The sequence below is a fragment of the Actinomadura sp. genome (genome assembly GCF_044508335.1).
In the GTDB taxonomy this organism is placed as follows: domain Bacteria; phylum Actinomycetota; class Actinomycetes; order Streptosporangiales; family Streptosporangiaceae; genus Spirillospora.
Genome location: NZ_JBIQHY010000032.1, coordinates 1 through 45,510 on the forward strand (window position 1 = coordinate 1; position 45,510 = coordinate 45,510).

Sequence of the window (45,510 nt, forward strand, 5' to 3'; positions counted from 1 at the left end):
CCCCACGCCCCCGCGCACCTGGAAGAAAGGCCCCGGAAGAACCTTCCCCGCCGCGCACCCGCGTAGTCGATCAGCAACACACAGTTAACGACCTGGAAAGGGTCGCCCCCGGCGGCGGGGCCGCCGGGGGCTCGGGTGAGGGACGGCCGGTGACGTCGGGTCGGCCGGTTCTCGGGGGTCGGTTGCGGGGCTACGCCGCGGTGAAGTCGTAGGTGGCGGTCACCGTGGCGGAGCCGGGGCAGAGCCAGCCGCTGGTCTTGGCGACCGTCTGCTCGGTGAAGGTGGCGCTGACCGGAAGGTCGGTCCCGGTGAAGCTGCCGGTGATGTCGCCGCCGTAGGTGCAGCCGATGGCGCTCATCGAGAACCCGTCGATGGAGGCGGTGCCGTTGTCGAGCTTTCCGCTCCACGGCAGGTTCTTGGGCGTGACCGTGACGCCGCAGCCGCCGACGGAGGCGGAGGTGATGGTGAGGTTGCCGGCGGCGTCGACGGTGCCGGACAGGGTGGAGCTCGTGCAGGAGGCGGGGATCCCCGCGTCGATGACCATGGTGCCGTTGAGGTCGGCGGTGAAGGGACCGGCGGTCCAGGCCAGGGCGGGGGTGGCCGTCAGGGCGACGGCGAGGGCGGCCGCGGCGGAGGCGGAGGCGATCGCGGCCGGCTTGCTGATGCGGGACAAGGGAGTCCTCATTTCGGACGGCGGGCGTCGCGCCTGCACCCGGGGAACGGGGTGGGTGGTGGTCCCGAGCCGCGCGCGCCGCGCCCTTGGCCGGAGGGCGGCGGGACGCCGGGAATCGGGGACCGGGAGCCGGAGCCGTCTCGCATCATCGCCCAGGGACTCGGCGGCTCCAAGTAGAACGCGTTCTATGAAAGACGGTAGGGAAAACTTCTTGTACGGTCAATGATCCAGAGGACATCTTCTGTGGATATGTTTCCCGGTCGGGCCGCAAATCCCGGTTTCGACCGTCCTTTAGCTGGTGTATCACATGTGTGCAGGCTGCATCATTTGCCGGGCGACGATCACCGCTCATGCGTCGCCAACAGCGGAGATGGCGGTCGCCCCAGAGATGAGAACGCGTTATATATTGTGCCCGCCGAGCCAATCCCCGCGCGGGGGAATGGCCGCGATTCGGACGACGGGTCGCCCTGTCTTTCGGATGAGCGAAACGGGTTCCCGGTCAGCCGAAGCGCTCGCGGAGGGCGGGCAGGAGGTCCGCCTCCGCCCAGGTGCGGAAGTCCTTCTGGCGGTCCGCGCCCGACTGGCAGAACGAGATGTGCGTGAAGCCCGCGTCCGCCCACCGCTGGACCGCCCGGACGTAGTCGCCGACGTCGTCGCCGCACGGGACGGACTCGACGACGTCCTCGGGACGGACGGTCTTCGTCGCCGCCTCGAAGTTCACCGGCCCCGGGAGCTCCGCCATGACCTTCCAGGAGGGCGCCGAGAACCTCCAGACGCGGTGGGCGCGCCGCTCGCACTCCTCGTAGTCGTCGCCGAACGCGACGGGGATCATCCCGTAGGCGGGCCTGCCCTCGCCTCCCTCGCGGCGGAACAGCTCGGCGACCTCGGCGACGGGCTGGTCGGAGACCAGGACGTCGGCGTGCCGGGCGGCCAGCCGCCCGGCCCGGGGGCCGAACGCGGCCATCCCGATCGGGACCGGGCGGTCGGGCACGTCGTAGAGCTTCGCCGAGTCCACCCGGTAGTGCCTGCCCCGGTAGTTGACGTAGTCGCCGCCGAACAGCGCCCGGATGATCTCCACCGCCTCCGCGAACATCTCGTGCCGGACGTCGGCCGGGGGCCAGTCCCGTCCGACGACGTGCTCGTTGAGGTTCTCGCCCGCGCCGAGCCCGAGGATGAACCGGCCGCCCGACAGGACGCCCATCGTCGCGGCCTTCTGCGCCACCACGGCGGGGTGGTAGCGCATGGTCGGGCAGGTCACCAGCGTCATCAGCGGGACGCGCTGCGTGGCGTGGGCGAGCCCGCCCAGCACCGACCACGCGTAGGCAGAGTGACCCTGGTCCTCCAGCCACGGGAAGTAGTGGTCGGAGACGGTGACGTAGTCGAAGCCGGCCTCCTCGGCCTCCACGCCGTCGGTGATGAGCTGCTTGGGCGGTGTCTGCTCGCAGAGCAGCGAGTATCCGAATTCCATGCGGCTCGCATACCCGCCGGGCGGGCCTGAACCGTCACTGCCCGAGGAGGTCCATGAGGTCGTCGGCGTGCTCCTCCTCCTCGGCGAGGATCTCCTCCATGATGCGACGCGTGGTGACGTCGCCGTCGCCGAGCCACCGGATGATCTCCTGGTAGGACTCGATGACGATCCGCTCGGCGACGAGGTTCTCCTGGAGCATGCCCTTCAGGTCGTTGTCGTCGAAGGTCGCGTAGGCGGTGTGGGAGCGCTCGGCGAGCGTCTCCGGGTCGAAGTCGGGGTCGCCGCCGAGCTGGCTGATGCGCTCGGCGGCGCGCATCGCGTGGTCGCGCTCCTCGTCCGCGTGCTCGCCGAACTCCGCGGCGACCTGCGCCCGGTCGATGCCGGTGGCGCTGATCGCGTGCTGCGCGTAGCGCATCCAGCAGACGATCTCGGTGGCGAGGACGTCGTTGAGGACGCCGATGACCTCCTCGGGACTCCTGCCGTAGTTCTCGGTCACCGGGCCGTCGGCCATCTTCGCGCGGGCGCGCTCCCGGATCGCCGCGACGTCGATGCTGAAGCTGCTGCCGTCCATGCCGCCTCCTCCTGATCATGCGCCTGGACGTAAGGCGTCCTACCTCGGATCGGCGGGCGCATGCGCCGGCCCGCGAAACGGCGTGAGACGACGTCTGCCGACCCCATACTTGGCCACGGTCCGTAACACGTGCTATACGTAGAGCTACCTCGCTACGACCTGTGGCGAGGAAGGGACATCCGGTATCCACCTTGAGATCCGGGCGTGACAAGGAAGAAAAGGAACCACATGAAGTCCTTCAGCTACACCGAGCTGGACCTGCTGGCCGGCGAGGTCCTGCCGGAGCGCGCCGTGCTGTCCACCCTCCTCGTTGGGGGCGGCGACGACACCGACAACCACAACTTCAACCTCAACGCCGGCCACGGCGGTGGCGACGACGACAGCACCGTCCTCTCCCAGCAGTCCTGCTCGGTCGTGAACAACCAGCAGAACGCCGGGCTCCTGTCGGCCCTGGGCGTCGCGTCCCAGAACCCGACCAGCACCCACAGCTGCCTGCCGGGCACGGCGATCGCCAACAACGGCTGAGTCGCCTCGACGTAACGGCGGGCTCCGGCCCGCAAGGGAAGGGCTGGCGATCTCCTGCCAGCCCTTCCCCCTTCTTCCCGTCCACGCGAAAGCTGTCACATGAGCCACGAAAACCCTCAGAAACTCAGCTACGCCGACCTCGACCGGCTCGACGCGGAGGTCCTGCCGCCGCGGCTCGCCATGTCGGCGCCGCGCGGCGACGGCCACGGCTCCACGGTCGTCATGTACGCGTGCCAGGCCACCTACTCGCCGGGCACCACCGGCCTGCTCGGGACGGGCCTGCTGGCGCAGCCGCCGCACTCCACGCTGACCTGCGTTCCGGCGACCGTGGTCGACCACCACTGATGAGCACTCCAGCGATGCCGGACCTGGACGGCGGGGGGCCCCGGGCCCTCGTCCTGCCCGCGCTCACCGAGGGCGCCGAACTCGTCGGCGAGTTCAAGAACTCCGGCTACCGGGAACCGCCCCAGCTCGTCTGCCTGCCGAACCGGCAGCTCGTCCGGCTGCCGCCGCTGCTGTTCGGCGTCGCCAAGGCGCTGCACGAGCACCGCGACCTCGCGGGCGGCGACGTCCAGGAGGCGCTCGAGCGGGTGGCGGACGCGGTGAGCGAGGAGGCCGGCGCCCGGCTGACCGCCGAGCAGGTCGTCTACCTCGTCGACCGCAAGCTCGCCCCCCTCGGCGTCACCACCTACAGCGACGGCACGCCGGCGCCGCTGGTGAAGTCCGACCCGTGGCTGGCGCTGAAGTTCAAGGTCGCGGTCATCCCCGAGTCGTTCACCTGGTTCATCGGCGGGCTGTTCGCCTGGCTGTTCCAGCCCCTGGTGATGGCGGTCCTCATCGCCGCCTTCCTGGTGAGCGAGGGGTGGCTGCTCACCTCCCGGTCGATGTCGGACGCGCTGTCGCTGGCGATCCTGAACCCGGTCAGCATCCTGCTGGTCATGGGGCTCGGGGTCGCCTCGTGCGCGTTCCACGAGGTCGGGCACGCTTCCGCCTGCCGGTACGGCGGCGTCCGGCCGGGCAGCATGGGCTGCGGGATCTACCTGGTGTGGCCGGCGTTCTACACCGACATCACCGAGTCGTACCGGCTCGGCCGCGGCGGCCGGCTGCGCGCCGACCTCGCCGGCGTGTACTTCAACGCGATCTTCGTGGTGGCGCTGACGCTGGTGTACCTGCAGACGGGCTTCGAGCCGCTGCTCGTGGCCGTCCTGTACGTCAACATCGAGATGATCCAGCAGCTGCTGCCGACGCTGCGGTTCGACGGGTACTACATCATGTCCGACCTGGTCGGCGTCCCCGACCTGTTCAAGTACATCGGGCCGATCCTCAAGCGGGCGCTGCTGCGGCGCCCGGCCGACGCGCGGCTGAACGACCTCAAGCGCTGGCCGCAGGTCTTCGTCACCCTGTGGGTGCTGACCGTCATCCCGATGCTGGTGTTCCAGATCGGCCTCATCACCACCCAGATCCCCGCCCTGGTCGCCAAGGACTGGTGGATGATGCGGCGGCTCGCGGCGGAGGCGTCGGCGGGCGCGAGCCCGCTGGAGCTGATCACGTCCGGGCTGCAGATCATGCTGCTCGTGCTGCCGCTGGCCGGGCTGGCGCTCATCTTCTACGGGATCGGCCGCCGCCTCGTGCGGTGGGCCGTCCGCTACGTCCAGGGGCCCGCGCCGCAGCCGGTGGCGGACGCCTGAGCACGCCCGGACGGACGCCGGATGCCCGCCGGGGCATCCGGCGTCCGCACGTCCGGCCCATCCCGCGGCGGCACCGCGGAAATGCATTTTATACGCTTTTTGCTTTGCGCTTTCCCGGCACATCCGGCGGGAACCTACTCGGAGTAGGGAGAGAAATAGGCCGTATCACGGCGCTCCCCTTTCTCCACGGCCGGCACCACCCCTGCCGGTGTTTCCGGAAGGCCCCGCATTGCTCCGTCGCATCACCCCCGCCGCCTGGCTGGGGGCCTTCGCCATGCTCGTCCCGACCCCGCTCGCGGCCCATTCCGCCGCGCTCGCCGGCACGGGCGCGCGGGTCGTCGCCGAGGCGCCCGTAGCGTCCCGGACGGTCGACCTGACGATCGACTCGCCGGCCGTGGACGGCCGGCGGAAGGTCCGCCTCCTGCTCCCCCGCGGCTGGTCGAAGGACGCGCACCGCACCTGGCCCACCCTGTGGCTGCTGCACGGCGGCGTCGACGACTACACCGCCTGGACGCGCGACACCGACGTCGCGCGGCTCACCGCCCGCAGCGACGTGATCGTCGTCATGCCGGACGCCGGCCGCTGCGGCAACTACTCCGACTGGTGGAACTACGGGAAGGGCGGCTCCCCGCGATGGGAGACGTTCCACATGACCGAACTCCGCCGCATTCTCGAAGACGGCTACCGCGCCGGATCCGAACGCGTGATCGCGGGCAATTCCATGGGCGGTCTCGGCGCCATGCTCTACGCGGCCCGCTTCCCCGGCATGTTCAGGGCCGCCGCGTCGTTCAGCGGCTACGTCGACACCCTCCACGGCCACGAGCCGGGCGACGACTCGATCGGCTGGGGACCGTCCTTCGCCTGCCCCGGCACCGACTGGCGGCGGGTGTGGGGCGACCCCGACGACCAGTCCGACGTGTGGCGCGCGCACAACCCGACCGACCTCGCCGGGCGGCTGCGCGGCGTCCGGCTGTGGGTGGCGAGCGGCAACGGCGAGCGCGGGCCGCTCGGCCGGCTGCCGTTCACCGACCCGGTGGAGGCCGCCGCCGCCGGCAACGCGCACGCGTTCGTGGACCGGCTGCGCGACCTCGGCGTGCCGGTGACGGCCCGGTTCTTCGACGGGCAGCACGACTGGCCGTACTGGCAGCGCGACCTGCACGAGGTGTACCCGATGCTGATGGACGCCCTCGGGACGCGGTAAGAGGTCGCGGGTAGGGGGCGCGGGGGGTCGCGCGGTGGTGGTCAGCTCCGGCCCGCCGCCGGCAGGTCCCCCTGCCCCGGCCAGCCGTGCCATTCGACGAGGAGGACGGTGGCGTCGTCGTCGAGGCGTCCGCCGTGGTGGTCCAGGATCCTGTGGATGAGGCGCCGCAGGGTCTCGGGGGCGGGCAGCCCGTCGGCCTCGTGGCGGATGACGAAGTCCACGAAGCGGTGGAGGCCGAACTCCCGCTTGTCCGGGTCGCGCGCCTCCACGATGCCGTCCGTGTAGAACAGGACGCGGTCGCCGGGTTCGAGCTGCTCGGTGCACAGCTCGGGCGGGACGCCGAGGCCGGTGCCAAGCGGCGTCCCCGGCGGGCAGTCGAGCACGGTCACCCAGCGCCCCTTGCGGATGACGACCGGCGCCGGATGGCCGTGCGAGATCCACGACATGATGCCCGAGCGCAGGTCGAGCTCCGCCATGACCGCCGTCACGAAGCGCCCGCTGCCGTCCTGCTCGGCCAGCACCTCCTCGATCCCCTGCCCCGCCTCGACGAGCCCGGCCCGCTGCAGCCGGCAGTTGCGGAAGGCCGCGATGGCGAGGCTGGAGGTGAGCCCGGACCTGGTGTCGTGCCCCATCGCGTCGAAGACCCCGAAGTGGACGGTGTCCCCGGCCAGCGCGTAGTCGAAGGTGTCGCCGCCCAGCTTGTAGGCCGGTTCCAGCGCGGCGCTGATGACCACCTGGTCGTTGGCGAAGGACAGCGGCGGCAGCAGCCGCCACTGCATCTCCGCCGACACCGTCATGTCCCGCGTGCGCACCAGCCGGGAGAGCGAGTCGCTGTAGGGGCCCTTGCTGATGATGATGAGCGCGGCCATCCCGGCGAGGTACTCGGCGTCGTCCCTGGCCCGGGGGTCGTCCTTGCGGATGGTGGCCCTGATCACCCCGATCCGCTCGGAGCCGTCGAGGATCGGCAGCCAGTACTGGCAGGTGCCGTCGTCGAACGAGTGCCCGACCACCGGCGTCATGGTCTGGAACGCCCGGCCCGCGATCGTCCCCTCGATCTTGAGTTCCGGGCTCTCGTCCCCGGGGTCTCCCCCGGCGTCCACGCCCTTGCCGGTCAGCAGCCGCAGCACCGTCTGCTGAAGGTCGGAGATGTAGATCACGACATCGTGCAGGCCCACGTCCGCGGCGTACCGGGCCGCCGCGCCCGGCAGCTGCTCCATGGACATCAGGTGGCTCGCCGCCACCAGCTCTCTCAGCATCGGTCCGGTGCCTCACGCTTCCGGCTGCGCACCCCCCTACTCCCCGTCCCTACCCTCCTGCTCCCGCCTCATGTGACGTGCGGTCCGAGGACGGCCAGACGTACGGGAGATCGTCCGGGACGCCGGGGAACAGAGGGCCGTAGAAGGCGGGGTCCTTCCGGACGAGCGCCGACCGGTGGCTGAGGTGGAAGTCCGGGTCGCCGAGCCAGGGCGGCAGCTCGCCGGCCGCGGCCAGCCGGTCCTGCGGCCGCGGCCGCCCGAGGCCCGTCGCCCCGGCCAGGTCGGCGACCAGCGTCCCGGCGCAGGTGTCGGCGTGGCCGAGGGCGCACCAGCGATCGCACATCTCCAGGCCGTACCGGACGAGCGCCTCCGCGTAGCCGGTCCACATCAGCGCCGCCGGGTGGCGGCGCCAGCCGTACCCGGGCACGGTGAGCGCCCGGAGCACCTGGATCGTCTCGACGCGCTGCTTGCCGAGCCTTCGCCGGTCCAGCACGCGGGCCGTTTCCGTGAAGTCCGCATACGGCAGGAATGTCTGCACAACCGCCCCCTCGTTCCCCCGTGTCCCCCCCGGTACCTACCCACCGCCGTGCGGGGCGGGCCGGCGGGTGAGATGGGACACACCGGCGGCGGCGCCCGCGCGGCTCCGGGACCGTTCGAAAGCACAGGTCACGGGCGGGGCTTATCGTTTTCTGACAAACCGCACCGGAAAGGCGGGCCATGAATTCCCGGAAGGACTGTGCTAAAACCCGTCTGGGGTTCGGCGAAGCGGAGGGAACGCTATGGGCGCGGCGGAGGCTCTCGCACAGGTGGCCGACACGGACCGTTATCCGCTGACCGACCCGGACGGCGCCCGCCGGCGCGAGATCGTTTCCCGGACACGGGACGAACTGGCGAAATCGGGGTGCTGCGTGCTGCCCGACTTCATTCGTCCCGCATTGCAGGAGGCGCTGCGCGCGGAATGCGCGGCGATCGCCCCGTCCGCCCATTATGACGTCGAAACGGTGAACGCCTACAACATCGATGTCGGCACCCCATTGCCGGACGGCCATCCCGGGCGTATCACCGTCCAGCGGGGCAACGCGTTCGTCGCGCGCGACCGCATCCCGGCCGGGTCCATCGTGCACCGGCTCTATTCGAACGAGCTGTTCCAGCGGTTCGTGGCGAGCTGCTTCGGGCTGCCGCGCGTGCACGAGCTGGGCGACCCGCTGTCGGGGCTGGTCCTGAACGTGGTCAGGCCGGGGATGGAGCATCCCTGGCATTTCGACACCAACGAGTTCACCGTCAGCCTGCTCACGCAGGAGCCGGAGGAGGGGGGCGTCTTCGAGTACTGCCCGAACATCAGGACGGCGGAGCGGGAGAACTTCGCCGACGTCCGGGACGTGCTCACCGGGCGCGGCGACCGGTTCGTCCAGCGGCTCACGCTGCGGCCCGGCGACCTGCAGCTGTTCAAGGGGCGGTACTCGCTGCACCGGGTGAGCACGGTCCGGGGGGACACGGCGCGGCACACGGCGATCTTCGCCTACAGCGAGCGCCCGGGGGTCATCGGCAGCGTCGCGCGGACGAGGCAGCTCTTCGGCCGCGTGCTGCCCGAGCACCTGGCGGCGGAGGGGCGCGCCGTCCGGGTCGACCGGTTGCTGGACTAGGAGAGGCCGTTTCTTGCGCGTCGACACGACTGGGAAGATCTCGCTCGACCACATCTACACGCGGCCCGACCCCCGCGCCTATTTCAGCACGCTCCGCGATCTCGACTACAACATCCCGGAACTGGCGAAACCGCATTTCCTGCGGCTCATCGCCGAATACCGGGAGGCGCGCCGGGTCGCCGTCCCGACCGTGCTCGACATCGGCTGCTCGTACGGCATCAACGCGGCCCTGGTGAAGCACGGCGCGACGATGGCCGAGCTGTACGATCGCTACAGCGGCCGCGACGCCCACCGGCGGACGCGCGCCGAACTGCTGGCCCGCGACCGGGAGCTGGTCCGTTCCGGTGAACCCGCGAACCGCGTCCGCTTCCTCGGCCTGGACGCCTCGGACGGCGCCCTTTCCTACGCGCTCGAGGCCGGTTTCCTCGACGGCGCCGTGCACGCCGACCTGGAAAGCGGCGAGCCGACCGGCGAACAGCGCGCGCAACTCGCCGCGACGGACGTGGTCATCTCCACGGGCTGCCTCGGCTATGTCACCGAACGCACCATTTCCCGGATCGTCGGCGCCTGTGCGGCCCGGCCGCCGTGGATGGCGCATTTCATCCTGCGCATGTTCCCCTTCGACCCGATCGCGGACGCCCTGGCCGCCGCCGGATACGAGACCGTCCGCCGCGACGGGCTGTTCCGGCAGCGGAGGTTCGCGACGCCGGAGGAGCAGGCGTCCGTCCTGGAGCGCCTCGCGGAGCTCGGGGTCGACCCGTCCGGCCTGGAGACCGGCGGCTGGTACTACGCGCAGCTCTACATTTCCCGCCCGCGCGGCTGAGGCACCGACACAACGAGGAACGAAGTGAACGCCAGCGAAGAACTCTCGTCCCGCACCTTCGGCAACGAGGCGAGCCTGCCGCGCGTGCCGCTGCCCACGCTCGACGCGACCTGCGAGCGGTTCATGGAATGGTGCGGGCCGCTGCTGACCGACGACGAGCGCGCCGAGACGGAGGCGGCGCTCGCCGAGTTCGCCCGCCCGGACGGCCCCGGCCGCGTGCTGCACGCGGAGCTCGAACGCTACGACGCGAGCGAGGGCGTGCACAGCTGGCTCGACACGTTCTGGCCGTACCGGTACCTCGGCCGCCGCGACCGGATCGCGTTGAACGCGAACTTCTTCTTCCTGTTCAAGGAGTCGCCGGAGGGCCAGGTGGAGCGCGCCGCCGGGCTCATCGCCGGGGCGCTGGACTACAAGCTGCGGCTGGACGAGGAGCGGATCCCGCCGGCCGTGCAGCGCGGCCGCCCGCTGTCGATGGCGCAGAACCGGTTCCTGTTCTCCACGACGCGCATCCCCGGCGCCGAGCAGGACACCGTCCGGGCGCCCTACACCGACGTGTGGCCCGGCCCGTCCCGCGCCCGGCACATCGTGGTCTTCTTCCGCGGCAACATGATCCGGATGGACGTGCTCGGCCCGGACGGCCGCCCCCACACGCTGGACGAGCTGCGGGCCGGCCTCGGCACGATCCTGAAGGCGGAGCCGGCCGCGGAGCCGTCCACCGGGCACCTCACGACCAAGGCCCGCGCCGAGTGGGCGGCGAGCCGCGACGCGCTGCTGGCCCTCGGCAACGAGAAGGCGCTCGACGAGGTTGAGACGGCGCTGTTCTGCGTCTGCCTGGAGGACTTCGCCCCGGTGAGCGCCCTCGACGCCTGCGACCACCTCCTCCACGGCGACAGCGGCAACCGCTGGTTCGACAAGGCCGTGTCGTTCATCGTGTTCGGCGACGGGACGGCGGGCGTCAACGTCGAGCACTGCGGCCTGGACGGCACCACGATCCTCGGCTTCGTCGACACCCTGCTCGGCACGTCCCCCGAGGAGGCGTCCCGGCGTTCGGGCGCCGCGCCGCAGGGGCTCCCCGCCATCGAGCCGATCGAGTTCGCCCTGGACGGCGCCATGCGGCGGGACATCGAGGACGCCGCGGCCTCGTTCGCCGCCTACGCCGCCGCGACCGCGACGACGACCGTGTCGTTCGACGACTTCGGCGCCGACGAGGCCAAGCGCCTGAAGACGTCGCCGGACGCGTTCGTCCAGATGGCCTACCAGCTCGCCCACAAGCGGGCGAAGGGCCTCACCGGCGCCACCTACGAGTCGATCGCCACCCGCCAGTACCGGCACGGGCGCACCGAGGCGATGCGCGTCGTCACCCCCGAGGTGCTCGACTTCGTCGCGGCCATGGACGACCCGGCGGCCGGTCCCGAGGCCCGCCGGGACGCCTTCCGCGCCGCCGCCGAGGCCCATGTCCGCCGCGCGAAGGAGTGCCAGGCCGGGCAGGCGCCCGAGCAGCATCTCTGGGAGCTGCAGCTGATCGCGAAGCGGCGCGGGGCCGAGCTCGGCGTCACCGAGCCGCTGCCCCTCTTCGACACGCCCGGCTGGCTGAAGATGCGGGACGACTACCTCAGCACCAGCTCGGCGCCGTCCGCCAACATCCGGTACTTCGGGTTCGGCTCGACGAGCGAGCAGTGCATCGGCGTCGCCTACGTCCTCCTCCCGGACCGCTTCAACCTGTACCTGAGCACCCCGCGGCCGGTCGCCGGCGCGATGCACGTGTTCGCCGACAGGCTCCGCGAGGCCGTCCGGGAACTCCGCGACCTCCTCTCCTGAGCGTGCCCTCCTGAACGTTCTCTCCTGAGCGCGGCCGGTCAGCGGCCCGGCCGGGCGGGCCGGTGGGTCCGCCCGGCCGGGTACAGCCAGCGGCGGAGCAGGCGGCTGAGCGCGGGCATGATGACCACGGTGAGCAGCGGGATCACGATCACCGGGAAGGTCAGCGCCTGCAGCGGCACCGGCCACGCCTTCGTCAGCGGCGTCGCGAACGCGTTCAGCAGCAGGCTCAGCGGATAGACCGCGCAGAACGTCACAATGATCATCTTCGCCTTGGACGGCGCCGGGACGGACTCCCCGGGCAGGTTGAACCACGTCTCCAGCCCGGTGGTGTCCTGGTGGTGCTCCTCGGCGATGCCGCGGAGCCGGCCGATCCACTCCTCGCGATCGGGCGACTCCAGCCACCGGTCCAGGCTGTCCTGGCCGGAGAAGTGCACGACCGTGTAGTAGCGGTGCCGGGACCCCTCGGCCCGCAGCCACGTGGCGCCCCGGTGCCCCGGGTGGCTCGTCGCGACCCGGTGGAGCCCTTCGGCCCACTCCTCGAAGTCGCGCTCTCGGCCGGGTTTCACGTCCCACGTGACCACGAGCGTGACGGCCTCGGCGTCCGTTTCCGTCATGTCCGAGGTGTCACCCGTCCCGGGCCGTCCATGCGCCGGCCGCCCGGGTCAGGTGGCGGCGAGCGCCTCGGTGGGGCTGAGGCGGGACGCCCGGATCGCCGGGTACAGGCCGGCCACCGCGCCGATGAGGAGGGTGGCCGCCATGCCGCCGAGCACCGCCCACGCGGGGATGACGACCGGCCACCCCTGGTAGGCGGCGTACCCGGCGGTGACGAGCGCCCCGGCGAACGCGCCGCCGATCCCGCCCAGCAGCGACAGCAGCAGCGACTCGGCGAGGAACTGGGTGCGGATCTGGCCGCGGGTCGCGCCCAGCGAGCGGCGCAGCCCGATCTCCGCGCGGCGCTCCAGCACCGAGATGACCATGGTGTTGGCCACCCCGACGCCGCCGACGAGCAGCGCGACCGCGCCGAGGCCGAGCAGCAGCCCGGTGAACGCCTCGCCCGCCGCCTTCTTCGCGGCGAGGGCGTCCGACGGCCGCGACACCTCCACCTCGTTCGGCGCCGCCGGGTTCGCGGTCGCGCCGAGCACCGCCCGGACGTCCTCGACCCGCGCGTCCGCCGACCGGGTGTAGATCGTCGTCGGATGCCCGTCGAAGCCGAGCCGCGACTGCGCCGCCGGCCAGCCGACCAGGGCGGCGGTGTCCAGCTCGGGGGCCAGCGGCACCGGCTCCAGGATGCCGATCACCGTGAAGAGGCGGCCCCCGACCAGCACCTGGACGTCGGGCGCCGCGTGGCCGATGCCGAGGCGCTCCGCGGCGGCCGACCCGAGCACCACCGCCGGGAAGCCGCCGGTCGCGGTGTTCAGCCAGACGCCGTGGCTCAGCTCGGCCCCCGTCGCGTCGCGCAGGTCCGTGCGGGCCGCGTAGACGGCGATCCCGTTGGTCTCGGTCTTCGGGATCTTCGACGTCCGGTAGACCTTCGCGTCGTCCACCAGGCCGATCGCCGACACCCGCCGCACCGGCGCGATGCGGGCCACCATGCTCTCGGCCTCGACCGGAAGCTGCGCCTTCTCCCCGGTGAGCGTGCTGCCGGGCGAGACCGTCAGCAGGTTCGTGCCGAGCGCGGCGAGCGCGCGGTCCAGGTCGGCGCGGGAGGACGAGGACACGCCGGCGACGGCGACCATCGCGGCGATCCCGATCGCGATGCCGAGCGCGGACAGGAAGGCCCGCAGCGGGCGGGTCCGCAGGCCGACCGCGCCGACCTTGACCACGTCGCCCGGCCGCAGCCGCGCGGGCCGCAGCGTGCCCGGCGCCGTCACGTCGCCGCCCCGGCCGGCACCGAGTCGGCGACGACGCGGCCGTCCCGCATCCGGACGCGGCGCGGCAGCCCGGCCGCGATCTCCCGGTCGTGCGTGATGATCACGACGGTGGTCCCGGCCGCGTGCAGCTCGCGGAGCAGCGCCATCACCCCGTCCCCGGACGCCGAGTCGAGCGCGCCGGTCGGCTCGTCCGCGAGCAGCAGCGCCGGGTCCCCGGCGACGGCCCGCGCGATCGCGACCCGCTGCCGCTCCCCGCCGGACAGCTCGTGCGGCTCGTGGTCCAGCCGGTGGCCGAGCCCGACCCGCTCCAGCGCCGCGGCCGCCCGGCGGCGCCGCGCCGCCGCGCGCAGCCCGGTGTAGAGGAGGCCGTCGGCGACGTTGTCGAGCGCCCGCGTGCCGGCCGCCAGGTGGAAGTGCTGGAAGACGAACCCGATCCGGGTCGCGCGCAGCGCCGACAGCTCGGCGTCCGAGAGCCGCCCCACGTCGTGCCCGCCGATGCGGACGACGCCCGAGGTGGGGCGGTCCAGCGTGCCGAGGACGTTCAGCATGGTGGTCTTCCCCGAGCCGGACGGCCCGGCGATCGCCACCAGCTCGCCCGCCGCGATGTCCAGCGACACCCCGGCGAGGGCGTCGACGCCGCCGGGATACCGCTTCGTCACGTCCCGCAGCTCGATCATTCCGGCACCCCCACGACCGTGCCCTCGGTGATCCCCGGGCCGGAGATCTCGACCTTTCCGTCCGCGAACAGGCCGGTCTCGACCGGGACGTAACCGGACGTCGCGCCCTTCACGACCTCCACCCCGAAACCGCCCTCGCTCAGCGCGACCAGCGCGGTGACCGGGACCGCCAGCACGTTCTCGCGCGTCCCGGCGGTGAAGGCGACGTCGACCGAGGCGAGCGCGTAGCGGGCGGCGGCCTTCTTCGCCTTTGCGGAGTCGAGCCAGATCGTCACCTCGACCTTCGTCGTCGGATCCTGGCCCTGCTCCCCCGGCTCGATCACCGTCGCGACCTCGTCGATCTTCGCGGTGACGGTCTCGTTCTCCGGCAGCGTCACGGCCACCTCGGCGCCCTTCTTCGCCAGGCGCTGGTCGGCGGTGTCGAGCTCGACGGTGACGGCCTTGCGGGTGCCCGTGCAGGACAGGATCTTCTTGCCGGGCGCGACCGGTTCGCCGGGATCGGCCTGGACGCTGTCGATCCGGACGGGCCCGTCCGCGAACGCGACCCGGCCGAGCTCGACGACACCGGTCTCCGGCACGCCGATGTCGTCCTGCCATTCCCGGACGGCCTCGGCCGTGCCGGACGTGTAGTCGTCGTCCACCGTGAAGCCGCCGTAGCCGAGCGCGCTGAGGTTCTTCTCGAACCGCTTCACGTCCGAGCCCTCGGTGCCGACCGTCAGCGCCCGGTAGGACGGCTTCGACCCGTACATCAGCACGACCGGGTCGCCGTCCACCTCGTAGAGCTCGTGGCCCCGGGTTATCTTGTCGCCGCTGTCCGGGACCTTGGTCAGCGTGCCCCTCAGCTGGCTCGTCACCGTCGACGCGGGGCCGTAGCCGAGCCGCCCGTCCTCGGTCTGCGTGTCGTGGAGCGTCTGCCGTTCGACCTTCGCGGTGCCGGGCGGCAGCGCCGACGCCGCCGCATCCCCGGGGCGGGAGCCGCCGCCGAGCGCGGCCACCGTCGCCGTTCCGCCGGCCGCGACGACCGCGCCGACCGCGAGCGCGACCGCGAGGCGCGACCTCATCGCCCGCCGCCCTGGAGGATCTTCTGGCACTCCTGCTGGGCGGCCTCGAAGTCGGGGTCCTCGCCGACCTTCGCGTCGATGCGGATGCCGCGCCGGCCCGGCTCCGGGTCGGGGAACGCCTCGACGCCGTGCCGCCGCATGCACTCGGCGTGCTTGCGGGCCCGCTCCTGCATCTGCGGGTCGGGGGCGCCGGTCGCGTTGGCCATCGGGTTGAGGTCGCGGCACGCCTCCATGGCCTTGTCGATCGTCTCCTTCTTGCCCTTGGCCTTGATCTGGATGCCCTGGCCGGGCTTGGGGTCGTCCATCGGCACACCGTGCTCCCGCATGCACTGGGCGAACTTCACGCCCATCTCGTCCCGGTCGGGCTTCGCGCCGCCCGCCGCGCCGGTCTGCCGGGCGCCGCCCGCCGACGCCACGCCCGGGTCCTCGCCGCCGCCCGAGCCGCAGGCGGTCAGCGCCAGCGCCAGCGCGAGCGGCAGCGCCGCCAGGATCCGCAGTCGCATGTCTCCTCCTCGTCCCCCGGCCGGAGCGGTTCCGGCCGGACGAGGAGCGATGGAACCCGGCCGGACGTTTCCCCCGCGTTTCCGCGTCCCGGGGGCCGCGCCCTAACGGAAACGAAACACGGCCTCGGGCACCATCACGGTCCATGAGAGTGCTGGTGGTGGAGGACGAGCGGCTGCTCGCCGACGCGATCGCCGAATGGCTGCGGGACGGCACGCACGCCGTCGACCTCGCCTACGACGGGGCCGCGGCGCTGGAGCGCGCCTGCGTCAACGACTACGACGTGATCGTCCTGGACCGCGACCTGCCGCTCGTCCACGGCGACGACGTGTGCCGGGAGATCGTGCGGGGCGGGGCGGCGGCGCGGATCCTGATGCTGACCGCGGCCGCCGAGGTCACCGACCGGGTCGACGGGCTCGGGCTCGGCGCGGACGACTACCTCACCAAGCCGTTCGCGTTCCCGGAGCTGGCCGCCCGCGTCCTCGCGCTCGGCCGGCGGTGCCGCCCCGCCGCGCCGCCGACGCTGCGGCGCGCCGGCATCGCCCTGGACCCGGCGCGCCGCGAGGTGTTCCGGGACGGGCGGTACGTCCCCCTCGCGAAGAAGGAGTTCGCCGTCCTCGCCGAGCTGCTGCGCGCGGACGGCGCCGTGGTGTCCGCCGAGCAGCTCCTGGAGAAGGTGTGGGACGAGAACGCCGACCCGTTCACCGGGGCCGTCCGCCTCACCGTCCTCAAGCTGCGGCGCAAGCTCGCCGGCCCGCCCGTCATCGAGACCGTCAAGGGAGCGGGGTACCGGATCCCATGAGGCTGTCGCTGCGCGCCCGGCTCACGCTCACCTACGGCGGACTGTTCCTCGTCGCCGGCGTGGTGCTCCTCGGCGCCACCTACGCCCTGTTCGACCAGCAGCTCTCCCGGTCGAACACGAAGGTGCTCGCGACGCGCGTGGACCCCGCCCCGGCGTCCACGGCGCCGCCGGTGCAGCGCCTCCCGGACGACCGGCTGATGAGCGAGACCGAACGCTGGATGGTGAAGCAGCGCGCCGAGCTGCACGACGCGGCCGTCACCTCCCTGGTCACCCAGGGGTCGATCGCCCTGCTCGTCGTCGGCGGCGCCGCCGCGGCGTTCGGCTGGCTCATCGCCGGACGGGTCCTGTCCCCGCTGCACCGCGTCACCGAGACGGCCCGCCGCATCGCGGGCGCGCCCGCCGCCGACCGGAGCCTGCACGAGCGCATCGCGCTGCGCGGCCCGCACGACGAGGTCAAGGAGCTCGCCGACGCCTTCGACACGATGGTGGAGCGCCTCGACCGCTCCTTCGACGGGCAGCGTCGCTTCGTGGCCAACGCGTCCCACGAGCTGCGCACCCCGCTCACCCTCGGCCGCGCCCTCGTCGAGGTCGCGATGCACCGGGGGTCGGCGTCCCCGGACGTCCGGCAGCTCGGCGAGACGCTGCTGCAGATCAACGCGCGCCACGAACGCCTCATCACCGGGCTCCTGCTGCTCGCCCGCTCCGAGAACGAGATCACCGACCGCGCCCCCGTCGACCTGGCGGACGTCGTCGCGCACGTCGCGTCCCAGACCGCCGCCGAGGCCGAGGAGTCCGGGATCACCGTCGAGACCGACACCGCCGAGGCGGTGACCACCGGGGACGCCCTCCTCCTCGAACGCGTCGTGCAGAACCTCCTGGAGAACGGGCTGCGCCACAACACCGAGGGCGGCCGGGTCGCCCTCTCCTGCCGCACCGACTCCGGCCGCGCCGTCCTGGAGGTCGCCAACTCGGGACCGGCCGTCCCGCCCTACGAGATCCCGGCCCTGTTCGAACCGTTCCGCCGCCTCGACGCCGACCGCGTCGTCACCGCCAAAGGGGCGGGGCTGGGGCTCTCCATCGTCCAGTCGATCGTCCGGGCGCACGGCGGCGCCGTCACCGCCGTCCCCCGCCCCGGGGGCGGCCTGACCGTCACGGTCAGCCTCCCCTCCGGTTAGGCGCGCGGGAAGAGCGCGTCCACGAAGGAGTTGCCGAACTTGCCGGCGGGGTCCAGCTCGCGCGCCAGCCGGGCGAAGTCGGGCGCGCGCTCGTACCTCCCGACGACCTCCGAGGCGGGCGTGGTGCTGACCTTCCCCCAGTGCGGGCGCGCGCCCAGCGGGACGAGCCGCTCCTGCAGCGCGCCGACCACGGGCAGCACGCCGTCCGGGTCGTCGCGCCAGGTGAAGTGCAGCGTCACCGAGTCGCGGCCGTGGGCGGGGCTCAGCCAGAGGTCGTCGCCGCGGACGGTCCGGATCTCGGAGATGTGCAGGACCGGCGCGATCCGCCCGGCGAGCCCCCGGACCCGCGCGATCGCCTCGGCCGCCGCCTCCCGGGGCAGGAACCACTCGGACTGCAGCTCCTGACCGGCGCTCGGCGTCAGATCCGGCCGGAAATGGGGAAGGCGCTCGTGCCAGGGGCCCGGACGGTCCAGCTGCTCGGTGCAGAACGCCGGGTCCATGCCGGGCACGGGATGCACCGGGCCTTCCGCCGCACGTCCGCCGCTCCACGCCGGGCGGGGCGCGTCGGTGCGGCGCTTGAGCCAGACCGCGGCCTCGCCGCTGCGCCAGTCGGTGAACGCGCTGACGCTGTAGGCGGCGCCGAAGACCTCGTCGAACCGCCCCGCCACCTCGTCGAGCGGGACGCCGACCCGGACGCTCTGCGCCACCTCGAACGCGGGCTCGACGTCCAGTGTCAGCCGCGTCACGACGCCGAGCGCCCCGAGCGCGACGACCGCACCGGGGAAGCCGTCGTCGCCCCGCCGGAGTTCGGCCAGTCCGCCGTCCGGGCCGACGAGTTCGAGCGCGACGACCGACGCGGACAGGCACCGCCGCCCGTCCCCCGACCCGTGGGTCCCGGTGGCGCACGACCCGGCGACGGAGATGTGCGGCAGCGACGCCATGTTCGGCAGGGCGAACCCGTTCCGGTGCAGCTCCGCGGCGACCTCCGCGTACCGCATCCCGGCCCCGACCGTCACGGTCGACCGCGCGGTGTCGATCTCCACCAGCGGCGGCAGCCCGTCCAGCCGGACGAGATCCCCGGCGGTGTCGGCGACGAGGCTGAACGAGTGCCCGCTGCCCAGCGCCCGCACCCGCCGGCTGCCCGCGACGACGCGCCGCACCTCCTCCACGGACTCCGGCCGGTGCACGCGTACGGCCCCGTAGGTGACGTTCCCGGCCCAGTTGGTAAGACGCACGACCTCACTCTGATCCACACCGGCACCGTACTTCCCCGGCCGACTGGTAAGGCGCAGGGCCATACGCTGATCCACACGGGCGCCGAATTCCTCACGACGGCCCGCGACCGATACCCGCCACTTGTGCATTTGTCCATATTTTTCTTGACAAGTCAGGCGTTACCGTGGGCGAAGGTCCGTCTATCCGTGGAGGGACGGGCATGACGACCTATCTCGGCGGGGCGAGCATCGGGGGCGACTCCGTCTCCGGAGACAAGATCGTGCACATGAGCGCGGCGGCGCCGGAGGCCGACCCCCCGCCCCGCCAGCTTCCGCCGGACGTTCCCGGGTTCACCGGCCGCCGGGACATCCTGGACCGTCTGGGTTCCCTCGTCGACGCGGGCGGCCCCGCCCCGGTGATCATCGCGCTGACCGGCATGCCGGGCATCGGCAAGACGGCGCTGGCAGTGCACTGGGCTCATCTGGTGTCGGACCGCTTCCCCGACGGCCAGTTGTTCATCGATCTGCGCGGCTACTCCAAGCGCGGCGCGCTCACGTCCAGGGAGGCACTCGGCCAGGCGTTGCGGACCCTCCGCGTCCCGGACAGCAGGCTCCCGGTCGACGAGGACGAACTCGCGGCGCTCTACCGGTCGCGGCTCGCCAACAAGCGCATGCTGATCGTCCTGGACGACGCCGAGGATCCGCGGCAGGTCTATCCGCTGCTCCCGGGAACGTCCTCATGCGTCGTCATCGTGACCGCCCGCCTGAAACTCACGGCCCTGGTGGCGAGGTACGGCGCGCGTGCGATGGCACTGGATCTGCTGTCGGAGGCGGAGGCGCTCGACCTCGTCAGCGAGGTCGCCGGACGCGAACGGACCCGGCAGGAGCCGGACGCCGCGGCGGCGCTCGTCCAGATCTGCGCCCGGCTCCCGCTCGCGCTCCGAGTGGCCGCCGCGAACATCGCCACCCGTCCACAGCAGTCGGTGGCCGACACGGTGCACGCCCTCGCCGAGGGAGACCGGCTTTCCAAACTGGCCCTGGGCGAAGACCCCGGCGAGGCCGTCGGAGCCGCGTTCGACCTGTCCTACCGGGGGCTCGTCCCCGAGACGCGGCGCGCGTTCCGGCTGCTCGGACTCGTGGAGGGACCGCATGTCGCGCCGGAGGCGGTCGGCGCGCTTCTCGGAGCGACGCCGGAGGCGGCCCGCCGACTCCTCTACCTGCTGGAGACGGCCGGTCTCGTCCAGGCCGTCGGCGGCGGCCGCTACCACCTGCACGAGCTTCTCCGCGAATACGCGCAAGGACGCGCCGCCGAGGAGGACACACCGATCGTCCAATCGGCGGCGATCAAGCGGCTCGCGATGTGGTACCTCACCACGGCCCAGCAGGCGGGACGGTTCCTCGATCGCTACCGCCGGACCATCCGCCAGGAGCTGACCGCGCCGCCGGTGAACGCGGACCCGGCCGAAAGGGCCCGCCACCTCGACTGGTTCGCCTCCGAGCAACCGAACCTGATCGCGCTCATCCGACAGGTCGCCCGGCTGGGCTGGGACCAGCTCACCTGGGAGCTCGCCGATGCCGTCTACGACTTCTTCGAGTTGCGCCGCCACTGCCACGAGAACCTGGAAGTCCACCGCCTCGGCCTGGAGGCGGCGCGGCGGGGATCCGACCCGCTCGCCTGCTTCTTCATGCACCATCACATCTCGGTCAGCCATCGCGAACTGGGCCAGACGGAGGAGGCCCTCCAGGGGGCCGAGGCGGCGCTCCAGCTCAGCATCCAGCTCGAGGACCGCTACGGCGAAGCCGCCGTCCTGGACAACATGGCGAGGACGCATCTCCAGGTGAGCGACTACCGCACGGCCCTCGACCTGGGCAAGCAGGCCCTGGAGATCCGCCGTGACATCAGCGACCGGCACGCGGAGGCCACCACTCTCGACACGTTGGCGCGCGGTTACCAGGGACTCAGCAAGTACACACGGGCCTACGAGTGCGCCGACGGCGCGCTCAAGATCCGCAAGGAGATCGGAGACCTGCGGGGCGAGGCGGAGACGCTCGACAACCTCGCCCGGATCTACTACGGGACGGGGCGGATCAAGGACTCGCTCACGGCCACGGAGAAGGCGCTGAGAATCCGCAGCGACATCGGTGACCGCCACGGCCAAGGCGAGACACTCGCCTTCCTCGCTTACCTCCACATGCGGATCGGCCGGCACGAACAGGCCTGCGAGCACATCGAACACGCCCTCGCCATCCGGCGCGGGATCGCCGATCCGCAAGGGGAAGGCCAGGCGCTGGTCCATCTCTCCACGATCTGCCGACGGCTCGGCCGGTATGAGAGCGCCCTCGCGGCCGGCCTGGAGGCCCTCGACATCTTGCAGCAGTTGCGTGACAGGCACGGCGAGGCGGAGGCCCTCGATAATCTGAGCCGCTGCTACCGCCGACTGGGCCTGTACGAGCGGGCCAGGGAGGACGTGAACCGCGCGCTCACCATCCGCAGGTCGATCGGCGACCGCCTCGGCGAGGCCAACACGCTGAACGCGCTGGGACTCGTGGAACTCCACGCCGGACGGCTCGGCAGGGCACGGCGGGCGGCGAAGCTGTCGCTCCGGCTCTGCCACTCGATCGACGACAAGCGCGGCATCGCCGGCTCACTCGATCTGCTCGCCAAGGTCTACCTGGACATGGGGCTGTATCAGAAGGCACGGCGCACCGCCGAAAAGGCTCTCAACGTGGCCGGAGACATAGGGCAGCGCTACGGGCAGATCATCACGCTGAGTGCGCTCGGCGAGATCCTCCGGCGGCTGGGGCACCCCGACGAGGCCCTGGCCCACGCACGGGCGGCGAGAGAACTCGCCAAGCAGGCGGGCGACCTGCACGAGGAGATCAATATCCTCCGGCTGCAGGCGAAGATCCACATTGATCTGGGACAGGTCGACGAGTCTCGGATCATCACTGCACAAGTCGCGAACATGACACGGGATCTTGGACAACTCCCGTAGAATGCCTGTAGTGCGTGAGTAAGTGCGATTTTGGGACGACCACCTCCCGGGTCTCCGGCAAGGCCCGACCACGTTATCGAGGACGCGCTTTGCTCGAACCAGACGACCGATTTCTCACCTGCCGCGAAGTTCTGCGCTGGTATTACGGGCACCGGGATCCGCTGTTTCTGGGCCCTCCTCGGCGCCACTACAGCCTGCACTACACGTATTGGCACGAGGGGCGGCCATACGTGGCCTCGAAGGTGCGCAAGGAACGTGGACGAGTCCCTTTTAATCGACAATTCGCCATAATTCGGGCACTGGAGACAACCGCGGCGGGATCCATCGTGCGGTCTCCGATCACGACGCGGGACGGCCACCAGTGGGTCACCGGCCCTCGCAACCAGTGGTTCGTCCGCCCCTACACCGAGCACGACAGCGCACCGAATTGGCTGTCCGCTCAGCTGGTCGAGGACGCCGCGCGGAAACTGGCGCTCACGCATCGCACGTCCGGCGTCATCGACCCCGGCGTATTGCGCCATCCCGCGCACGGTCTGCGAATCTACGACTGGGGGATGTTCGACGTTCTCCGGCATCCCGACGCCATTGTCGTGGACATGCGCGCCCAGGGACGGCCTCCCGAGCACATCCTGACCGTCCACGCGGGGCTCACCCGGCTGCGCGCCGCGAGAAAGGGGCTGGATCTCGGCCCTGAAGGGCTCACCCACCACGATGTGCACAAGGAGAACCTGCTCGTCAAGGACGAGAAAGTCGTCGAGATCGTCGACTGGGATCGCGCACATTGGGACGTCCAGTGGTACGACGTCACGCTGGCCGCCCTGCATATCGCACATTGCCGGCAGGCCACCCTGCGCTGGGATCTGGCCGACGCGTTCGTCGACGCCTACCAGGCCGAATCGGGGTACGAAATCAAGCCGGATGCGCTGGGGTGGTTGTTCCGGTTCACGGCGGTGCGGAATCTGGCGGTTTCGCGGTCGCCGGGGAAGTGGGCGCGGCTCGTGCGCGGGGTCGAGGAGCGGTGGGGGGACGTGCCGTCAGTGTTCGTGGGTGATCTTGTTTCCGAGGACCAGGTCGCCGCGGACGTGGACGTCGCCGCTGAAGACGGTGGTTCCCTGGGGGCCGTCGGGGTCGGGTGAGCGGCGGGCCGGGGCGGGTCGGTTCTGGGCGCCCGCCAGGTACATCCACGCTTCGGTCGCCGTCTCCTTGACCTTGAGGGTCACGTGCTCGAAGGCGTCCGGGGCTATCAGGCCGTCCAGGTGGGTCACGAAGGCGTCGTAGACGAACGGCGAGACGATGAAGCCCAGGTCGGCGCCCGTCTCGGCGAGGGCCGTCTTGAGGACGGGGGCCTCCATGAGGCGGGCCGTCTGGATGATGACGTGGCCGTTCAGGCCCTCGGCGTCGGCGGTGACGGGGCCGACGTGCAGGGCCGCGCGGAGTTGGACGCGGACGGCGGCGCTCGCGATCCGGTTGTGCCGGTGGAGCGCGACGGCCAGGTGCCCGGCGAGCGGGTCGATGAGGGACGCGGTGCGGACGGCCGGCGAGGCGATCACCAGGGCGCCGTCGCCGCGGTCCTCGCGGTAGATGTCGGCGGCCCCGACGCCCGACGCCTCCAGCGCCGACAGCAGGACGCGGTAGACGACCTCGCGGACGAGCCGGCGGTCCTCGTCGGTGCGGGACGGGTCGCCGAAGCCCGCGACGTCGCAGAACAGGACGGAGCAGTTCAGCCCCGACCAGGGCGCTAGGGCGCCGGCGGGCGCGCGGTCGAGTGGTGCGTCCACAGCACGAGTGAACGCCCCCGGCAGCCGGTTGTCCATGTCACCGGGCACAAAGCGCGGGTCAGCGGTGCGCGGTCCGGCGGCGCAGCTCGCGCGGGCTGATCCCGAAGCGCTGCCGGAAGGCGTGGCTAAGCGCGCTCGCCGAGGAGAAGCCCGTCGCGTGCGCGAGGTCGGTGATGGTGACGTGCCGGTAGAGCGGGTTGCGCAGCCGGTCCCGGACGAGCCGGAGGCGCTCCTCGCGGATCAGCTCGCGCGGCGTCGTCCCGGCGCGCTGCAGGGCGAGCTGGATCTGCCGCAGCGACCAGCCGAGGTCCTGCGCCATCGCGGTGCCGGTGAGGCCGGGGTCGGTGGCGTGCTCGCGGACGTACCGGCGCACGACCGCCTCCACCTCGGCGAGATGGCCGGGCGAGGGCGGGCGGTGCCGGCCCGCGACGGCCAGGCACAGCAGCTCGGTGATCCGGTCGCAGGCGGCGTCGAACTGCGGCTCGGAGAGGGTGTCGCGCTCCTCCCCCACGGCCCGCACCATGTCGGCGACGACGCGGCCGAGGCCGGCGGTCAGGTCGAGGCCCGTCACCGGGCGGGGCGGCAGGTCCAGCCGCCCGTCCACCTCGTGCACCGGGATCGTCATGACGAGGGCGCGGGCGGGGCGCCGCTGGACGACCCGGAGCGGCGCGGCGGGCGGGACGAGGCCGCCCGTGCCGGGGCCGAGCCGCGCCTCGCGGCCGTCCTGGAGCATGAGGAGCTCGCCGTGCAGCGGCAGCAGGAACCGGTAGCCGCCGGCGGTGAACGGCTCGGCGCGGTCCGCCGTGCAGAGGACGAGCCGGTAGGCGCCCGGCCCGCCGAGGTCGTCCACCGCAGGCCCTTCCGCCGGTCCGTCCCGAGCCGGCCCCGTCCCGGCACGGTGATCGCTTGCGGAGCCGAGGGTAGTACGATCACCGCCGCCGAATCAGGTGAATCCAGCGGAAAGTAACGCGATTCAGACTGTGGGTGATCTTGCGATGCGCCCACCGGCAAGTTCCTTGCGCGCGAGCACAAGCACACCTGCGCGAACGGCCTTACGGTGCCGAATCTGTGGCGTGTTCTGCGCCACCCCACTCCCGGCCGTGCGGCCGGTCCACCTCGCCCGAAACCCCCTGCATCCGAGGATCTGATGGAGCAATTCCTCCTGGCGGCGGCGTTCGTCATCGTGGCGGGCGCCGGCATCGCCGCCGGCGTCCTGCTGGTACGCCAGCGGCAGGCGACCGCCGAGCTCCGCGCGCAGAACGCCGCGCTGGCCCGCGGCCTCGACCTGCGCGAGAAGGAGCTGCGGCACCTCGCGGACGTCCGGCTGCCCGAGCTGATGGAGTCCCTCACCAACCCGGGCGTGCGCGTCACCGGCCCGCTGCACGACCTGGACCGCGAAGCGCCCGCCTACGGGCAGGCGATGCAGACCGTCCTGGACCTGTTCGCCGGGTCCGCCGCCCGCGTCCGGGAACGCGCGGACAAGTCCGCGAAGTCGACGCTGCGCGCGATGATGCGCGCCGTGCAGAGCCTCGCGAACGAGCAGCAGCTGGCCATCTCGCACATGCAGGAGCGCCACGACGACCCCGACGTGCTGGAGGGCCTGCTCCGCATCGACCACATGAACGCCCAGCTCGGCCGGCGCGCCCAGGCCACCGCCGTGCTGTGCGGGTCGTGGCCGGGGCAGCAGCGCTCGGCGTCGTCGCTCACCGACGTGGTGCGCGGCGCGACCTCCCGCATCCGCGACTACCTGCGGATCAACCTGGAGGGGACGCCGAACACCGCGGTGACGAGCCGCGCCGTCGAGCCGGTCGTGCTGACGCTCGCCGAGCTGCTGGACAACGCCGCGCGGCACTCCCGCCCCGACACCGCCGTCGAGGTCAACTTCCGCTCCGCGCACAACGGCGTCGCCATCACGATCGACGACGCGGGCGTCGCGATGGACGCCGACGAGCTGAAGCGCGCCGCCGAGCTGCTGTCCGGCGACGCGTCGGTGGACATCCACCGGCTCGGCGACCCGCCCCGCGTCGGGTTCGCGGTCGCGGGCGTGCTCGCCGCCCGGTACGGGTTCCGGGTGTCGGTCGACAGCCAGTCCCCCTACGGCGGCGTGCGGGCCGTCGTCTTCGTGCCGAGCGCGCTGCTGACGTCCCTGCCGGACGAGCGCGCGCCCGAACCCGCGGCCGCGCCCCGCACGGCCGACGCCGCCGCCACGGCGGGCGGGCTGCCGAAGCGGAGCCGCGTCGCCGTGGCCGAACGTCCCGCCGAGCCCGACGCCGGCGACGGCGCGGCCGGCGCCGGGGAGCGGCCGCAGGCCCGCCCGGCGCGGGAGACCGCCGCGGGCCTCGGCGCCTGGCAGCGCGGGACGCGGTCCGGCCGCGCCGCCGCACCGCCCGACGGCGAGGGCACCGACAGCAAGGACCTGCGGCCATGAACTCTGCGGCCACGAACAAGGGGTGGGACGGCGCGATGGACGACGGTACGAACCGGCTCGGCTGGATGCTGGACGACGCGCTGCGGATGCCGGAGACCCGCTACGCGATCCTGCTGTCGGCCGACGGCCTGCTGATGGCGCACTCCGAGCGGATCAGCCGGGACGAGGCGGAGCGGCAGGCGGCCGGCATGGCGGGCCTGCAGTCGCTCGCCCGCAGCACCGCCGAGTTCTGCGGCGACGCGGGCACCACGTGGCGGCAGACGGTGAACGAGTTCGACGACGGCTACGTGTTCCTCGTCGCGGCCGGCCCCGGCGCCTACCTCGCGGTGTCGGCGACGCAGCACGTCGACATGGAGACCGTGTCGTTCCGCCTCCAGGAACTCGTGCAGCGGCTGGGCAAGGAGCTGACCACCCCGCCGCGGCCGGGCGCGGGCAGTCCCGCATGACCCCGCGCAGGAACGAGCGCGCGCTGGTGCGCCCGCACGTCGTCACCGGCGGCCGGGCGCACCCCACCCGCAACGTGTTCGACCTCGTCACGCTCGTCATCGCCACCGGCGACCTGCCGCGCAAGGGGCTGTCCCCGGAGAAGCTCCGCATCCTGGGGCTGTGCCGGGGCGGCGCGCTGTCGGTCGTCGAGATCGCCGGGCACCTCGGGCTGCCCGTCGGGGTCGTCAAGGTGCTGCTCTCCGACCTGGTCGACAGCGGGCACCTCACCACCCGGGCCGCGGCGCCCGGCGCCCAGAAGTCGAAGGCCCGGCTCCTTCAGGAGGTGCTCGATGGACTCCGCGCTCGCCTCTGACGCGGCCTACGTCCGCGACAGCGTGCGGACCGCCGTCAAGATCCTCATCGTGGGGCACTTCGCCGTCGGCAAGACCACCTACGTCGGGACGCTGTCGGAGATCCGCCCGCTGCGCACCGAGGAGCGGATGACGCAGGCCGGCGCGACCGTCGACGACCTCGCCGGCATCCGCGACAAGACGACCACCACCGTCGCGATGGACTTCGGCCGCCTCACGCTCAGCGACGACCTCGTCCTGTACCTGTTCGGCGCGCCCGGCCAGGAGCGCTTCACCCGGCTGTGGGACGACCTGGCGCGCGGCGCGCTCGGCGCGCTGGTCCTCGTGGACACGGCGCGGCTCAAGGAGTCGTTCGCCGTCATGGACCTCGTGGAGAAGCAGGGCCTGCCGTACGCGGTGGCCGTCAACCACTTCGAGGGCTCGCCCGTCTTCCCGGACGCCGAGGTGCGCGAGGCCCTCGACCTCGCCCCCGCGACCCCGCTGGTCACCTGCGACGCCCGCGACCGCAGGTCGTCCACCGAGGCGCTCATCTCACTCGTCGACCACCTCCTCACCCTGGATGGGGAACCCGCATGACCGAACCGCAGCGCTTCCCCCTGTACGGCCCCGAGTACGCGCAGGACCCGGCCGCGACCTACGCCCGGATGCGCGCCCACGGCGACCTCGTGCCCGTCGAGCTGGCCCCCGGCGTCCCGGCGACGCTGGTCATCGGGTACGAGGCGGCGCTGGAGATCCTCCGCGACCCGGACACGTTCCCGCGCTGCAGCGAGGTCTGGGAGGAGGAGGTCGGCCCGCACTGCCCGGTGCTGCCGATGATGATGGCGCGGCCGAACGCGCTGTTCACCAACGGCTCCGTCCACGCGCGGCTCCGGTCGGTGATCGTCGACAGCCTGGACCGCGTCGACCCGGCGTCGCTGCGCGAGCACGTCGAGACCAGCGCGGACACCCTCATCGACCGGTTCGCCGACGACGGCAAGGCCGACCTCATCGGCCAGTACGCGCGGACGCTGCCGCTGCTGGTGTTCAACGAGATGTTCGGCTGCCCCCGCGACATCGGCGACAAGCTCGTCCGCGGCATGAGCGCGATCTTCGACGCCGAGGGCGCCGAGGAGGGCAACGCGCTGCTCGCCCAGGCCACCGGCGAGCTGGTGGCGTACAAGCGGCAGCGGCCGGGCGCGGACGTGACGTCGTGGATGATGCGCCATCCCGCCGGGCTCGACGACATGGAGATGGCGCACCAGCTGACGCTGCTGGTCGGCGCCGGCACCGAGCCGGAGCAGAACCTCATCGCCAACGGCATCCTGCTGCTGCTGTCGGACGACCGGTTCGGCGGCGACCTGTCGGGCGGCAGCATGCCCGTCGAGGACGCCCTGGACGAGATCCTGTGGACCGACCCGCCGATGGCCAACTACGGGACGACGTTCCCCCGCCAGGACGTCGACTTCCACGGGCACACGCTGCCCGCCCACCAGCCGATCCTGATCAGCTACGCCGCGGCGAACACCGACCCGTCCCGGGCGACGGCCGACCGGAAGGGCAACCGCGCGCACCTGTCCTACGCGGGCGGGCCGCACACCTGCCCGGCCAAGAGCCACTCGCGGCTGATCGCGTCCGCCGCGATCGAGGTGCTCCTCGACCGGCTGCCCGACCTGGACCTGGCCGTCCCGAGGGACGCGCTGGAGTGGCGGCCCGGCCCGTTCCACCGCGCCCTCGTCGCGCTGCCGGTCACCTTCCCGCCGGCGGGGAGGCGTCACTGACCGACCCGTCCGCGGCGGCGCGCAGCGCGCCGATCACCGCCGACAGCTGGGCGATCAGGCCCGCCACGCTGGTCTGGTCGGCGCCGTTGACGGTGACGGTGCGCAGCTCGTCCGGCTTGGGCAGCTTGGCCATGATCTCCGGAAGGGCGGCGATGAGCCGCGCCTGCACGGCGGCGGGCGTCCGGCCGTTCTCGATCGCCGCGCGGGCCGTCTCCCGCTCCAGGTCCAGCAGCGCCTGCTCGTGCCGGGACCGCGCGCGGGACTCGGCCAGGGCCAGCTCGCCCTCGGTGCGCAGCCGGGCCAGCTCGTGGTCGCGCTCGATGCGCAGCCGCCCCGTCTCGGCCTCCTCCGCGTGGCGCTCCCGCTCCATCCGCAGCGCGTGCCGCGTCGTCTCGGTCTCCAGCTCGGCGACCTCGCGGGCGTCGTCGTGCTCGCGCCGGGCGCGGCGCAGCTTCTCCGCCGCCTCCGCCTCGAACAGCCGCGACTCGTTGGCGGCGCGCAGCTCGGCCAGCTCCCGCTCGTGGTCCAGCCGCTGCGACTCCTTGGTCCGCGCGGCCGCCATCTCGCGCTGCGCGACGACCTCCGCGGCCTCCAGCTCGGCGAGCCGCGCGACCTGCTCCTGCTGCGCCCGGTAGGGCTTCTGCAGGTTCTCCCAGAGCTGGGACGAGCTGACCACGGCCTCCTTGATCTGCACGGTGACGATCCGCAGCCCGAGCCCCTGGTCGCTGTTGTCCTCGCCCTCGGCCACCGCGCGCAGCCGGGCCGTCAGCTCCTCGATGATGGGCTGCTTGTCGCTGAGGACGTCCCGCACGCCCATCGTGGAGACCTTGTCCTTGATCGCGGCCTCGGCCTGCTCGCGGAGCTGGAGGTTCACCAGCCGCATCGGGTCGTCGGCGTCGCCGAAGTCGAGCTTGCGGTACGCCGTCGCGAAATCCTGGATGATCCACTGGACGTAGCCCTGGACGAGCACGCCCTGCAGCTCCCGGCAGATGCAGTACGCGTTGATGAGGATCGTCTGCGTCGCGCCCGGCACCACGATGAACGAGTCGGTGGACGGGTTGAACCGGAACGACACCCCGAGCCCGATGTGCAGCGGCTCGGCCCGGCCGCGCCGGGTGTGCACCACGAACGCGTTCGGCGGGACGAGCACGTTCTTCCACCGCCAGAACCCGGTGATCCGCACGTCCACGGGGCCGGGGCCGGTCTGGTCGCCGCCGGGCGCGCCACGGCCGAGGGCGCGCTCCCGCTTCGCGAGCGGGCCGGGCGCCGGGACCGCGCCCGGCGCGCCGGGCGCCGCCTGCGGGGCGCGGCGGCTCTTCAGGTCGTCCGCCAGCACCGCCTGCTGCGCGACGACCTTCTCCAGATACGTGTTGCTCCCCGGCTGCTGGGCGCTCATCTCGCTCCTCGGCGGGATCGGGCGGCCGGGCGCGCCGGCCGGTCTGCGGTCTGGCGGAAACAGTATTGAACTTTCCACCGGTTGTACGCGTATTTCCGGCCGTGACGACACATGAGGCGACCCCGGATCGGCCTTCGGCCCGGACCGACCGGGCGATGCTCGTCATCGGGGCCGCCGCGCTCGCGCTGGTCGTCCTCGCGTTCGTGCTGCGGGTCGGCGGCGCGTTCACCGCGAGCGCGACGCCGGGGCTGTCGCAGGAGGGCGCGCTGACCAAGATCGGCCTGTCGGTCGCCAAGCTCGGCGGCGACGTCGCGGCCGTCCTCACGGTCGGCTGGCTGCTCGTCGCGGCCGCGTTCGTGCCGGGGGCGTCCCCGCTCGGCCGCCGCTGCCTGCGCGCCGCGTCGCTGACCGCGCTGCTGTGGGCGCTGTGCACGCTCGCGCTGATCGTGTGCACCGTCCTCGACCTGTTCGGGGTCGGGCTCGCGGGCGTCACCGGCGACATGATGCGGACGCTCCTCGTCGAGCTGCCGCAGGGGCGGGCGCTGCTCATCGTCCTCGCCGCCGCGGTCGCCATCGCGGTCGCGGCGAGCCTGCCGCGCGCCGCGGGCGGCGCCGGGTACCTCCTCGCGGGCGCGCTCGCCGGCATGCTGCCGCCGCTGTTCACCGGGCACGCCGCGAGCGCCTCGAACCACGCACTCGCCGTCTACAGCCTCGCCGCCCACGTGCTGGGCGTCGCGCTGTGGGTCGGCGGGCTCGTCGCCCTGGTCACCGTCGCGCCGGACGTCCGCGGCGGGCTCCCCCGGGGCGCCGGGCACCACCCCTCCCCGGACGGCCCGGACGGCGCGCGGGGCGGCCTCGTCCGGGTCGTGGAACGCTACAGCTCCCTCGCGCTCGTCGCGTTCGCCGTCGTCGGGGTCAGCGGCGCGGTGAACGCGTGGGTGCGGCTCGGCGGCGTCCACCTCGGGTCGCGGTACGGGATGCTGGTCGTGGCGAAGGGCGCGGCGCTCGCCGCGCTCGGCGCGTTCGGCTGGTGGCACCGCCGCACCACGATCCCGGCGCTGCGGGACGGCACGGGCCCGCGCGCCTTCCTCCGGCTCGGCACGGCGGAGACCCTCGTGATGGCGGCGACGATGGCGCTCGCCGCCGGGCTGTCCAGGACGCCCACGCCCGAGAACGCCCCCGGCACCCTCGACGTCACCGCGCTCCGGCTCGGCTTCCCGCTGCCCGGCCCGGCCGGGGCGGGCCCCTACCTGCTGGACTGGTGGGTCGATCCGCTGTTCTTCGTGCTGATCGCCGCCGGGGCCGTCCTGTACGGGCTGGGCGTCGTGCGCGTCCGGGACTGGCCGCGGCGGCGGTCCGCGGCGTGGGCCGCCGGGCTGCTCGTCCTGCTGCTCGGCACCGCGAGCGGCATCTCCCGCTACAGCATGGTGCTGTTCAGCGCGCACGCGATCCAGCACGTCCTCGTCGGCGTGGCCGCGCCGGCGCTGCTGCTGTACGGCGCGCCGGTGCGGCTGGCGCTGCGGGCGATGCGCGGCGAGGGCCGGACGCTGCTCGCCGCGGCCGCCGGCAGCCGCGGCCTGCGGGCGCTCGGCCACCCGGTCGCGGCGTCGGCGCTGCTGCTGCTCACCCTCTACGCGTGGTACGCGTCGCCGCTGTTCCCGCCGTCGCTCAGCAACCACGCCCTCCACTCGCTCGCGATGGTCGTGTTCGTCATCGTCGGGCTCGCCTACTACCGCGGGACGGCCGGGACGCTCGTCCCGCTCGCCGTCCTGCCGCTGCACGCGCTGGCCGGGATGGCGCTGACGCGGTACGGGACGGTGCTCGGCGGCGACTGGTACGGGAGCCTCGGCCGCCGCTGGGGCGCGTCACCGCTGGACGACCAGCACCTCGGCGCCCTCCTGCTGTGGACGTCCGCGGCGGCGATCACGGCCGGCGTCGCGGCGGTGCAGGCCCGCTACGGGCGGGGGCGCCGGTCCAGCACGCGGCTGAGCGCCTCCACGACCGCCGGGTCGTACTCGGCGGCCGAGTCGAGCCTGAGCCGCTCCAGCACGGCGGCGCCCCGGTCGCGGTCGGCGGAGTCGCCCACCAGGTCGTCGTAGGCGTTCGCGACCTTGATGATGCGGCCCGCGAGCGGCGGCGGGATCGGCCGCTCGCCGGAGTCGCCGACGGGTTCGCGGCCCGCCCGGTAGGGGTGCGAGGACAGCTCCACGATGTGCGCGACCCGGTCCAGCACCCCGGTCTGCTTGATCACCTCGGCGCCCAGCTCGGCGATGCGGCGCTGCTCGGCCGGGGACGCCAGCACGGTCGCGCCGCCGGGGATCGGGTCGCCGAGCGACAGCTGCCCGATGTCGTGCATCAGCGCCGCGTACTCCAGTTCGAGCAGCTCCTCCTCGGTCATGCCGAGCTCGCGGCCCATCGCGACCGCGAGCCGCGCCACGCGCCGCGAGTGGCCCGCCTCCACGTAGCCGCCGACCTCGGTGACCCGCGACAGCGCGCGGACCGTCTCCAGGTAGGTGGCGCGGATGCCCGCGTACCGGCGGAACGCGAACTGCGTCACCAGGATCGGCACCGTGAAGATCAGCAGCGCGGCCTCGCCCATCGCGGTCGTGGCGACCGCGATCAGCATGGCGGTCGCGCTGGTCGCGGCGCACAGCGCCATCTTCGCGCTGATCTCGTCGCGCAGCGCGATGCCGAACCGGGCCCGGACGGTCTCCGCCCGGATCATCGCGGCGATCAGCACGTCGGTGAAGCACGACCCGATCACCACCACGCCCATCACGGCCAGCAGCAGGTACCAGGCGAGGTCGAGGCCCAGCACCGGCCGGAAGCAGAGCGCGATGACCGCGACGGTGAACAGCCGGCGCGCCATCGCGTCCGGGCGCGGCGTGCGGCCGACCGCGATGTGCGGCAGCGAGCCGACGAGCATGCCCACCGCGGTGACCGCGACGACCTGGAGCGCGGAGTGCTCGGCCGGGACGACGCCGAGCGGCGCGTCCGGCGGGGCGCCCTCGGGGCCGACGCCGACCAGCAGCGCGTAGCCCATCGCACCGGCGCTGGCGATCGGCGCGACCTCCCGGTTGCCGGGCATCACCATGCGGAACAGCTCGCCCAGCGCGATCAGCACGCCGAAGATGATCGCGACGTTGGGCTGGTGCAGGCCGACGGCCGCGACCTGCGTGACCGCGACGACGACGAACAGCCCGGCGGTGGCGATCAGCAGCAGCTGGCCGGAGTCGATGGTCTGCCACGCGGCCCGCTCGCGGGCGGGGATCCGGCTCGTCGTCACTGGTGCCGCACCTCGTCGCCGCCGGTGACCCGCAGCGGCCGGCTCGGGTCGTCGTGGTCCTGCTGGGTGGTCTCGGCGACGGCGTCGTCCGGCAGGACGACCGGCCGCGGCGGCTCCCAGCCCTCCCGGTCGAGCGCCCGCAGGAACGCCTCGACCATCTCCGGGTCGAAGTGGTCGCCCATCCCGCGGCGGAGCTCGGCCACGGCCTCCTCGATGCTGCGCGCCGCCCGGTAGGAGCGGGTCGAGGTCATCGAGTCGAAGGCGTCCGCGACCGAGATGACGCGGGCGAACTCGGGGATCTCGTCGCCGGCGAGGCCCATCGGGTAGCCGCGGCCGTTCATCTTCTCGTGGTGGTGCATGATCCCGGCGAGCGCCTCGTCCAGGAACCCGATCTCCCGGACGATCTCCAGCCCGCGCATCGGGTGCAGCTGGATCGCGGCGAACTCCTCCTCGGTCAGCGCGCCCGACTTCTGCAGCACCTTGGTGGGGACGCCGAGCTTGCCGACGTCGTGCAGCATCCCGGCGTAGCGGATCGCCTCGACCCGGTCGGCGCGCATCCCGATCTCCTGCGCGATCATCACCGAGCCCCGGGAGACCCGCTCGGAGTGCCCGCGGGTGTAGAAGTCCTTGGTCTCGACCGCCTGGCACAGCGCGGCGAGGGTCGCGGCGTGCGCCTGCTGCTGCGCGTACGCCTGGTCCATCGCCCAGCGGGCGATGAACAGCGGGAGCAGGACGAGCACGGCGGCGAACGGCCCGACGCGCGGCCACAGCCCGGCGATCAGCAGGCCGACCATGCCGTAGCCGAGGCAGCCGACGGCGAGCTGGCCGCTCTCGTGCAGCCATTCGCGCGGCGTCGTCTGCCGGCTGAGCAGCAGCACCCCGCCCATCAGCGTCAGGTTGACCAGGACGAAGGTGACCAGCGCGCCGAGGAACGGCCCGATGACGTTCTCCACCCAGCGGGCCTGCTCGGGGTGGAAGCGGGCGCCGCCGAGCAGGTCGAAGACGGTCCCGGCGATGAAGCCGCTGAGCGCGAACTGCGCACCGTTGAAGATCCGCTTGACCGGGGCGAAGAACCGCTGCCCGGTGACGACGGCGACCAGGCCGAGCAGCGCGGCGCCGACCGGGCCGAGCAGCACCACCGAGGCCAGGCTCGCGGCGAAGCTGAGCGACACCCGGGCGCGCGCGATGTTCAGCCGCGCCGGCGCCGAGTCGCAGACGAGGAACAGCAGGGCCAGCACGGCCAGCTTGCTCCAGTCCAGCTCCGCGAAGGACGACGTCGCGATGAGCCCGGCCGCGAGGGCCACCACACCGCATACGTACGCCCAGGCAGCGAGAGGTAGTCCACGCATTGCCGCCCCTCGGGGAGTGACGAGATGGCGGGCCGCCGCCGGGGTGCTGTGCGCCTGCCGGCACCTAGACCCAGGACACGCCCTTGGTCAGCATCAGCGACGACGCCGCGGCGCTCGGGCGCCCGCCGTGTCCTGCCGGCGACACACGCTTGAGCATGGCTCCTTGCCTCCCCCCGCCGAACCGGGCCGTCCCGGCCTCGCGGCCGACCTCCGTCCGGGGCCGGGCGCGGGCCCGGCTTCCCGGGCGAGCACATACCCCGAATTGCATCGGCGCGCACGTGCTCCCGTCGCTGATTTCGGCACAAGCTTAACGCGAACTGCCCAGGTCACACAGGCGTGAGGGAAAAACTGAGCAAAGCGTGAACCGACCGTCACCATAGGTGATCAATTGCCCCGGCGAATGCACCCAACGTAAGCGCACAACCCGATTGCACAACAGAATGCACGTGCATCGGCGAATGCACCGGCGACCCGCGCCGAATGCGCCGGCGGCCCCGCGCCTTTTCGCCTCGGCGACCCGCGGGGTACGACGTACCGTACCTCTCGGATCAAAAAGACTCACCCCAAGGAAATGGCTACAATACGACAAGCCCGTGTTTTGGGGTATGCAGCCGAATTCTGCCGGGCGTGCGCGCGTTCTGCCGCGCCCAGACGTGTTCAGGCGTGTTCTGCCGTGTCCAGGCGTGTTCAGCGGCGCCCTGCGGCCCGCGCGGGATCGCGCTCGCGCGCCCAGGCGACGGTCTCGGCGATCCCCTCGGCGAGGCCCACCTTCGGCTCCCAGCCGAGCACCTCCCGCGTCGCCCGCGGGTCGACGGCCATCGCGGGCAGGTCCCCCAGCCGGGGCGGCGCGAACTCCGGGTCGTCGGGCGCGCCCGCCGCCTCGGCGACCAGCGTGTGCAGGTCGCGGTCGGTCGTCTGCACGCCGGTGCCGACGTTGAAGCGGCGCCCGCCGCCCGCGTCCCCGGCCGCGCGGGCGAACGCGTCCACGACGTCCAGGACGTAGACGTAGTCGCGGGTCTGCGTGCCGTCGCCGTAGACCTTGGTCGGGCGGCCGGACAGCAGCGCGTCGGTGAAGATGGAGACGACGCCGGCCTCGCCCTCGGGGGTCTGCCGGGGCCCGTAGACGTTCGCCAGCGTCAGGGTCGTGAAGTCGATGCCGTGCAGCCGCCGGTACATGCCCGCGTAGACCTCGCCGGAGACCTTGGAGGCCGCGTACGGCGACGCGGGCCGCAGCTCGGCGTCGGCGGGGACGGGCAGCGCGTCCGGCACCCCGTACACCGCGCAGCTGGAGGTGAACACCACCTTCCGCCCGCCGGCCGCGCGCGCGGCCTCCAGCACGTTGGCGGTGCCCAGCACGTTGGTGCGGGCGTCGGCGAGCGGGTCGGAGACGCTGGCGCGGACGCTGACCTGCGCGGCGAGATGGCAGATCACCTCGGGCCGCCGCACCGCCGCCTTCTCCACCAGCGCCGGGTCGGCGACGTCCATCTCCCACAGCTCCACGCCGGGGCGGACGTTCGCGCCGGACGTCATGTCGTCCACGCCGATGACCTCGTGGCCGTCGGCGAGGAGCCGGTCGACGAGATGGGATCCGATGAATCCGGCCGCGCCGGTGACGAGTGCGAGCACCCGCAGCACGATACCGAAGGGGCGGCGGGCCGGAGCGGCGCCGCGGCCTCACCCGGTCGGCCTCACCCGGTCGGCCGCTCCCGGCCAGGCGCTCGCGGCCGAGCGACCGGGGTCAGGCGCTCTCGGTCTTCTCCGCGCCGCCCGTGGCCTTGATCTCGCCGCAGATCTCCTCGATCCGGCCGAGCACCTTGGACCGCAGGTCGCTCGGCGCCTGCTCGCAGCCGCAGGACTTGTTCACGAGCTTCTTGACGGCCTCTTCGAGCCCGTACTCGCGCAGGCACGGCCCGCACTCGTCGAGGTGCTGCCGGACCTCGCTGCAGCCGCCCTGGTCGAGCTCGCCGTCGAGATAGGTGTAGACGCGGGCCAGGACCTCGTCGCACGGCGTTTCGTGGTGGTTGCCGCAGCTCATGATGACCCCCTGCCGGCGCGGGTGAGCCCGCGGTCCTCAGCGTAGTCCTCCAGCATGCCGCGGAGCTGGCGCCGGCCGCGGTGCAGGCGGGACATCACCGTACCGATGGGCGTGCCCATGATCTCGGCGATCTCCTTGTAGGCGAAGCCCTCGACGTCGGCGAGGTACACGGCGATGCGGAACTCCTCGGGGAGGTCCTGCAGCGCCCGCTTCACGTCGCTGTCGGGCAGGTGCTCCAGCGCCTCGGCCTCCGCGGACTTCAGCCCGCTCGAGGTGTGCGACTCGGCGCGGTGGATCTGCCAGTCCTCGATGTCCTCGGTGGCGGCCTGCTGCGGCTGGCGCTGCTTCTTGCGGTAGGAGTTGATGAACGTGTTGGTCAGGATGCGGTAGAGCCACGCCTTGAGGTTCGTGCCCTCCTTGAACTGGTGGAAGGACGCGAACGCCTTGGCGAAGGTCTCCTGGACGAGGTCCTCGGCGTCGGCCGGGTTGCGCGTCATGCGCAGCGCGGCCGAGTACAGCTGGTCCAAGAACGGGAGCACGTCGCGCTGGAACCGCTCCTGGCGCTGCTCCACGGTCTCCGTGGTGCCCGGTACCTGACCCACCCCCTCGGCTGTGGCGCCCTTGGCCCCGACTGGGCCGGCGGCGTCGTACCCCACAGACGATATCGGTCCGCGCGGCCTTCCGATGCGGACGGGTGCGCGTGCGTCGCCCCGGATCGCCGTCCCGGCTCTCCGCTGCCCATCGGCGACGGCTGTGGTCATCGGCTTGCACCTCCGTGTTGCTCGCTGTGAGACGGTGCAACACCGGAACGGCCCCGCCGATTCCCGGAGCGGCCCGCCGGCGGGTCACTCAGGGTGATGACCGGCCCCGGACGGGGAAGGATGTCACATACACGCGGAGAACAGGAGCAATCGGTGCACTCCGTGCCTTCGGCGCGACCTTCCGAGCCCACCATCGCCAGCCTGCGCGACGGCTCCGGAGCCGCGTCCGGGGAGTCCCTGGCGCGCTACTGGACGTTCTACCGGGCCGTGGCCGACGCGCAGCTGGCCCGCTGGCTGCCGCGCAGGCCGTCGCGGGTGCTGGACATCTCGGGCGGGCACGGGCGCAGCGCCGGCCACGCCGCCGCGGCCGGCCACGCGGTGCTGGAGGTGCGCGACCCCGACCGCGCCGGCCGCTCGGCCCGGGACGAGACCCGCCGCCCCGTGCGGGGCACGATCCCGCTGGTGGGCGACTCTGGAACGCTCTCCTACCTGGTCGACGCCTCGGTGGACGCCGTGGTCGCGGAGAACCGGGTGCTGTCCCGGCACCTGGCCACCGAGGCCACCATCGCCGAGATCGCCCGCGTGCTGCGCCCCGGCGGCCGCGTCCTGCTCTGCGTCGACTCCCTCACCCTCGGGATGGCGCTGCTCGCCGAGCGGAACTACTGGGCGCACCTGTCGGACGTGCCGAGCGCCGAGGTCGTCCTCGTCCCCTGGCCGGACGGGACGATCACGCGCTCGTTCTCGTCCCACCAGCTGCGCGAGCTGCTCGGCGACGCCGGCCTTGAGGTCGAGTGGATCAGGCCGCGCACCGTGCTGTCGCCCTCGACGGTCGAGCACGTGCTGGCCGAGTCGCCCCGCGCCCTGCCCCGCCTCGTCCGCACCGAGCTGAACGCCCCGCAGGGGGACGAGTCGCTGGGCGTCCACCTCCTGGCGAGCGCACGCCGCGCGGGCTAGCGCCTGCGGTCGCGGCGCGCCTGGCAGGTGATGCAGCGGGCGGCGTCGGGACGGGCCTCCAGGCGGCCCTCCGGGACCGCCTCACCGCAGTCGACGCACCGGCCGTAGGCGCCGGCGTCGATGCGCTCCAGGGCGGCGGCCACCCCGCCGCGATGGCGCTCCAGGGATTCCAGCGCCGCCTCCACGCGGTCGTGCGCGGTGAGGCCGGCGCCGGCGTCCGCCGCGGAATTGTCGTGCTCGGGCGTCTCGCCGCGGAGAATGGCGATGGACCGCTCCAGATCGGCGAGCATGACCTCAAGGCGGGAACGGGCGGCGGCGATGTCCACGATGGTGCGCACTCCCTCCCCCGAGGCGGCGGCGGTCAGAACAAACTGTCGGACGGATTACCCGGACTATCCCCAGAAATCAGCGGTTCTATGAGTTCGGGCCCGTTGTTTCGCACGCTGTTGACCGCCTTTGACACCGGGTAGGCGTCCATTGTCCCGGCCATGGCGGGGACCAGGAGCCCGCGCACCCGCTCGGTGTCGGTGAGTTCCGGATCGAGCCAGGCGTCCCAGCGGTCCGGTTCGACGATCATCGGCATCCGGTCGTGGATGCGGCCGAGGTCGTCCGGCGCCTCGGTGGTGATGACGGTGCACGTCCACACCCACTCGTCCTCCGGCGACTTCCACAACTCGTACAGCCCGGCCATCGCCATGACGGAGCCGTCGTTCGGGCGGATGAAATAGGGCTGCTTCTGCGGCTTCTTCTTGGCCTTCTTCTCGCCTTCGGCCGGGTCCGGCGCGTCGCCCTGGTTCTGGAGCGTGTACCACTCGAAATAGCCGTCGGCCGGCAGCAGGCAGCGGCGGCGGGCGAACGCCCGCCGGTAGGACGGCTTCTCGTGCACGGTCTCGAACCGGGCGTTGATCATGCGCGACCCGATGGACAGGTCCTTGGCCCAGGAGGGGACGAGCCCCCAGCGCACCGTCCGCAGCTGCCGGACGGCGGGCTCCTCCTCCGGGGCGTCCTTCGGGCGCCGGTTCAGGACGACCGGAACCTGCTTCGTCGGGGCGACGTTGTAGTCAGGCTGGAGATCCCCGTCGACGGCGTCGAGCTGCACCTGGAACTCGTCCAGCAGCTCCTGACGCGCGCGGGTCGTGGCATAGCGTCCGCACATGCGTCCCATGACACCACGAGCCTGGGACACCGGCCGGTCGCGCTTGAGGTGCGGCGCGCTGGGCATGGAGAGGGTCATGCGACCCTTCACGACCCTGGCCCGCCCCCTCGTGGCGGCGCCCTACATCATGACCGGCCTGGACGCCATCCGCGATCCGCGGGAGCGCGCCGAGCAGGTCGGCCCGGCCGTCAAGCCGGTCGCCGACCGGCTCGACTGGATGCCGAAGGACCCGGAGACCATGGTCCGCATCGAGGGCGCGCTGAGCCTCGGCACGGGCGCGCTGCTGCTGACCGGCAGGCTCCGCCGGCTGACGACTCTGATGCTCGCCGTGGAGCTGATCCCCGCGCTGGCGACCGAGCACCGCTACTGGACCGAGAGCGACCCCGAGCGCCGCGCCGATGAGCGCTCCCACCTGCTGAAGAACGCCGCGCTGTTCGGCGCGCTGCTGATGTCGGCGACCGAGCCGCGCCGCCCGCCCCGCACGGCGGAGCTGCGGCGCGCGATGCGCGAGTCGCAGATCAGGACCGGCGCCGAGGCCAAGGCGATGCGCAGGGAGGCGGCCGCCACGCTGCGGGACGCCCGCCGGGAGGCCGCGCGGCAGATCCGGATCGCCCGCGCGGAGGGCGGGCGCAAGGCCGCCCAGAAGGCCGCGAAGGCGGCCAGGGCGAAGCCGGCCGCCAAGCGGGGCGGCGGCCTGTTCAAGGCGGGCAAGGCCGGCGGCGGGCTCTTCAAGGCCGGAAAGGCCGGCAAGGGCGGGCTGTTCAAAGCCGGAAAGGCGGGCAAGGGCGGCCTGTTCAAGAGCGCCAAGGCGGGTGGCGTGCTGGGCAAGGCCGGTGCCGCGGGCACGTTCAAGGCGGGCAAGGCGACCGGCGCGCTGAAGGGCCGCCTCGGGTCCCGCGGCCGGTCCAGGGGCGGCCTGTTCTCCCAGGGCGGCAACCCGGACATCCGCGAGATGGCGGCGCTCCGCGCCGGGCGGGCCGCGAAGGCCGGCAAGGCCGCGGGCAAGACCGTGAAGGCGGGGACGGCCACCCAGGCGGCGAAGGCGGTGAAGGCCGGCCGGACCGTGAAGGCGGGCACGGCGGCCCAGGCGGGGAAGGTCAGGGAGGCGGTCAAGCGCTGACTTCCCGAAGAAAACCTTAAAAGAGCCTCAAGGCCGTTGAACCGCGGAGCGGCGCGGTCCCGTACTGCCAGGTGACCGCATACCGTCCTCCAGCCCCGCCCGCGACCGACCAGTCGGCGAGCCCCGCTCGGCGACCGCCCCACCTCAACGGAGACGCCCCGGCCATGGCCCTTCCCGGATCGACCGGTCGCCCGACCGGCGGGCTGCGGAGCCTGCTCCGCCGCCCCGGCACGGCGCGGCCGCCATCGGCCGCGAGCGACGAGGAGATCGTCGCGGAGCTGTACCGCGAGTACCATCGGCCCCTCCTCGCGTTCGTGCTCCGGCTCACCGGCGGTGACCGCCAGTGGGCCGAGGACGTGGTGCAGGAGACCATGATCAGGGCGTGGCGCAGCGCGGACCGGCTGGACGACCGGACGTCCTCGCTGATGCCGTGGCTGGCCACGGTCTCCCGGCGTATCGTGATCGACAACCGGCGGCAGCGCGAGGTCAGGCCGCCGGAGGTCGGCGACGGCCCCCTGGAGAACCTCCCGATGGCGGACGAGATGGACGGCCTGCTGCGCAAGGTCGTGGTGACGGAGGCGCTGGAGTCCCTCTCCCCCGCGCATCGGCAGGCGCTGACGGAGACGGTGCTGCGCGACCGTACGGTGAACCAGGCCGCCGAGTACCTCGGCATCCCGGTCGGGACGGTCAAGTCCCGCGTGTACTACGCGCTGCGCGCCCTGCGCGTCGCCTTGGAGGAGAGGGGGGTGACCTCATGAGCTCCCAGATCGAGCACACCGACGTCGGCGCCTACGCCCTGGGCCTTCTCGAAGACGCCGACCGGCGGGCGTTCGAGGCGCATCTGCACGGGTGCGGCCGCTGCCAGGCCGAGCTGGGCGAGCTGTCCGGGGCGGCCGGCGCCCTCTTCGAGCTGGCGCCCGGCGCGGCCGAGCCCGGCGCGGAGGCGGCCGCCGAGGAGGACGAGCCGTCCACACCCCCGGCGCCGGTGATCGACATGATGCGCCGGCGGCGGAGGGCGGACCGGCGCTTTCGCCGCGGCGCGTACGCGGTGGGGACCGCCGCCGCGGCGGTGGCCCTCGGCGCGGGCATCGCGGTGGGGGCGGCGCTGGGCGACGAGGGCGCCGGCCAGAAGCAGCCGCCCGTGGCGCAGTCGGTCATGGGCGAGCAGTTCAGCGCGAAGGACGCGGGCACGGGCGTGTCCGGGACGGTCGGCCTGGTCGACAAGGGCTGGGGCACGCAGGTGAGCCTGGAGCTGCGCGGCGTCAAGGGGCCGCTGCGGTGCCACCTGGAGGCCGTGTCGAAGGCGGGCGAACGCAGCGTCGTCGCCGGCTGGCGCGTCCCCGACGAGGGCTACGGCGTGCCCGGGCAGCCGAAGCCGCTGGTCATGCAGGGCGGGACGGGCCTCGACCGGCAGCAGATCGAGAGCTTCGCGGTCAGGCTCGACACCGGCGGGACGCTCCTCACCATCCCCCTCTGATCCGGCCGGCCCGATAACCTTGGGGCATGCCCTCTCCGCATTGGTCCGCCCCGGTCGCGCACGCCCCGGTGGACGCCACGGTGCCGCTGCCCGGTTCGAAGTCGATGACCAACCGGGCGCTCGTGCTGGCCGCGCTCGCCGCCGCGCCGGGCCGGGTGGTCCGGCCGCTGCGCAGCCGCGACACCGACCTGATGGCCGCCGCGCTCCGCGCGCTCGGCACGGGGATCGCCGAGGACGGCGGGGACTGGCGGATCGTCCCGGGTGAGCTGCGCGGCCCGGCGGACGTCGACACGGGCCTGGCCGGGACGGTGATGCGGTTCCTGCCGCCGGTCGCGGCGCTCGCGTCGGGCGAGGTGTCGGTGGACGGCGACCCCCGCGCGCGGGAGCGGCCCATGGGCCCGCTCATCACCGCCCTGCGGGCGCTCGGGGCCGTCGTCGACGACGGCGGGCGGGGCGCGCTCCCGTTCACCGTCCGGGGCGCGGGCTCGGTGGACGGCGGCGAGGTCGTGATCGACGCGTCCGGGTCGTCCCAGCTGGTGTCGGGGCTGCTGCTGGCCGCGCCGCGCTTCGAGAAGGGCGTCGAGGTCCGGCACGAGGGGCCGCCGGTGCCGTCGGCGGCGCATCTGGCGATGACCGTCGGGATGCTCCGCGAGGCGGGCGCGGTCGTCGAGACGGAGGGGAACGTCTGGCGCGTCGCCCCCGGCCCGCTGCGGGGCCGCGACTGGGTGATCGAGCCGGACCTGTCGAACGCGGCGCAGTTCCTCGGCGCCGCGCTCGTCACCGGCGGCCGGGTGACCGTGCCGGGCTGGCCGGCGGAGACGACCCAGCCGGGCGACGCGCTGCGCGGCCTCCTCACCGCGATGGGCGCCGAGGCGTCCCGCGGTCCGGACGGGCTGACGGTGCGCGGCCGGGGCGGGTTCTCCGGCCTGGACGCCGACCTGCACGAGGTCGGCGAGCTGACCCCGGTGCTCGCGGCCCTCTGCGCGCTCGCGGACTCCCCGTCCAGGCTGACCGGCATCGCGCACCTGCGCGGCCACGAGACCGACCGGCTCGCCGCGCTGGCCGCGGAGATCAACGGGCTCGGCGGCGACGTCACCGAGCTGCCGGACGGGCTGGAGATCCGCCCGCGCCCGCTGCGCGGCGGCGTCTTCCGCACCTACGACGACCACCGGATGGTGATGGCGGCGGCGGTGCTGGGCCTGGCCGTTCCCGGCATCGATGTGGAGAATCCGGGCACCGTGGGCAAGACTCTTCCGAACTTCACTCGGCAGTGGGCGTCGATGCTGGCGCCCGCCTGACGGCAGGGGCGGACACTGGCTCGACGAGTACACGACTACGACGAGGACGACGTCCGGGTGCGGCCCGGGCGCCGCGGGTCGCGGCCGCGCACCCGCCGCCGTCCCGCGCACGAGGACGCCTCGCCCGGCTTCGTCACCGCGGTGGACCGCGGCCGGTACCGCTGCCTGGTCGACCCGGGCACCCGCGACGAGCGTCCCGTCACCGCGATGCGCGCCCGCGAGCTGGGCCGCAAGGGCGTCGTCGTGGGCGACCGGGTGGCGCTCGTCGGGGACGTGTCCGGCGACCCCGACACGCTCGCCCGCATCGTCCGGGTGGAGCCGCGGACCTCGGCGCTGCGCCGCACCGCCGACGACACCGACCCGTTCGAGCGGATCATCGTCGCGAACGCCGACCAGCTCGCCATCGTGACCGCGCTGGCCGACCCCGAGCCCCGCCCCCGCCTGATCGACCGGCAGCTCGTCGCCGCCTACGACGCCGGGATGGACCCGCTGCTCTGCCTCACCAAGGCCGACCTCGGCGACCCGGACGCCCTCGTCGCCGAGTACGCGCCGCTCGGCGTCCCCTACGCGGTGACCCGGCGCGGCGGCGACCTGGACGAGCTGCGCGCCCACCTGGCCGGCCGCACCACCGTCCTCGTCGGCCACTCGGGCGTCGGCAAGTCGACGCTGGTGAACGCCCTCGTCCCGGACGCCGAACGCGCCGTCAGCGACGTCAACGCGGTCACCGGCCGCGGGCGGCACACCTCGTCGTCCGCGATCGCGCTCGAACTCCCCGGCGGCGACGGCTGGATCATCGACACCCCGGGCGTGCGCAGCTTCGGGCTGGCGCACGTCGACCCGGAGAACGTGATCAACGCGTTCGACGACCTCGCGGAGGGCGCCGCCGAGCGCTGCCCGCCGCACTGCGACCACTTCCAGGAGGACTGCGGGCTGGACGGCTGGGTCGCCGAGGGCCGCGCGTCCCGGGCCCGCCTGGACTCGCTGCGCCGCCTGCTCTCCAGCCGCGAGTCCGACGCCGAATAGCCCGCGACGGCCGCCGCGCGCGTCGGTAGGGTCGCTGCATGCCTCAGATGATCGCGGCGCGCTACGAGCTTCTGGAGCTGCTGGGCCGGGGCGGCATGGGCGCGGTGTGGCGCGCCCGCGACCGCACCCTCGACCGCGAGGTGGCGGTCAAGGAGGTGTCGCTGCCGCACGGCCTGGACGACGCCCAGGTCGAGCGGCTGTACGCGCGGACGTTCCGGGAGGCGCGGTCGGCGGCGCGGCTCGACCATCCGGGCATCGTGACGGTCTACGACGTCGTCGAGGAGGACGGCCGGCCGTGGATCGTGATGCGTCTCGTCCGGGCGGAGGGGCTCGACAAGGTCATCTCGCGGGAGGGGCCGCTGCCGCCCGCGCGGGTCGCGGCGATCGGGCTCGACCTGCTGGACGCGCTGGGCGCCGCGCACGCGGCCGGGGTGGTGCACCGCGACGTCAAGCCGGGGAACGTGCTGATGGCGCCGGGGCGGGCCGTCCTCACCGACTTCGGCATCGCGACCGTGGCGGGCGACGAGACGCTCACCCAGGCGGGCGCGATCATCGGGTCGCCCGCGTACGTGGCGCCCGAGCAGGCCCGGCACCAGAAGGCGACCCCGGCGTCCGACCTGTGGTCGCTGGGCGCGACGCTGTACGCCGCCGTCGAGGGCCGCCCGCCGTTCGGGCGCCCGGACGTGTGGGGCGTGATGGCCGCCGTCCTGTCGGACGAGCCGGACCCGCTGCGCCTCGCCGGCCCGCTGGCGCCCGTCCTGCACGGGCTGCTGCGCAAGGACCCCGGCGAGCGGATGGGGCGGGACGAGGCCGAGCGGCTGCTGCGCCGGGCCGCGCAGGGCTCGCCGGCGCCGTCGTTCGCCCCGGCGCGGCCGCCGCAGGACATCACGCTGCCGCCGCCCGAGCCCGCCCCGACGGTGCCGTCGCCCCCG

At 73.1% G+C, this 45,510-nt stretch carries 44 protein-coding genes and 1 pseudogene; 24 read left to right on the plus strand and 21 right to left on the minus strand.

All coding sequences use genetic code 11. From position 1 onward, the window contains the following. Positions 1-190 precede the first annotated feature (190 nt). The 3 genes from ACIWVC_RS14015 to ACIWVC_RS14025 all read right to left on the minus strand — a co-directional run bounded on the left by ACIWVC_RS14015 (position 191) and on the right by ACIWVC_RS14025 (position 2,712). Positions 191-673 (minus strand): hypothetical protein, encoded by a 483-nt coding sequence (locus ACIWVC_RS14015; RefSeq protein ID WP_396445656.1) that lies wholly within the window; start codon positions 671-673, stop codon positions 191-193. Between the two features lie 499 nt (positions 674-1,172). Next, positions 1,173-2,141: a TIGR03557 family F420-dependent LLM class oxidoreductase gene (locus tag ACIWVC_RS14020; protein WP_396445657.1), complete on the minus strand. Its 969-nt coding sequence runs from the start codon at positions 2,139-2,141 to the stop codon at positions 1,173-1,175. 34 nt (positions 2,142-2,175) lie between these two features. Beyond that, a complete protein-coding gene (locus ACIWVC_RS14025) occupies positions 2,176-2,712 on the minus strand; it encodes a bacterioferritin (RefSeq protein WP_396445658.1) in 537 nt (178 codons plus the stop codon). 228 nt (positions 2,713-2,940) lie between these two features. Here ACIWVC_RS14025 and ACIWVC_RS14030 point away from each other — a divergent pair, with 228 nt between their 5' ends. The 4 genes from ACIWVC_RS14030 (at position 2,941) to ACIWVC_RS14045 (ending at position 6,126) form a co-directional block, all read left to right on the plus strand. Continuing rightward, positions 2,941-3,237: a hypothetical protein gene (locus tag ACIWVC_RS14030; protein WP_396454207.1), complete on the plus strand. Its 297-nt coding sequence runs from the start codon at positions 2,941-2,943 to the stop codon at positions 3,235-3,237. Between the two features lie 99 nt (positions 3,238-3,336). Next, positions 3,337-3,582 carry a hypothetical protein gene (locus tag ACIWVC_RS14035; RefSeq protein WP_396445660.1) on the plus strand — a complete coding sequence of 82 codons (246 nt, stop codon included), beginning with the start codon at positions 3,337-3,339 and terminating at the stop codon, positions 3,580-3,582. Further along, entirely contained in the window at positions 3,582-4,925 is a 1,344-nt protein-coding gene (locus ACIWVC_RS14040; RefSeq protein ID WP_396445661.1) for a hypothetical protein, read from the plus strand. Before ACIWVC_RS14035 ends, ACIWVC_RS14040 begins: the two co-directional genes overlap by 1 nt. 229 nt (positions 4,926-5,154) lie before the next feature. Next, positions 5,155-6,126: an alpha/beta hydrolase gene (locus tag ACIWVC_RS14045; protein WP_396454208.1), complete on the plus strand. Its 972-nt coding sequence runs from the start codon at positions 5,155-5,157 to the stop codon at positions 6,124-6,126. A gap of 41 nt (positions 6,127-6,167) precedes the next feature. Here ACIWVC_RS14045 and ACIWVC_RS14050 read toward each other — a convergent pair whose 3' ends face one another. Together ACIWVC_RS14050 and ACIWVC_RS14055 are read right to left on the minus strand one after the other, a co-directional pair. Beyond that, complete coding sequence (locus tag ACIWVC_RS14050) at positions 6,168-7,382, minus strand: PP2C family protein-serine/threonine phosphatase (protein ID WP_396454209.1); 1,215 nt, start codon at positions 7,380-7,382, stop codon at positions 6,168-6,170. Between the two features lie 49 nt (positions 7,383-7,431). Beyond that, a complete protein-coding gene (locus ACIWVC_RS14055; RefSeq protein ID WP_396445665.1) occupies positions 7,432-7,920 on the minus strand; it encodes an MSMEG_6728 family protein in 489 nt (162 codons plus the stop codon). A gap of 268 nt (positions 7,921-8,188) precedes the next feature. Here ACIWVC_RS14055 and ACIWVC_RS14060 point away from each other — a divergent pair, with 268 nt between their 5' ends. Genes ACIWVC_RS14060 through ACIWVC_RS14070 form a run of 3 tightly spaced genes read left to right on the plus strand, consistent with a single transcriptional unit; the run spans position 8,189 to position 11,666 of the window. Next, positions 8,189-9,025, plus strand: a complete 837-nt coding sequence (locus ACIWVC_RS14060) for an arpA protein (RefSeq protein ID WP_396445666.1) — start codon at positions 8,189-8,191, stop codon at positions 9,023-9,025. Between the two features lie 13 nt (positions 9,026-9,038). Continuing rightward, positions 9,039-9,848 (plus strand): class I SAM-dependent methyltransferase, encoded by an 810-nt coding sequence (locus ACIWVC_RS14065; protein ID WP_396445667.1) that lies wholly within the window; start codon positions 9,039-9,041, stop codon positions 9,846-9,848. 24 nt (positions 9,849-9,872) lie between these two features. Continuing rightward, on the plus strand, positions 9,873-11,666 hold the full coding sequence (locus ACIWVC_RS14070) for a choline/carnitine O-acyltransferase (protein ID WP_396445668.1): 1,794 nt from the start codon (positions 9,873-9,875) through the stop codon (positions 11,664-11,666). Between the two features lie 38 nt (positions 11,667-11,704). Here the strand turns inward: ACIWVC_RS14070 and ACIWVC_RS14075 are convergent, their stop codons facing one another. The 5 genes from ACIWVC_RS14075 to ACIWVC_RS14095 are packed head-to-tail and all read right to left on the minus strand — an operon-like array spanning position 11,705 to position 15,778. Further along, positions 11,705-12,280, minus strand: coding sequence for an antibiotic biosynthesis monooxygenase (locus tag ACIWVC_RS14075; protein WP_396445669.1), 576 nt, complete (start codon positions 12,278-12,280; stop codon positions 11,705-11,707). A 48-nt stretch (positions 12,281-12,328) separates the two neighbouring features. Then, complete coding sequence (locus tag ACIWVC_RS14080) at positions 12,329-13,537, minus strand: ABC transporter permease (RefSeq protein ID WP_396445670.1); 1,209 nt, start codon at positions 13,535-13,537, stop codon at positions 12,329-12,331. After that, entirely contained in the window at positions 13,534-14,214 is a 681-nt protein-coding gene (locus tag ACIWVC_RS14085) for an ABC transporter ATP-binding protein (RefSeq protein ID WP_396445671.1), read from the minus strand. The genes ACIWVC_RS14080 and ACIWVC_RS14085 overlap by 4 nt, the downstream gene beginning before the upstream one ends. Next, a complete protein-coding gene (locus ACIWVC_RS14090; protein ID WP_396445672.1) occupies positions 14,211-15,275 on the minus strand; it encodes a peptidoglycan-binding protein in 1,065 nt (354 codons plus the stop codon). Before ACIWVC_RS14090 ends, ACIWVC_RS14085 begins: the two co-directional genes overlap by 4 nt. Continuing rightward, entirely contained in the window at positions 15,272-15,778 is a 507-nt protein-coding gene (locus ACIWVC_RS14095; protein WP_396445673.1) for a hypothetical protein, read from the minus strand. Before ACIWVC_RS14095 ends, ACIWVC_RS14090 begins: the two co-directional genes overlap by 4 nt. A 143-nt stretch (positions 15,779-15,921) precedes the next feature. Here ACIWVC_RS14095 and ACIWVC_RS14100 point away from each other — a divergent pair, with 143 nt between their 5' ends. Beyond that, a complete protein-coding gene (locus ACIWVC_RS14100; protein WP_396445674.1) occupies positions 15,922-16,578 on the plus strand; it encodes a response regulator transcription factor in 657 nt (218 codons plus the stop codon). Further along, positions 16,575-17,753, plus strand: coding sequence for a sensor histidine kinase (locus ACIWVC_RS14105; protein WP_396445675.1), 1,179 nt, complete (start codon positions 16,575-16,577; stop codon positions 17,751-17,753). The genes ACIWVC_RS14100 and ACIWVC_RS14105 overlap by 4 nt, the downstream gene beginning before the upstream one ends. Here ACIWVC_RS14105 and ACIWVC_RS14110 read toward each other — a convergent pair. Further along, a complete protein-coding gene (locus ACIWVC_RS14110; protein ID WP_396445676.1) occupies positions 17,750-19,006 on the minus strand; it encodes an FAD-binding protein in 1,257 nt (418 codons plus the stop codon). The two genes, ACIWVC_RS14105 and ACIWVC_RS14110, sit on opposite strands and share 4 nt — an antisense overlap. Before the next feature lie 182 nt (positions 19,007-19,188). Here ACIWVC_RS14110 and ACIWVC_RS14115 point away from each other — a divergent pair, with 182 nt between their 5' ends. Together ACIWVC_RS14115 and ACIWVC_RS14120 are read left to right on the plus strand one after the other, a co-directional pair. Beyond that, positions 19,189-21,963 carry a tetratricopeptide repeat protein gene (locus ACIWVC_RS14115; RefSeq protein ID WP_396445677.1) on the plus strand — a complete coding sequence of 925 codons (2,775 nt, stop codon included), beginning with the start codon at positions 19,189-19,191 and terminating at the stop codon, positions 21,961-21,963. 89 nt (positions 21,964-22,052) lie between these two features. Then, on the plus strand, positions 22,053-23,099 hold the full coding sequence (locus ACIWVC_RS14120; protein WP_396445678.1) for a phosphotransferase: 1,047 nt from the start codon (positions 22,053-22,055) through the stop codon (positions 23,097-23,099). Here ACIWVC_RS14120 and ACIWVC_RS14125 read toward each other — a convergent pair. Both ACIWVC_RS14125 and ACIWVC_RS14130 read right to left on the minus strand, forming a co-directional pair. After that, positions 22,998-23,741 (minus strand): hypothetical protein, encoded by a 744-nt coding sequence (locus ACIWVC_RS14125; protein WP_396445679.1) that lies wholly within the window; start codon positions 23,739-23,741, stop codon positions 22,998-23,000. The two genes, ACIWVC_RS14120 and ACIWVC_RS14125, sit on opposite strands and share 102 nt — an antisense overlap. A 58-nt stretch (positions 23,742-23,799) precedes the next feature. Beyond that, positions 23,800-24,591 carry a helix-turn-helix domain-containing protein gene (locus ACIWVC_RS14130; protein ID WP_396445680.1) on the minus strand — a complete coding sequence of 264 codons (792 nt, stop codon included), beginning with the start codon at positions 24,589-24,591 and terminating at the stop codon, positions 23,800-23,802. 297 nt (positions 24,592-24,888) lie between these two features. Between ACIWVC_RS14130 and ACIWVC_RS14135 the strand changes: the two genes are divergently transcribed. The 5 genes from ACIWVC_RS14135 to ACIWVC_RS14155 are packed head-to-tail and all read left to right on the plus strand — an operon-like array spanning position 24,889 to position 28,723. Next, positions 24,889-26,169: an ATP-binding protein gene (locus tag ACIWVC_RS14135; protein ID WP_396454210.1), complete on the plus strand. Its 1,281-nt coding sequence runs from the start codon at positions 24,889-24,891 to the stop codon at positions 26,167-26,169. Next, positions 26,166-26,615, plus strand: a complete 450-nt coding sequence (locus ACIWVC_RS14140) for a roadblock/LC7 domain-containing protein (protein WP_396445682.1) — start codon at positions 26,166-26,168, stop codon at positions 26,613-26,615. Before ACIWVC_RS14135 ends, ACIWVC_RS14140 begins: the two co-directional genes overlap by 4 nt. Then, positions 26,612-26,968, plus strand: a complete 357-nt coding sequence (locus ACIWVC_RS14145) for a DUF742 domain-containing protein (protein WP_396445683.1) — start codon at positions 26,612-26,614, stop codon at positions 26,966-26,968. Before ACIWVC_RS14140 ends, ACIWVC_RS14145 begins: the two co-directional genes overlap by 4 nt. Further along, entirely contained in the window at positions 26,946-27,542 is a 597-nt protein-coding gene (locus ACIWVC_RS14150) for a GTP-binding protein (RefSeq protein ID WP_396445684.1), read from the plus strand. The genes ACIWVC_RS14145 and ACIWVC_RS14150 overlap by 23 nt, the downstream gene beginning before the upstream one ends. Continuing rightward, positions 27,539-28,723, plus strand: a complete 1,185-nt coding sequence (locus ACIWVC_RS14155) for a cytochrome P450 (RefSeq protein WP_396445685.1) — start codon at positions 27,539-27,541, stop codon at positions 28,721-28,723. Before ACIWVC_RS14150 ends, ACIWVC_RS14155 begins: the two co-directional genes overlap by 4 nt. On the opposite strand, the gene ACIWVC_RS14160 is transcribed toward ACIWVC_RS14155, so the two are convergent. Then, a complete protein-coding gene (locus ACIWVC_RS14160; protein WP_396445686.1) occupies positions 28,692-30,119 on the minus strand; it encodes an SPFH domain-containing protein in 1,428 nt (475 codons plus the stop codon). The two genes, ACIWVC_RS14155 and ACIWVC_RS14160, sit on opposite strands and share 32 nt — an antisense overlap. 644 nt (positions 30,120-30,763) lie before the next feature. On the opposite strand from ACIWVC_RS14160, the pseudogene ACIWVC_RS14165 reads away from it, so the two are divergent. Next, positions 30,764-32,053 (plus strand): annotated as a pseudogene (locus tag ACIWVC_RS14165) (cytochrome c oxidase assembly protein); the annotation flags it as partial. 20 nt (positions 32,054-32,073) lie between these two features. On the opposite strand, the gene ACIWVC_RS14170 reads toward ACIWVC_RS14165, so the two are convergent. The 5 genes from ACIWVC_RS14170 to ACIWVC_RS14190 all read right to left on the minus strand — a co-directional run bounded on the left by ACIWVC_RS14170 (position 32,074) and on the right by ACIWVC_RS14190 (position 37,391). Continuing rightward, positions 32,074-33,405, minus strand: a complete 1,332-nt coding sequence (locus ACIWVC_RS14170) for an HD-GYP domain-containing protein (RefSeq protein WP_396445687.1) — start codon at positions 33,403-33,405, stop codon at positions 32,074-32,076. Next, complete coding sequence (locus tag ACIWVC_RS14175; RefSeq protein WP_396445688.1) at positions 33,402-34,754, minus strand: HD-GYP domain-containing protein; 1,353 nt, start codon at positions 34,752-34,754, stop codon at positions 33,402-33,404. The genes ACIWVC_RS14170 and ACIWVC_RS14175 overlap by 4 nt, the downstream gene beginning before the upstream one ends. A 687-nt stretch (positions 34,755-35,441) precedes the next feature. Next, positions 35,442-36,380 carry an NAD-dependent epimerase/dehydratase family protein gene (locus tag ACIWVC_RS14180; protein ID WP_396445689.1) on the minus strand — a complete coding sequence of 313 codons (939 nt, stop codon included), beginning with the start codon at positions 36,378-36,380 and terminating at the stop codon, positions 35,442-35,444. 112 nt (positions 36,381-36,492) lie between these two features. Then, complete coding sequence (rsrA, locus tag ACIWVC_RS14185) at positions 36,493-36,789, minus strand: mycothiol system anti-sigma-R factor (protein WP_396445690.1); 297 nt, start codon at positions 36,787-36,789, stop codon at positions 36,493-36,495. Then, positions 36,786-37,391 (minus strand): sigma-70 family RNA polymerase sigma factor, encoded by a 606-nt coding sequence (locus ACIWVC_RS14190; RefSeq protein ID WP_067633376.1) that lies wholly within the window; start codon positions 37,389-37,391, stop codon positions 36,786-36,788. The genes rsrA and ACIWVC_RS14190 overlap by 4 nt, the downstream gene beginning before the upstream one ends. Before the next feature lie 312 nt (positions 37,392-37,703). On the opposite strand from ACIWVC_RS14190, the gene ACIWVC_RS14195 reads away from it, so the two are divergent. Further along, positions 37,704-38,504 carry a methyltransferase domain-containing protein gene (locus tag ACIWVC_RS14195; protein WP_396445691.1) on the plus strand — a complete coding sequence of 267 codons (801 nt, stop codon included), beginning with the start codon at positions 37,704-37,706 and terminating at the stop codon, positions 38,502-38,504. Here the strand turns inward: ACIWVC_RS14195 and ACIWVC_RS14200 are convergent. Both ACIWVC_RS14200 and ACIWVC_RS14205 read right to left on the minus strand, forming a co-directional pair. After that, positions 38,501-38,842 (minus strand): TraR/DksA family transcriptional regulator, encoded by a 342-nt coding sequence (locus tag ACIWVC_RS14200; protein WP_396445692.1) that lies wholly within the window; start codon positions 38,840-38,842, stop codon positions 38,501-38,503. The two genes, ACIWVC_RS14195 and ACIWVC_RS14200, sit on opposite strands and share 4 nt — an antisense overlap. Positions 38,843-38,865: 23 nt before the next feature. After that, on the minus strand, positions 38,866-39,660 hold the full coding sequence (locus ACIWVC_RS14205; protein WP_396445693.1) for an SOS response-associated peptidase: 795 nt from the start codon (positions 39,658-39,660) through the stop codon (positions 38,866-38,868). Between the two features lie 76 nt (positions 39,661-39,736). On the opposite strand from ACIWVC_RS14205, the gene ACIWVC_RS14210 reads away from it, so the two are divergent. The 6 genes from ACIWVC_RS14210 to ACIWVC_RS14235 all read left to right on the plus strand — a co-directional run. Further along, a complete protein-coding gene (locus tag ACIWVC_RS14210) occupies positions 39,737-40,780 on the plus strand; it encodes a DoxX family membrane protein (protein ID WP_396445694.1) in 1,044 nt (347 codons plus the stop codon). Between the two features lie 164 nt (positions 40,781-40,944). After that, entirely contained in the window at positions 40,945-41,538 is a 594-nt protein-coding gene (locus ACIWVC_RS14215) for a sigma-70 family RNA polymerase sigma factor (RefSeq protein ID WP_396445696.1), read from the plus strand. Continuing rightward, complete coding sequence (locus ACIWVC_RS14220; RefSeq protein ID WP_396445697.1) at positions 41,535-42,257, plus strand: anti-sigma factor family protein; 723 nt, start codon at positions 41,535-41,537, stop codon at positions 42,255-42,257. Before ACIWVC_RS14215 ends, ACIWVC_RS14220 begins: the two co-directional genes overlap by 4 nt. A gap of 26 nt (positions 42,258-42,283) precedes the next feature. After that, on the plus strand, positions 42,284-43,555 hold the full coding sequence (gene aroA / locus ACIWVC_RS14225) for a 3-phosphoshikimate 1-carboxyvinyltransferase (protein ID WP_396445698.1): 1,272 nt from the start codon (positions 42,284-42,286) through the stop codon (positions 43,553-43,555). A 57-nt stretch (positions 43,556-43,612) separates the two neighbouring features. Further along, complete coding sequence (gene rsgA / locus ACIWVC_RS14230; protein WP_396445699.1) at positions 43,613-44,578, plus strand: ribosome small subunit-dependent GTPase A; 966 nt, start codon at positions 43,613-43,615, stop codon at positions 44,576-44,578. A 38-nt stretch (positions 44,579-44,616) separates the two neighbouring features. Further along, the coding region (locus ACIWVC_RS14235; protein ID WP_396454211.1) for a serine/threonine-protein kinase at positions 44,617-45,510 on the plus strand (894 nt) is incomplete at its 3' end.

Bases quoted from the DNA above. Each gene is read 5' to 3' on its own strand.
- ACIWVC_RS14085 (WP_396445671.1), bottom strand. From the start codon at position 14,214: ATGATCGAGCTGCGGGACGTGACGAAGCGGTATCCCGGCGGCGTCGAC.
- ACIWVC_RS14140 (WP_396445682.1), top strand. From the start codon at position 26,166: ATGAACTCTGCGGCCACGAACAAGGGGTGGGACGGCGCGATGGACGAC.
- rsrA (WP_396445690.1), bottom strand. From the start codon at position 36,789: ATGAGCTGCGGCAACCACCACGAAACGCCGTGCGACGAGGTCCTGGCC.
- ACIWVC_RS14020 (WP_396445657.1), bottom strand. From the start codon at position 2,141: ATGGAATTCGGATACTCGCTGCTCTGCGAGCAGACACCGCCCAAGCAG.
- aroA (WP_396445698.1), top strand. From the start codon at position 42,284: ATGCCCTCTCCGCATTGGTCCGCCCCGGTCGCGCACGCCCCGGTGGAC.
- ACIWVC_RS14095 (WP_396445673.1), bottom strand. From the start codon at position 15,778: ATGCGACTGCGGATCCTGGCGGCGCTGCCGCTCGCGCTGGCGCTGGCG.
- ACIWVC_RS14175 (WP_396445688.1), bottom strand. From the start codon at position 34,754: ATGCGTGGACTACCTCTCGCTGCCTGGGCGTACGTATGCGGTGTGGTG.
- ACIWVC_RS14040 (WP_396445661.1), top strand. From the start codon at position 3,582: ATGAGCACTCCAGCGATGCCGGACCTGGACGGCGGGGGGCCCCGGGCC.
- ACIWVC_RS14155 (WP_396445685.1), top strand. From the start codon at position 27,539: ATGACCGAACCGCAGCGCTTCCCCCTGTACGGCCCCGAGTACGCGCAG.
- ACIWVC_RS14135 (WP_396454210.1), top strand. From the start codon at position 24,889: ATGGAGCAATTCCTCCTGGCGGCGGCGTTCGTCATCGTGGCGGGCGCC.
- ACIWVC_RS14150 (WP_396445684.1), top strand. From the start codon at position 26,946: ATGGACTCCGCGCTCGCCTCTGACGCGGCCTACGTCCGCGACAGCGTG.
- ACIWVC_RS14115 (WP_396445677.1), top strand. From the start codon at position 19,189: ATGACGACCTATCTCGGCGGGGCGAGCATCGGGGGCGACTCCGTCTCC.
- ACIWVC_RS14145 (WP_396445683.1), top strand. From the start codon at position 26,612: ATGACCCCGCGCAGGAACGAGCGCGCGCTGGTGCGCCCGCACGTCGTC.
- ACIWVC_RS14100 (WP_396445674.1), top strand. From the start codon at position 15,922: ATGAGAGTGCTGGTGGTGGAGGACGAGCGGCTGCTCGCCGACGCGATC.
- ACIWVC_RS14030 (WP_396454207.1), top strand. From the start codon at position 2,941: ATGAAGTCCTTCAGCTACACCGAGCTGGACCTGCTGGCCGGCGAGGTC.
- ACIWVC_RS14105 (WP_396445675.1), top strand. From the start codon at position 16,575: ATGAGGCTGTCGCTGCGCGCCCGGCTCACGCTCACCTACGGCGGACTG.
- ACIWVC_RS14075 (WP_396445669.1), bottom strand. From the start codon at position 12,280: ATGACGGAAACGGACGCCGAGGCCGTCACGCTCGTGGTCACGTGGGAC.
- ACIWVC_RS14090 (WP_396445672.1), bottom strand. From the start codon at position 15,275: ATGAGGTCGCGCCTCGCGGTCGCGCTCGCGGTCGGCGCGGTCGTCGCG.
- ACIWVC_RS14215 (WP_396445696.1), top strand. From the start codon at position 40,945: ATGGCCCTTCCCGGATCGACCGGTCGCCCGACCGGCGGGCTGCGGAGC.
- ACIWVC_RS14210 (WP_396445694.1), top strand. From the start codon at position 39,737: ATGCGACCCTTCACGACCCTGGCCCGCCCCCTCGTGGCGGCGCCCTAC.
- ACIWVC_RS14160 (WP_396445686.1), bottom strand. From the start codon at position 30,119: ATGAGCGCCCAGCAGCCGGGGAGCAACACGTATCTGGAGAAGGTCGTC.
- ACIWVC_RS14035 (WP_396445660.1), top strand. From the start codon at position 3,337: ATGAGCCACGAAAACCCTCAGAAACTCAGCTACGCCGACCTCGACCGG.
- ACIWVC_RS14205 (WP_396445693.1), bottom strand. From the start codon at position 39,660: ATGTGCGGACGCTATGCCACGACCCGCGCGCGTCAGGAGCTGCTGGAC.
- ACIWVC_RS14025 (WP_396445658.1), bottom strand. From the start codon at position 2,712: ATGGACGGCAGCAGCTTCAGCATCGACGTCGCGGCGATCCGGGAGCGC.
- ACIWVC_RS14220 (WP_396445697.1), top strand. From the start codon at position 41,535: ATGAGCTCCCAGATCGAGCACACCGACGTCGGCGCCTACGCCCTGGGC.
- ACIWVC_RS14050 (WP_396454209.1), bottom strand. From the start codon at position 7,382: ATGCTGAGAGAGCTGGTGGCGGCGAGCCACCTGATGTCCATGGAGCAG.